The following is a 57,671-nucleotide window of genomic DNA, read 5'->3' as shown; positions in this document are numbered from 1 at the left end:
TTTAATCTGAGTCTTCAACGGCCTGATTACTGAATCATTTTTGCAGCGTTGCGAACTTTCTCAACAACGTTTTCTGGTAATGGGATATAGCCCATAGATTCAGATGATTCTTGACCTTTCGTTACCATGTATTCAATCAAGTCACGCATGGCTTTTGCTTTATCATCGTCTTGATTTTTGTAGACAAGTAACCAAGTGAAAGTAGCGATTGGGTAGGCATCATCACCTGCTGGATCCGTTGCCCATCCGCGTAAGTCTGGCACATCGCTACCTGGCAGAGTTGTTGATGGGAAAGGTGTAGTCGCTAATGCTGCAGCACCACTTTCGCTACCTGCACTCACAAATTTACCTTTTTGGTTTTCAAGAACAGCGGTTGGCATTTTGGTTAGTTTGGCAAAACCATATTCGATATAACCAATTGCACCTGGAGTTTGTTTGATTGTGGCTGTTACACCGTCATTTTTAGGCGCTTTAACAATGGTGCCTGCACTTGGCCAGTTCGGAGATTTAGAACCACCGACTGCTTCTTTGAATTCACTGTTGATCGCTGATAAGTGGTTAGTAAATACAAAGCTAGTACCACTTGAATCAGAACGAACGACGACAGTGATTTTTTCATCAGGCAGTTTCACGCCAGGGTTAGCTGCTTGAATTTTTGGATCATTCCATTTTGTAATTTTACCCATGAAGATTTCAGGATAAACGTCACGAGGCAGTTTCAATTCTTTGATGCCGTCTAAGTTGTATGACAGAACAACTTCACCGGCAGTCATTGGCAATAAAATAGCGCCTTTTTTCACTTGTTCGATTTCGCTGTCTTTCATCGCTGCGTCACTAGCAGCAAAATCAACAGTTTCATTGATAAAGTCTTGGATACCTGCACCACTACCTTTTGATTGATAGTCAATACGCACACCATCAGTTTGTTTGCTGTAGTCCTTGAACCATTTGTTATAAAGTGGAGCAGGGAAGCTGGCACCAGAACCATTTAATTTCAGTTCGGCATGGGCGACAGTTGATGACATAGCACCAACAAGTGCAGTAATAAGAAAGACTGACTTTGCATTTTTTGCAAATAGTTTCATAGAAACTCCTGACTAGTTAATTAAGCAATAAAAATCTTTAACTCGATAAGAGTAACGACCTTAAGTTAAAGATTTATGACAAAAGCAAACTTAGCCAGAAATTTTTATATTGAGATAGAGGGTTAACGCTGAATTCTTAATAAAATTAATAAAGTAGATGCTATTTTAGTAGCCTACATTTTATATATTTCATTTTCTGGAATGCATACCTTTTCATAAAATGAATATAAAAATATGAGGTTAGATTAAAAAGAGCGCCATATATAGGCGCTCTATTACAATATTAGAACGATTTATACGTAACAATCTGTTGCTAAATAGCGAACATCAGAAAGCTGTAGGCAATCCATACAAAACCAATTGTTGTAATAATAAAGCTGAGCGCGGAGAAAATTTTCCAAATAGCTTTATTCCAGAAGTCGGTATCAAAGGCAGCGATGACAAAAATCGTCGGATTGGTAAATCCACCAACAGCAATGCAAAGGCACGCGATCTTTGATAGCTCAATATTGGCGCCTGAAGCTGCACCGTAGAAACCCAAACTAAACAATGCCATAAGCGCATAGTCAACATGCGCTCTTATCATGGTTTTATAATCCACTAAAAAGTCGCCATCAATCCCTTTTATAGGGAACCAGCGAGCAAATGTCATTAACCATGCAGATAAAATCAAGGCTGCAATCATGGCGACAGCACCCAATAACAAAACATTCATTTCTCTCTCCTTATTGTTGGAGAGCGTATTAAAAATGTTTAGATGATATTGAGCAGCTGATAATTACCCCAGATTTTCGGGCAAGTTTCCCAGCATTTGATATGAGAACGTTTGTCACGTCCACAGATAATGAGGAATAGGGTGCTTGAATGTTTTTTGTTTAAAAGTGGCGCGCCTGACAGGAATCGAACCTGTGACCCCCAGCTTCGGAAACTGGTACTCTATCCAACTGAGCTACAGGCGCGTGAAGTTGAGCCGAAGATTATACGGACTTTGCTGACAATCTGCTACGGCTCAAGAGGTGTTTGGCCAAGAGAGTCGTTAACACCCTCTTGGCCGCTCAAAATTAAAAGCGTGGATTAATTTTTTCTAATTTCCAGATATCGTTGTTGTACTCTTCCATGGTTCTGTCGGTAGAGAACATACCACTGTTAGCACTGTTCATAATACTCATTGCTATCCAGCGTTCTTTGTCTTGATAGACTTCCGCTGCACGTTGCTGGGCTTCCACATAGCTATGGAAGTCTGCAACCGTCATCCATGGGTCATTGGGGCTGGTGAAAGCAGCAATAATGTCATCAAAAGCACCTTCTTCACATTGGTTGAAGTGGCCTGATTCTAACAAGTTGACGACGCGTTTCAGATCGGCATCATTATCAATAATAAACCGTGGATTGTAGGTGGGCTTGAGCTCAGTGACTTCGTCTTCAGTCAGACCGAACAGAAAGAAGTTTTCAGCGCCGGCTTCATCACGGATTTCAATATTGGCCCCATCCAGTGTTCCAATAGTCATCGCGCCGTTCATCATAAATTTCATATTGCCTGTACCAGAGGCTTCTTTACCGGCGGTAGAGATCTGTTCTGATAAATCAGCCGCTGGGCAAATCACTTCCATGGCTGAAACTTGATAGTTTGGCAAAAAGACGACTTTTAACAGATCGCCCACATCCGGATCATTATTCACTGTGCTGGCAACATTATTAATCAGTTTGATGATGCGTTTTGCCATGACATAACCCGGTGCTGCTTTGCCACCAAACAGTACACAGCGCGGCGTCATATTTTTGGTATCGCCGCGTTTGATACGGTCATAAAGGTGAATAACATGCAGAATATTAAGTAGCTGACGTTTGTATTCATGAATGCGTTTTACCTGAATATCAAACATAGCTTCAGGATTGAACTCCACGCCACAGCTATCATTTACTAATTTTGCCAAACGTTGTTTATTGGCAAGTTTAGCGGCATGCCATTTCTTTTGGAAAGCCTTGTCATGGGCATAGGCTTCCAGTTTTTTCAGTTCAGTCAGCTGGGTAATCCAGTTATCACCAATGGTGTCTGTGATGAGTTCACTTAAGTCTGGATTACACCAGGCGAGCCAGCGGCGTTGTGTCACACCATTGGTTTTGTTATTGAATTTATGTGGCCAGAGTTCGTAAAAGTCGTGGAATAAGCCTTTTTTCAGTAACTCTGAGTGTAAGGCCGCGACGCCATTGATGGAGAAGCTACCGACGATGGCCAGATGCGCCATGCGAACTTGTTTTTCACCGCCCTCTTCAATGATAGACATGCGTGCAAGGCGCGCTTTGTCTCCAGGCCAACGAGTGGCGACTTCACGAAGAAAGCGTGCATTAATTTCGTAAATAATTTCCAGAATGCGTGGTAACAGACGACCAAACATATTCACCGGCCATCGCTCTAATGCTTCTGGTAACAGGGTATGGTTGGTGTAGGCCATGGTGCTGGAAGTAATTTCCCATGCTTTCTCCCAGCCTAATCCATGTTCATCCATTAATAGACGCATCAGTTCGGCAACAGCCACAGTCGGGTGGGTGTCATTTAATTGGAAACAATTTTTCTCAGCAAAATTATCGAAGGATTCACCATGTGTTGTGACCCAGTAATCGAGGATGTCCTGCAGACTGGCTGAGGCCAAGAAGTACTGTTGGCGCAGACGAAGTTCTTTACCATTCTCACTGGCATCATTGGGGTAAAGCACCATGCTGATATTTTCAGCTTCATTTTTGGCAGCAACCGCTTCGGTATAAGAGCCTGAGTTGAAGTCTTCCAGGTTAAACTCATCGGTGGCACCGGCTTTCCATAAACGCAGCACATTAACTGTGCCATTTTGATAACCGGGAATGGGCAGATCAAAAGGGATAGCCAGTACATCATTTGTGTTGACCCAGTGGACTTTCATATCACCACTGTCGGTAGGGTGATATTCAGTGTGACCGCCAAATTTTACGCGTTGGGTAAATTCCGGACGTTCCAGTTCCCATGGATTACCATCTTGTAACCAGTGATCAGGTTTTTCCACCTGAAAACCGTTTTCGATACGTTGCTGGAACATGCCATATTCATAACGCAGACCATAGCCTGTAACGGGGAGTTGTAAGGTGGCACAACTATCTATAAAACACGCCGCTAATCGACCAAGGCCGCCATTACCAAGACCGGCGTCATGCTCCATTTCGATTAAGTCTTCAAAGTTTAAGTTCAGTTCGTTGAGAGCTTTGGTGGTTTCTTTTTCTAAACCCAGGTTTAGAACCGCATTACCCATGGCTCTGCCCATCAGAAATTCCATTGACAGGTAATAAGCATGTTTACACTGCTTTTCTGCATAGGTGTGCTTGGTATGCTTCATGCGGTTGAACAGCCGGTCTCTTAATGTCAGTGCTAGTGATGAGTAGAGGTAATGACCCGAAGCACAACCTTTATCCTGAGCTAAGTGTGTACCGTAATAACGTTTGAAATCTTTGATAAGAGCATCGCTATTCATCCCTAGCTTTTCGGTGGTGAATAATTCTGGGGCGGGGTTAGCAGTACATGCGTAACGTGGGCTCATAGACAGATCCTTAAATTATTTCAGCGTTTGTTTGGATAGACGGGAGAAAAACCATCCCGATTAGGCATCTTTACCTGAGGTAGTGTGACTTCATTGAGTTCCACATCGTTCTTGAGTATATCATCCTGATTTAAAATATAAGCGCAAAGTGCGTAGATTTCATTACTTGTTAGAGAAAAAGGGGCTGATGGTGGCATCGCACGACGAATATAGTCGTAAAGTGTTGTTGCATAAGGCCAATAACTGTTTACCGTTTTCTCTGGATACTCCTCGGTTAATGAACCGACATCTCCGACCAGAGGCATTGCGCTGGCGCCTATAGCACCAAACCCATGACAGCTTGCACAGTGTTGTTTAAAAAGTTGCTCCCCTTGCTGTGCATTACCATGCCCTGCGGGTAAGTTTTTTCCATCCGGTGTAATAGTGAGGTTCCATGCTGATTGCTGCGATGCTTGTTCAGCCTCTTTGCCCAAAGGCTGAAAGAGTGGCTCGGCGACAAGTGTCGCAGGAAATAGTAAAACAAGGATGAGATATCTATTAAAGATAGATATGGCTAATCTGACCGTCTTCATTAACTTCCCAACTGACAATAGCGTTGTAGTGGAAAAAACTGTTGTCTCCACGTTCGGTGATAAGCGCTTCACGAGTCGGTTGCTGATAACCTGTTTCATCCGTTGCCCTGCTTTGTAATACGGCGTATTGACCTTGCCACTGCCATGGCAGACTAAAGCGGGTGAAGGCTTTATCCAGAATTGGGGCCTGGAGCTCAGCTTCCACCCAGGTTTTACCACCATCAGCTGAGACATCGACTTTGCTGATTTTGCCATTACCCGACCAGGCAAGCCCAGTAACTTGGTAAATACCAGGATTATCCGGCAGTGTCATACCAACTGAAGGGCTGGTAATAAGAGACTTGGCTTGCATGGGAAAACTGAATTGCCTAGCTTTACCGCTAGGTAATAAGTCAGTGTACTGAGCCGTTTCATCACGGGTCATCGCAGGCTCTTCAACTAATGTTAATTGCCTTAGCCATTTCACATTGACGATGCCTTCCCAACCAGGCAGCAGCAACCGGACAGGATAACCATTTTCTGGTCGAAGTCGTTCGCCATTCTGATACAGCGCCAATATTGCATCGTTCATTAGTTTTTCAATAGGAACGCTGACATTGAGTGCGGCACCATCGGCGGCTTCTGCTATCGCCCATTTCGCTCTCGGTTGGACACCACATTCATTTAATAAAAGTTTGAGTGGCACACCGGTCCATTCAGCATTAGAAACAAGTCCGTGCACATAACCTGCAGCAGATTGGATGGGCGAACTACGCCAGCCAGCATTACTATTACCGCCACATTCTATAAAGCAGATTTTTGTGGTTTGTGGATAACGTTTTAAGGCATCAATCGAAAAGGTTAAAGGGGTATCGACTAAACCGTCTATCATGATTTCATGTGTCGATGGATTGATATCAGGCACACCATTATGATGACGTTCATAATGCAGGCCGTTAGGAGTAATGGTGCCTTGTAACTCTTCTAAAGGTGTCCAGGAGACACCGTTGCCAGGCACATTGGGGTTGGCCGATATCCAGCGAATGATATCTTTTTCGTAAACAGAAGGCTGCCCATAATTACTAAAGTTAGCGCCTGGTTTTAGCATCGACTCAGGCAGTATCTGCTGGAGTTCAGTTAATGATGACTGCGCTTTAACGGGTAAACTAAAGCCAAGAAAAACACTACTTAAAGCCGTGCCTTGAAGAAACTGACGTCGGCTTTTAAGTCGTTGTTTGCTCATGGCGAATAAGATCTAGTCAACAGTAGGGGGGATCGCATCATCAGTGACTTCAAACCAGTCATCTAGCTTTTGAATAGCTTCCTCTTTACCAGATTTGTTGAGCGAGGAAAAAAGCTGCACAGAAGCTTTTAATGACAGTTTTTGCAATTCATTTCTTACAGATAATAAGCTTTGTTTACCGGCACCTTTTTTGAGTTTGTCAGACTTAGTCAGCAGTATATGAACCGGTAAATCCGCCTGATTAGCCCAGGTGAGCATTTGTATATCAAATGGCTTCAATGGATGACGAATATCCATCATTAGCATCATTCCCCGCAAACACTGACGTGTTTCTAGATATTGAGCCAAAGTATGCTGCCATTTTAACTTCATTTTTTCAGGGACTTTGGCATAGCCATAGCCGGGAAGATCGACTAAAGCTCGCTGATCATCAAAGCTGAAGAAGTTGATCATTTGTGTGCGACCTGGCGTTTTACTTGTCCTTGCTAGCGCGCTGATGCCTGTTATGCAATTGATTGCACTGGATTTTCCGGCATTTGACCTGCCGGCAAACGCAACCTCATACCCACTATCTTCCGGTAGCTGGGACAGCTCGGTGGCACTGCCGTTATAATAAGCTTTTCTATATAGTTGTGACATGGAACCATTTTGGGTGAAAAATTATCCTAATAAGAGTAGCATACCCAAAGTTCTCGATGATGATTTAGCTTAGTTTTCAGGTAATAAAATAATGAAAAAATTATTGAAGATGGTCATGCTTGGCGTGGCAGTTACGATGAGTGCTCAGGCAATGGCGGCTGGTGATATTAACGCTGGTAAGCAAAAAGCGGCTGTTTGTGCGGCTTGCCATGGTACAGATGGAAATAGTTTGTCAGATGCCTTTCCTAAATTAGCCGGACAAAATGCCGGATACCTCGAAAAACAATTAGCTAATTTTAAAAGCGGTGAGCGTCAAAACGCATTGATGGCACCGATGGTGGCGAATTTATCAGAGCAAGATATGGCCGATTTAGCGGCCTATTTTGCCAGTAAAAAAATGGCGCCTGGTGCCGTTTCTGAAGATTTAGTCGAAGCTGGTGAAAAAATCTTCCGTGCGGGTAATAAAGAAACTGGCGTTCCTGCGTGTATGGCATGTCATGGTCCAAATGGTAATGGTGTGCCAGCAGCAAAGTGGCCTAAATTATCATCACAATACAGCACCTATGTGGAAGCTCAACTTCATGCTTTTGCTAAAGGGGAAAGAGCCAATGACCCTAACGGCATGATGCGTGATGTGGCTAGCAAAATGAGTGAAGCTGAAATTAAAGCGGTTTCTGCTTATGTCTTTGGTTTGAAATAATCGTCACATTTTCTCTGCATAGCTAAGTCTGTTAGCTATGCAGAGAATATTAAAAAATCGAGTAACGGAACTCGTTTCAAGGCTCACCCCATGTCACAAAATCAGGATTCATCAGTTTCTCATCGCAGTTTCGCTTGGCGGGTTTTTCACTTTTTAGGCACGATGGAATTAGCGATCACCTTGTTGATCACCTTAGCTGTTGCCTCTGTCATCGGTACTGTTCTGCAGCAAAACCAACCTTATCCTGATTATCTTATTAAGTTTGGCCCATATTGGTTTGAGGTGTTTGAGAAGCTGGGCTTATATGATGTTTACAGTGCGATTTGGTTTTTAGCCATCCTGGCTTTACTGGTGATATCGACGTCCGTATGTGTGTTTCGTCATGCACCTTCTATGTTCAAGGATATGTTTAATCTGAGAACAAATGTGCAACTGAAATCGTTACGGTCAATGCACCATCGTAGTGAATGGGAAGTTCCACAAGCACAGTCACAAACGGTTGAATCTCTCCAATCGACACTCTCATCCAATGGCTACAGAACTCGAATAACGGATAAGAATGGCAGTTTTTTAGTCTCTGCAATGCGTGGAGGCATGAATCGTCTTGGATACATTCTGACGCATGTGGCGATTATTGTTATCTGTGTAGGCGGTCTGTTTGATAGCAACTTACCATTAAAACTTGCCGAATGGCAGGGGCGCATTCATGTTGAAACGCGTAATTTACCCTTGCCACAAATTCCAAAAGAAAGTCGTCTTCCTGTCGGTCCACAAGCCTTCAGAGGCAGTGTCAGTATTCCGGAAGGCAGAGCAGCGAGTGTCGCTTATCTGGCCATGCGTGATGGGTATTTAGTGCAAAACTTACCTTTCACCATCGAAGTAAAAGAGTTTCGTATAGAACATTACCCAACCGGACAGCCGAAGTCGTTTGAGTCTGATTTGGTCATTCATGATCCTGATTTGAAAAAGCCACTTGAGGCGACGATTGCTGTCAACCATCCACTTATTTATAAAGGTTATGCCATCTACCAAGCCAGCTTCGGTGATGGTGGCTCGGAGCTGACATTAAAAGCATGGCCTTTGTTTTCAGAAAAAGGTGAGCCCGTCAGCCTGCAGACTAAAGTCTTTGATACACAGCAGATGCTGTGGGGTGATAAAGAAATGCAGCTTGAAATCACTGACTTTAGGCCTTTCAATATCAATCCGGACCCTACCGAAGATAATCCGCAGAATGTGCGTAACTTTGGGCCCAGTGTGGGCTTCAAACTTCGTCAACCTACCGGGGAAGCGCTTGAATACCAAAATTACATGAACCCAGTAGAACGTGATGGCAGATATTTTTATCTGAGTGGTGTGCGTAGCTCACCAGCAGATGAATTTGCTTACCTATATATACCTGCTGATGATAATGATGGTCTGGAAGGCTTTTATCACTTCCTTAAACAACTACATGATAAAAATGCAGTTAAGAATGCGGCCGAAGAGATGAAACAAGCTACGCTTGCCAGCTTGCAAACCACGGATGATGATGTATTAGCCCAAAGTTTACAAAAAACACTGGAAACCCTGGTTGAGATGTTTAACCGTGGTGGTTTTCGTGAAGTGAGTGACTTTATCGAAAAAACCTTACCGGAATCTGAGCGTGACGCATTAGCTCCCGCTTATCTGGCGATGTTGAGAGAAATGCTGGGCCGTATCTATTTTTCAGGTTTAGATTTGCAGCAGGGCGAGACAGTTGAACAGTCTCAGATTTTGTTTTTACAGGATGCAATTGATGCCATAGGCACCTTACCTCGCTATGGTTCTCCTGTGTTTTTGCAATTAACCGATTACCATCAAATTCAGTCTACAGGCTTACAAATAGCACATGCACCAGGCAAAAGTATTGTTTATCTGGGCTGTGCATTCCTCATCGCGGGTGTGTTTTTATTATTCTATTTACCGCAGCGACGTTTCTGGGCCTGGGTCACTGAAAAAGAGGGTAAATCACAAATTTATCTGGCGGGGATGACGAATAGAAACCCTCGCGAATTTGATAGTTATTTTGAGGATATCAAAGCAAAACTTCAGTCAGAGTCACGGAACTCTGACTAAGCATGATGTTCTTAGTTTCTGCTATGGGATGAGGCACAATATATGACAGCACACCTCTCAACAATGAACTCGACGCAACAGACACCATGGGCAGCCTGGTTCTGGCGTGTGTTAATGGTATTAGTCAGTATCGGTTTAATAGGTACTTATTACGAGATTCTTGATTATTATGAAATTACTATCATTGCACTGACAGCCATTAGTATGGGATTTCTCGGGCAATATTGGCCGGGGTTTCGTTGGCACAGCCTGGCAGTCGCAGCACTTAGCTTGATAGCTGTTTCATTGTATGGCCAAAACCTGGAAACGGGCGAATCTAACTTCTGGCTCAACTACATACTCGCCAGTCAGTCTGCCTTTATGTGGATGAGTGCTTTATTTGTGATGGCAACAGTGACGTATTTCGCTGGCAGTATTTTTCGTTCCAGTTTTACTGAAAAGGTTGGTACAGGCCTAACCTGGGCAGCAGTTACGATGGGCATGATAGGTCTTATGGTGCGCTGGCGTGAGTCTTATCTGCATGGGACCGATATTGGCCATATTCCGGTCAGTAATTTGTATGAAGTCTTTATTCTTTTTTCTGTTGTGACTGCCTTGTTATACCTGTTTTATGAGCGTCGTTATCAAACGCGTAGTTTGGGTGGTTTCGTTTTACTGGTGATCAGTGCCGCGGTTATTTTCCAACTTTGGTACAGCATTGAACGAAATGCTCATGAGATTCAGCCGCTTGTGCCTGCACTACAAAGCTACTGGATGAAAATTCATGTGCCAGCCAATTTTATTGGCTATGGTGCTTTTTCCATGGCAGCGATGATAGGTGTGGCCTATTTGCTGGTGGTATGGAGACAGCAAGTTAATCCTGACAGTCGTTGGGTTAAAGCGATGCCTGAATTAAGTCTGATGGATGACTTAATGTATAAGACCATTGCGTTGGGTTTTGCTTTCTTCACTCTAGCAACCATTTTAGGTGCGTTGTGGGCGGCAGAAGCTTGGGGTGGTTATTGGTCATGGGATCCCAAAGAAACCTGGGCATTAATTGTCTGGCTGAACTATGCTGCCTGGTTACATATGCGTTTAACGAAAGGTTGGAATGGAAAACCTATGGCGTGGTGGGCAATCGTTGGGTTATTCGTGACCTTATTTGCCTTTCTTGGTGTCAATATGTTCTTAAGTGGCCTTCATTCGTATGGCACGTTGTAATAATTAATTGAAAAATAAAGGATACTCAACGATGATGAAATTAATGAAAACCCTTGCGACAGGACTTTTTTTAGGCCTGGTTTCGACGGCAGTCTCTGCTGTGCCGATGAATTTCGTTGAAGGCACCCATTATTTTCCAACTACTGAGAAATTAGCGACACCAGAAGATAATAAAATTGAAGTCGTTGAAATGTTTTCTTACACCTGTCCACACTGCTTTAAATTAGAGCCTGAAGTGGAGGCATGGAAACAAACATTGCCAGAAAATGTACATTTTGTGAAAGTGCCAGCAATTTTCCGTGATAGCTGGTTAGAGTTGGCAAAAGTGTATTATGCTGCTGAAGCAATGGGTAATCTTGATAAAATTCACTCAAAATTATTCAATGCTATTCATGTCGAAAAACGTCGTTTAAGTTCTGAAGACCAATTGCTTGATTTTGTTGCTGAGCAAGGTATTGACCGTGAAGAGTTCAAGAAAACAATGAATTCTTTCAGTGTCAAAGCGAAAGTGAAAAAAGCCCTTGTTATGAGTCAAACATCTGGTATTACAGGCGTGCCGTCCTTTATCGTCAATGGACAATATCGTACAGATGCCAGTACAGCGGGCGGGGTACCTGACTTATTTAACGTTGTGAATTTCCTGATAGAAAAATCATCTGAGAATTAACAGAAAAAAGCCCGGTTTTTACCGGGCTTTTTTTTATAAGGCTGCTGGTAATTTTTCGTCTACATCAGGTATGGTTGGTGCTGCCGGAGTGGTCATATCTTCATGATGTAATATGATATTTAAATAACGACGTGTATTTTGTACATATCTCACCGGCTCACTGCCGCGTGCATAACCATGTTTTGTTTTTGAGTACCATTGTTGCTTTGAGAGTAATGGCAAATTTTCTCTTACATCAGTCCATGAATCAGGATTCTTGCCTCGAGTCTGGGTGATCACTCTGGCATCTTCAAGATGACCAAGACCTGTGTTGTAAGCAGCTAAAGCAAACCAGGTCCGGTCAGGATCTTTTATACGTTCTGGCAAGCGACTATATAACGATGCTAAGTAGGCTGCGCCAGCAAAGATGCTTTGTTCTGGATCTTCTCGATCGGTAACGCCGAGCTGTTTTGCTGTAGAACGCGTTAGCATCATCAAACCTTTTACGCCGGTGCTTGAAACCGCCTCTGGATTCCAGTGCGACTCCTGATAAGCCATGGCAGCCAGAAGATGCCAATCAAAACCATATTCATCTGCCGCCGCTTTGAATAAGTCTTTATATTGAGGCAGATGCGTTTGAATACGACGATGAATGGCGCGCGTATCGACATAATCAAAGCGACGAATGTGTCCATAATATTTCTCAATCAGCTTATCCAGTTCACCCGATGCTTCGATATCATGAAAAAAATCAACCACTTCTAAATATAAGGATTCATCATCGCTTGGCGCCATGGCCCAGGCGAGCGGCTGAGGTTCAGATATATCAAATGCAACACGTAGTTCGGGGAACAGTGACTGATTAGCTGACATTTCATTTGAGTCAACGATGGTGTAATCAATCAGTTCTAATTGCACCAGTTCGAGTAAACCGCGACTGTCCAACTCCTTATTTTCGCGCCAGCTGAGCTCAGGTATCTCTAGTTGTAGGGCTTGTAATTGCTCTACATGACTACTATCGGCAACGACTTCCAAAGTGCCGCTGACGATATCAGTAATATCTTTCGGCCTTTTATTGCCATGTTTGTATACAAGCTGCTGTGTGACTTCATGATAAACCGGGCCAAAGCGCAATAACTCCTTACGCTGTTCGGTAACGGTTAAACCGGCGGCAGCGATGTCAGCACGACCTTCTTCAATCATATGCAGCATAGTGCCAAGATTTTCCGGCACGATGACTTTGAGCTTGACACCGAGGTGGTCAGCAAAACGCTCAGCTAGCTCGTATTCAAATCCAGCCAGGGCATCGTTGCCCTTTACATAATAACTGGTCAGGCTATATCGGCTTAGCACACGCAACTCGCCTCGCTCTTTTATTTGATCGAGTTGGGGTGGGGCTTCTCCACATGCCGTTAATATTGCCATAGCAAGTAGAGAAATAATCAATCGTCTCAAAGAGCTTCCTCAATGTTTCACCAGGGAACGATTATTACCTTATATTCAGTTCAATGCATCTGTCAGTTCGGTTTATTTGTGACAAGACTTCTGTTTTTATTGGATTTTTGTAGATTTAGATTATAATTATCCACTTTTTTTATATGGGAAATCATGCGATGAATGCGCCGGAATTATTATTGCCTGCAGGAAGTTTGCAGCATATGCGCTATGCCTATGCTTATGGTGCGGATGCTGTTTATGCCGGTCAGCCACGTTATAGTTTGCGGGTACGAAATAATGATTTCCATAAACTCCCTGTTTTGCAACAAGGTATTGAAGAAGCCCACGCCTTGGGTAAGCAGTTTTTTGTGGCAAGTAATCTGATGCCACACAATGCAAAAATTAAAACCTATATGGCAGATATGGAACCAGTGATTGAAATGCAGCCAGATGCATTAATTATGGCCGATCCAGGTTTAATCATGATGGTACGTGAACGCTGGCCAGAAATGCCGGTTCATTTATCTGTACAAGCCAATACCGTTAACTATCAGGCAGTGAAATTCTGGCAATCTATGGGTTTATCCAGAGTGATCCTTTCACGCGAATTATCGTTGGATGAGATTGAAGAAATACGCCAGCTATGTCCTGATATGGAGCTGGAAGTCTTTGTGCATGGTGCCTTATGTATTGCTTATTCAGGACGATGTTTATTATCTGGTTATTTTAATCATCGAGATCCTAATCAAGGCACATGTACAAATGCCTGCCGTTGGGATTATAAAACGCATGCCAGTGATAATAATGATGATTCGCCACAGAAAATTGAATTTAAAGCCTTTGACGCGATGAATCAGCACAGTTTTTCTGATTGTGGTGGGCAAGAGAGGCACCCTCTGGCAGATGAAGTGTATTTGATAGAAGAAACAAATCGACCTGGTGAGTTGATGCCGATTTTTGAAGATGAACATGGCACCTATATCATGAACTCAAAAGATCTCCGTGCGATTCAGCATATCGAGAGGCTAGTGAATATTGGTGTTGATTCATTGAAGATAGAAGGCCGTACCAAATCCGTCTATTATGTTGCCCGTACCGCTCAGATATACCGCCAGGCGATTGATGATGCGCTGGCTGGGCGTCGATTTAATCCTGAGCTTATCGGTCAACTGGATAATCTTTCAAACCGCGGCTATACGGATGGCTTTTATCAACGACATCCTACACAAGAACAGCAAAATTATTTACATGGTTATTCCAGTAATGAGCGGCAACAATATGTTGGTGAAGTCTTAGCGTATGATGCTGACAAGCAGTGTCTGGAGATTGATGTAAAAAACCGGTTTTCTGTCGGTGATAAATTAGAGCTGGTTATGCCTGAAGGAAACAAAACGCTGATACTGGATAAGTTATTAGATAAAGAACGTCATGATATTGAACTGGCGCCTGGCAGTGGTCACAAAGTCTATATTCCTTATCAGGGAGATGCCCCTGAGAAAGCATTACTTGCTCGATATCTTTAACGTCTTGCTTTAAAAAAGTTTTTGATGAGCTGACTACTTTCTTCTTTTAAAACATTTGCTGTGCATTCGACCTGGTGATTGAGATTAGGTAAGGCAAAAGCATCTATGCAGCTACCGGCAGCGCCTGTTTTTGGCTCTGCTGTTGCGTAGATACAGCGAGCGATACGGGCATGAACAAGTGCGCCAGCACACATCATGCAAGGTTCAAGGGTGATGTAAATTTCAGAGCCGGGCAAACGGTAATTTTGCATCGTCTGGCAGGCCTGTCTCAAGGCAACAATTTCAGCATGTGCCGTGGCATCCTGGCTGGCAATGGGTTGATTCCAACCTTGGCCGATGATTTGATCATCGAGAACAATAATCGCACCGACAGGGACTTCACCTTGAGCTTCGGCATTACGGGCAAGCGCTAATGCTTTCTGCATCCAATAATGGTCTTTTTCAGACATGAATATTGTATTTAATTAAGTTGAGTAAACGTTGGCTGCCGCCTTGACTTTGCTTGATTAACTGTTGTCCGGCTTCACCCATAGCGGTGCGTTTTGAAGGGTTTTTTAATAATTCGATCACCGTTGTAGCCAGCATTTCTGCATTATCTACCTGGATAGCTGCCTGAGCAGTAATAAACTGCTGTGTAATTTCAGCAAAATTAAAGACATGAGGTCCCACGATCACCGGACGAGATAATGCGGCTGGTTCAAGGATATTATGTCCACCCGTTGGAACCAGACTGCCTCCAACAAATGCGATATCAGAGCAGGCATAAAATATAGGGAGTTCACCCATACTATCAATGACAAGGATCTGAATATCACTCCGACAGAGACCATTTTCGCTGCGACGAAGAATTTTGAAGCCAGCACGTTGGCAGAGAGCCGCTACTTTATCAAATCGCTCTGGATGTCGAGGAACAATAATTAACAATAAATCTGGCACCTGAGCACGGATTTGGCGTGAGGCATTAAGAATAATTTCATCTTCACCTTCATGTGTACTGGCGGCAATAAAAACTGAGCGGTTCCCCCACATTGATCGAATGGCTTCAGCTTGCTCGACAATAGTAGGAGATAAATTGACTTCAAATTTGAGATTACCGACAGCATGCACTTTATCTCTATCGGCGCCAAGCTCTATAAAACGTTCACGATCTTGTTGAGCTTGGGCAGCTATCACGGTAAAGCTTTGTAGAATTTCTCGTGTTAGAGAAGGGATGCGCTGATAACCTTTTAATGAACGCTCAGACATCCTTGCATTGGCCAACACCAACGGAATATTTTGCTTACGGCAATGATGAATAAGATTGGGCCATAACTCAGTTTCCATAATGACACCAAATACAGGCTGGATAGCCTGTATAAATCGACGCATAATGACCGGCAAGTCATAGGGTAGATAACAGTGAATAACGTTATCTGCATATAATGCTTTTACCCGAGTGCTACCTGTCGGTGTCATTGTTGTAATGAGGATCTGATGCTCAGGGTACGTAGATTGGATTGCTGCAACCAAAGGCCGACAGGCCTCAACTTCCCCCATGGAAACGGCATGTACCCAGATAACTGACTTACTTTTATTGACGCTCGGCAGGGTGATTGCAAACCGCTCATCCCAACGTTTGAAGTAAGCACTGGCTTTTGTGCCTCGCCACAACAGACGCAGTAGGATAAAAGGTACAGCTAAAGTAAAAACGATATTATAAAAAACTCTCAAATCAGACTCATAAAGCAGCGAAAAGTAAGCAGGAATGATAGCATAGGCGCTACTTTGTGAAAGCAACAGAACCTGAATGAACATTTTCCAGAAACAATTTCTACATCCCCGCTTTTGGTTAAGTTGGCTGGGGCTGTTACTTATGCGTTTGTCAGTGTATTTGCCAGCCAAATTACAATATCGTATTGGTATGCTGCTCGGTCAGTTGATGCAACCCTTTATGCGTTCAAGAGCAAAAGTGGTGCGACGAAATCTGGAGTTATGTTTTCCAGAGATGAGCGATGCTGAACGAGAATATCTCGTCAAGAAAATCCTTAAAAATACAGGCATGATGATGATCGAAACCGCGATAAGCTGGTGGGCATCTGATAGGCAACTTCGCCGACGTGTCACTTATGAAGGGCTAGAGCATTTAGAAGCGGCTAAAGCAAAGGGAAAGGGAGTTATTTTGCTAACAGGGCATTTCACCAGTATGGAGATTGGTGGTCGCTTAATTATGTTACAAACCCCGGCTTATGTGATGTTCAGACATCTTAAGAACCCCTTATTTAATGCCGTTATGATGCGTTCACGAATTTACCATAGCGAAGGTATTGTAATGCGGGATGATGTCAGAGCCATGTTGCGCGCATTACGTAAGAATAAAGTTGTCTGGTATGCGCCTGATCAAGACTTTGGCCCAAGAAATAGTATCTTTGCCAAATTTTTTGGTGTGACTGCGGCCACCATTCCTGCAACGGCCAGAATGGTAAAAATGACAGGGGCAGAAGTGGTGCCATTTGTGCCTAAACGTAATTCAGATGGTAGTTACCATATTCAAATTTTCCCTGCATGGGAGGCATATCCATCTGGCGATGATATCGTCGATGCTCAACGTATAAATGACTGGATTGAGTCTCAAATTCGACAGATGCCCGAACAATATTTCTGGTTACATCGTCGCTTTAAAACTCAACCCGACGGAAAAGGGCGTTTATATAAGAAAGTCAGATAATTAAAAGCTATAGCTTAAAATTAATGATTCTGCACCAGGATTATTCTCACCGATATTAGCGTTGGATAGATGATATAAACCTAAGCCAAGTCGACTTTTATCACTAAACTGATAGGCAAGTTCGGCACCTGTTCTGAACTCAATATCGTAACCTAAATCAACCCCTCCACCTTGTTCATAAGCCGCAATAGCGAAGTTGGGTGTCAGTATCCAGTTGTTGTTGAGATAAATGTCATATCTCACACCAGCATAGCCCCAATAACCACCATCAGAAGTCAACGTTGCTCCAAGGGTAGGAATCAAATTAAAAGCCGACGCTTGTGGGGAAAATCGATATTCAACACCTATCTCAGCAGCAGTATTATCATCGAAAACCTCAAAGGCACCCACAGACAAAGCCATTTGTGATTCTTGTTCTGCGAAAGCCGTAGAAGGGAGAAGGAGGGTGAGTGCAATTGAGGCGTTACGAAGATGTTTATTCATCGTTGGGTTCCATGCCAGAATTTAATAAAAAGGCTTTATAACATGCCTATTATTTGTGAGGCAAGAATCCCAGCCATAAAAAAAGGCCACCCAAGGGTAGCCTTTTTTCGATCTGCAAAAGCAGCCAACAATTAACGTTTTGAGAATTGAGGACGTTTACGTGCTTTATGAAGACCAATTTTCTTACGTTCAACGGCACGAGCATCACGAGTGATAAAGCCTGCTTTACGCAATTCAGCTTTTAATTCGTTGTCGTATTCGACTAGTGCGCGGCTGATACCGTGACGAATTGCACCGGCTTGACCATTATTACCACCACCACGAACGGTGATTTTCAGGTCAAATTTTTCAAGCATGTCAACTAACTCTAAAGGCTGACGAACAACCATGCGAGAAGTTTCACGACCGAAATAATCTTCCAGTGTGCGAGTGTTAATTGAAATGTTGCCGCTGCCTGGTTTCAGGAATACACGAGCTGTTGAGCTTTTGCGGCGACCTGTAGCGTAGTATGAATCTGCCATGACAATATCCGATTAGATTTCCAGCACTTTAGGCTGTTGAGCTGTATGAGGGTGTTCTGCGCCAGCGTAAACTTTCAGTTTGCCGAACATCGCGCGACCCAGCGGGTTTTTAGGAAGCATACCTTTGACAGCCGTCTGGATAACACGCTCAGGTGCTTTGTCGAGTTGTTTTTCCAGCGAGATAGACTTGATACCACCGATATGACCTGTGTGGTGATAATAAATTTTATCTTTCATTTTGTTACCAGTTACACGCAGTTTTTCAGCGTTGATAACAACAATGTAATCGCCAGTGTCGACATGTGGTGTGTAGATAGCTTTATGCTTTCCACGTAAACGACGTGCGATTTCAGTAGCCATACGGCCTAATGTTTTGCCGTCAGCATCAATAACGAACCAGTCACGACGAACTTCTGCTGGTTTTGCACTTATGGTTTTCATCCGCGAGTTGCTCCTGATAATTACGCAGGCGGGCTAAATAAAGAGGGAGAATATTACGCACTAAGGAAAAAGCTGTCAACCTTATTTAAGTAAACAACCAAAACAATAATACGCCAAGCACCAAACGATATAGTACGAATGGCCACATCCCAATACGATCAAGCATTTTTAGAAATAAGAAAATGCATAAATAGGCGCTAACGGCAGAAAATAATGCGCCAGCACATAAAGCAAACCAGTCTATCACAAGTTGTGATTCGATAAGCTCAATAATTTTTAAACCACCCGCGAGAACAATGACCGGAATGGATAACAGAAAAGAAAAACGAGCTGCAGCCTCTCGTGTTAGACCCAACATCAAACCTGCAGTAATTGTTATGCCTGAACGTGATGTACCTGGAATCAGCGCAATCGCCTGAGCAATGCCAATAAAAAGTACATCAAACCAATTTAGTCGATTTTCATTACGAATGCGTTTACCTTGCCAATCTGCCCAGCCCAATAACAGGCCAAAAACGATAGTGGTTGTCGCAATGACAAGTGGACTGCGTAAACTTGTTTCTACCTGGTCCCCTAAAAATAAACCTGCTAAACCGACAGGAATAGTGCCAAACAGCACTGCCCAAGCTAATTTACTGTCACCGATAGTCTGCTTTTGCGCAACTGACTTAAACCAGTCCACTATTAAGGCCCGAATTGTCCGACGGAAATAGATAATAACGGCAGTTAATGTTCCGACGTGAACGGCAACGTCAAAGGCCAATCCTTGATCCTGCCAGTCAGCAATAATAGGTAATAAAATAAGGTGAGCCGAGCTGGAAATAGGTAAAAATTCAGTCAGGCCTTGTAATAAGGCTAAGGCGATAATATGTAACAAATCCATGGCAAAAACAGTCGTCCAGAAGCTTATTTAATAAAAGGCTTAATTTATGTGGGTCATATTATAGTCGCGCCCGTGTTAAAATTGCCGCTCTTAAACATCACTCTTACTTTAGAAAGAGGCTTATCTGTCAACATGTCTAACCGAATTCGCGAGATTCCGTACAACTATACCTCATTTTCTGATCGTGAAATCGTCATTCGTTTCCTTGGGGAACCAATGTGGGAGGTTTTGCAGCAACTCCGTGAGCAACGCAAAACTGGCCGCTCAGCAAAAATGCTGTTTGAAGTTCTAGGAGATATGTGGGTTATCCAACGTAACCCATTTATTCAGGACGATTTAGTCGAAAACCAAAAGCGTTGGGGCTCGCTTCGTCATGCTTTGCATCATCGACTGGATCAAATTCGTATCCGCGCAGAAGAGAATAATAATGACCTTGCTCTGCAATTGGAGAAAAGTGCGCGTCAAGCAGTAGAGCGGTTTGAACGTAATTTATTGAGCACCGCGGAACGTAGAAAGATGGTGATGCGTCGTTTATCCAAAACGACAAAAAAACATAATATCCAGTTTGATGGTCTGGCCCGTGTCTCACATGTAACTGATGCCACTGACTGGCGTGTTGAATACCCACTAGCGGTTGTGACGCCAGACTCTGAAGAAGAAATGGCAAAAATTATTGCTGCCTGTATCGACTTGGGATTAACAGTTATTCCTCGTGGTGGTGGTACTGGTTATACCGGTGGCGCTATTCCGCTCACGGCTGAAAGTGTGGTGGTTAACACTGAAAAACTGGAAGGCCTGGGGGAAGTTATTTATCGCCATATTCCTGGTCGTGATGAAAAAGTGCCTACCGTTCGAGCTGAGGCCGGCGTTGTTACACGCCGTGTTTCTGACTTAGCTGATCGCAGTGGCTTAGTGTTTGCTGTGGATCCAACGTCACAAGATGCCTCCACCATCGGTGGTAATGTGGCGATGAATGCTGGTGGTAAAAAAGCCGTGATGTGGGGTACGGCACTAGATAATCTGCTGTCATGGAGAATGGTGACGCCGGATGCCACCTGGATGGAAGTGGAACGGTTAAACCATAACCTGAGCAAAATTCATGATATTGAGTATGCCGAGTTTAAAATAACGCGCTTTGAAGCTGATGGTAAAACCGTTATTGGTGAGCCAGAAGTCATGAGAATACCTGCCAAAGAACTACGTAAGATTGGCTTAGGGAAAGACGTGACAAACAAGTTCCTCGGTGGTTTGCCGGGCATACAAAAAGAAGGCTGTGATGGTTTGATCACGTCTTCTGTTTTTGTTCTGCATCGTATGCCTGACTATATCCGTACGGTCTGTCTTGAGTTTTTCGGTAATGACTTAAGTAAAGCCGTACCGGCTATCGTAGAGACCAAAGATTACCTGGACAATAACAAAAACGTGTTACTGGCCGGGATGGAACATCTTGATGAGCGCTATGTAAAAGCCGTTGACTACTCAACCAAAGCGCCGCGTTCAGTGGCGCCGAAGATGGTCTTGCTTATTGATGTGGTAGGGGATGATGAGGACGCGGTAGCAGAAGCCTGCTCTGAAGTGGTTCGTCTTGCCAATGCGCGTGATGGTGAAGGCTTTGTGGCCGTCAGCCCTGAAGCGCGCAAACGTTTCTGGGCCGATCGTTCTCGGACAGCGGCGATTGCCAGACATACCAATGCGTTTAAGATTAATGAAGACGTCGTTATTCCTCTGGATCGTTTATCTGAATATAACGATGGTATTGAACGTATTAACATTGTTCAGTCCACACGCAATAAGCTAAAAACAGCGAAAGCAGTGAAAACCTATTTGAGTTCTAATCCAAAAGAACTGAAAGAGTGTGGCAATAAAGATTTGAGTGATAGTGTTGAAAACGATGCCATCGTCAATTCTAAAAACGAAGCCGCATGCCGTCATGTCGATGTGGTCATGGCACGCTGGCAGAAAATTTTAGACAGCCTGGACAAACCTGCTAAAGATTTAGCCGACCTGCTGTCTGATACTGCTACAGCCAATATCCTCGACGGTGATACGTTATTTAATGTACTACAGCGTCGTGACTTACGTATTTCGTATCGTGAAGAAATGGAAAAACCCTTAAAAGAGTTATTCCAAGGGCAAGCGCTGAGTGTATTACGTAATAAGCTGGACAGTATTCATAAAGAAAACCGTTCAGGTCGTTTGTTTGTCGCCACCCACATGCATGCCGGTGATGGTAATGTTCACACGAACATTCCAGTCAATTCTAATGACTACGAAATGATGCATGATGCTGAAGGCATTGTCGATGAAGTGATGGCATTAGCTGGGCGCCTGGGTGGTGTTATTTCCGGTGAACATGGTATTGGTCTGACCAAGATGCAATATCTGGACAAAGCTACCATTGATGCCTTTGCCGGGTACAAACAGAAAGTGGATCCCAATGGTCATTTCAATGCCGGTAAGTTATTAGCCGGTTCTGGTCTGGACAATGCTTATACACCGTCATTACGCCTGTTAGAGCAGGAAGCGTTGATTCTTGAACAAAGTGATCTGGGTGACATCAACAATGACATCAAAGACTGTCTGAGATGTGGTAAGTGTAAGCCTGAGTGTACAACTCATGTGCCTCGTGCCAACTTACTATACTCACCACGGAATAAAATTCTTGGTACAGGCTTGATTATTGAAGCTTTCTTGTACGAAGAACAAACGCGCCGTGGCATTTCAGTTCGTCACTTTGAAGAGATGAATGATGTGGCGGATCACTGCACGGTATGTCACCGCTGTCTGAATCCTTGCCCGGTCAATATCGACTTTGGTGATGTCAGTATCAAACTACGTGAAGTGCTGAAGAAACAAGGCAAGCGTCGTCCAAATATTGGCACCTGGACATCGATGGCCTATCTGAATGCGACTGATCCTCTGACAGTGAAAATCATGCGTAAAACCATGATTGAGTGGGGGTATCAGGCCCAGAAAATGGCGCATGGTGTTGCTAAAACACTAGGCTTATTAGGCAGCAAGAAAAAACGTCCCCTGCCTACGACAGGTAAAACGCCGATTCGTGAGCAAGTCGTTCATTTCATGAAAAAGCCAATGCCAACAGGTTTGCCGACACAAACTACACGTGCCATGTTGGGTGTTGAAGATGAGAAAATGATTCCGATTCTACGTGATCCGAAAAAGGTCAATGATGAATCAGATGCCGTTTTCTACTTCCCGGGTTGCGGTTCTGAGCGTTTGTTCAGCCAGGTAGGTTTGGCGACCTTAGCCATGTTGTATGAAGTGGGCACTGAAACTGTGCTGCCCCCTGGCTATCTGTGTTGTGGTTACCCGCAAGCATCAACAGGGGATAAGGAAAAAGCCACATCGATTTCGACATCTAATCAGGTGTTATTCCATCGCTTAGCGAATACGCTGAATTACATGGATATCAAAACCGTCATAGTCTCATGCGGTACCTGTATGGATCAGTTGCTGAAGTATCAGTTTGAGGCGATCTTCCCTGGCTGCCGCCTGTTGGATATTCATGAATATCTAATGGAAAAAGGTGTCAAGCTGGAAGGCGTGGAAGGGGTTCAGTATATGTATCATGACCCATGTCACACACCTATGAAAACATATCAGCCGACCTCTGTGGCCAGTACTTTAATGGGACAGGAAGTAGCATTAAATGATCGTTGCTGTGGTGAAGCCGGTTCGTTTGCTGTGGCGCGTCCAGATATCGCGACGCAGGTGCGTTTCCGTAAGGAAGAGGAAATTACTAAAGGGATTCAGGAACTGACCGGGCAGGATAAGGCGAAAAATGGCAATGTGAAAATGTTGACGTCATGCCCAGCCTGTCAACAAGGCCTGAGCCGCTACAGTGAAGATACGGGTATTGATACCGACTATATTGTGGTTGAAATTGCCAAACACCTGAAAGGGGATAACTGGCATAAAGACTTCATCGATAGTGTTAAACAAGGTGGTATTGAACGCGTATTACTCTAAGTTAATCGCAGAAAATACTGTAAAAAAAGGGAGCATCTGCTCCCTTTTTTATTTGATATATGAATCAAAAGACTAGCGTGCTGTTAGTGGTTCACCCTCAAATTGCACGCCATCCCAACCGGTTTTCATAAAGTGGCGAATATTTTGGTGATCGTCCCCGTGTGGATTGGCTAACACATCATCCCGATAATACTGACCAAAGCAGGCTAGGGTTTCGTCAACACTAAGTGCATGTATTTTGCCAAAGCCAAGAATTTTGCATGAGCCATTATTTTGGCCGGCTTCATTGGTGGTACCACCGTTTTTAAATGCGGTAGGAGTAAATACATAATTAGCTTCAATGACTGACATAGTGTCATCAAACGCTATGTTTTCAGGGTGTGTTTTTAATTGCGTTAAAAAAGCCTGCAATTCCATTTTATCTCCATTATTCATCGTAAAATTGAGTGAAATATTCTACTGTCTCACGTTCAGTTCTAAACTGATTCACCTGGGCTTCAGTATCTTCATAACCCAGCGCCATGCCCGAAAGAATGATGGCATCCTTTGGTAAGGATAAGTGTTCTTTCACAACATTGGGATATTGCGCTAATGCTGCCTGAGGGCAGGTTGCCAAGCCACAATCGACCGCAGCCAGCATCACTGATTGCATGAACATACCCATGTCCATATATGAACCGGTTTGCATGATGCCATCCATCCAGAAAAACAGCATCACCGGCGCATCAAAGGAACGGTAATTGGCTGCCCATTGCGCGCGTTGCCCTGCTTTATCGTCACGGGCAATGTTTAGCGTCTGATAAAGCTTTAAACCACAAGCTTTGCGTCTGTCATTGTAGGGAGAAGGCATTGGGTTGGGGTAGTACTGATAAGCAGGGGCGGTTGTTTCACCTTGTTCAAATGCAGAAACCATCGCATCAGCCAGACGCTGTTTTGCTTTTCCTCTGACGACAGCCACTTGCCAAGGCTGTGTATTTGAGCCGGAAGGACTGTGTCTAGCAGCCTCCAGGAGAGTCATTAGATCTTGCTGACTCACTTCTTTATCTAAAAAATGACGCACAGAATGGCGTTTTTGCATGGCTTCAATCGTATTCATCTGCTTAGTCTGATTCCTTTACACGAGACAAACAGGCTAACAGAATGAGTCCAATAGTAAATAACATGACTTGTAACCAAAGTCGGCCCCAAACGGCAGCAATTGAAATAGCAAATGACAGTATGATGATTAAATAGGCTTTCTTTTTAATATCCCGGCGCATGCTATGTGTTTGTTGCCATTGCCTTAGTGGAGGTCCGAACCATTTGTGATTGAGCAACATTTGATGAAACCGGGGAGAGCTTTCGGCAAAACACGCCAAGGCTAATATCAGAAAAATCGTTGTTGGCATCAACGGCAGGATGACACCAATGATGCCCAAGGCGACAAACATCCAGCCTAAGCAAATCAAAACAAGATGTTTGATACGTGTCTTCATACGATCGTTTTAGGCTCTCGACATAAATTTACCTGTGTCGGTGTTGACCCTAATGACTTCTCCATTTTCGATATATTCTGGGACTTGTACTTCTAAGCCCGTCGATAAGGTTGCTGGTTTTGTGCGAGCCGCTGCCGTAGCGCCTTTTATCCCCGGCGATGTATCGACAATAGTCAAAGAAACCGCGGCTGGCAACTCTATAGCCACAAGTTGTTGTTGTAATAAAACAGCGACGATATTATCCAGACCATCATGGATATAGCCCAGCGCGTCTTCAATATCAGCAGCATTGATAGCGTATTGCTCAAAGGTTTCATTGTTCATAAAGATGTAGCTGTCGCCATCCTGATAGGAAAATTGGACTAACTGGCGTTCACAGTCGACCTCTTTAAGAAAGTCTTCGCCTTTGAAGGATTCATCACGTTTTTGTTTCGTTTTAAGATGGTTAAAACGAACTTTATATAGTGTCGATGCGCCACGCGAAGATGGGTTACGAATATCAATATCTTTAACGACATAGGGCTCATCATGTACTTCTACTACCATTCCACGTTTAAGATCACTGGCCTTGGGCATACTCTTGTTCCGATTCTCATAGAAAGTTCCGCATTATACGTTACCGAGACCTTAGCGGAACCAATTGCCATCTAGCAATGAGTAAAGCTAATCGGTGTTAATACGGCTTTGCGTTAGAATGTTACCCAATATCTATCGTAGTGAAAAAGGAACGTTAATGGCAATTCAGTGGTATCCCGGCCATATGCATAAAGCCAGCAAAGAAATGAGAGAGATCTTGCCGCAGGTGGATCTGATTATTGAAGTGCTGGATGCCCGAATTCCCTTCAGCAGCCAGAATCCTATGCTGGCAGAGATTCGCAAAGACAAACCTTGTATCAAGTTGCTGAATAAATATGATCTGGCTGATGTAACAATCACAGAGCGTTGGCAGCAGTATTTTGAGCAGGAAAATCATACGAAAACGCTGACTATGGTGGCTCAGCAACAGGAAGGTATCGCTGATTTACTGACACTGTGTAGAAAAATGGTACCTGCCAAAGCAGAAGCGGGAAGACCGATTAACACGATGATTATGGGCATTCCGAATGTTGGAAAGTCCACATTGATTAACAGTCTTGCCGGTCGCCAAATAGCCAAAACAGGTAATGAACCGGCAATTACCAAAATGCAACAACGCATCAGACTAGAACAAGGTGTTGTCTTGCATGATACCCCTGGCGTGTTATGGCCAAATCTTGAAAACCCTCATGGTGGTTATCGTCTAGCCGTGACTGGCGCAATCAAAGAAACAGCAATTGATAATGATGATATTGCCTTATATGCCATCGAGTATTTGATGCAGGCCTATCCGGAACAGTTAAAACAACGCTTCGGTCTGGATACTTTAACTGAATATCCGCTGGAGAATATGGAAGCTATTGGAATCAAACGGGGCTGTCTGAGGTCTGGTGGTAAGGTAGATTTGGATCGTACTGCTAAGATCATTCTGACTGAGAGCAGAGCAGGCATGCTGGGAAGGATCACCTGGGAGACACCTCAAATGATAGAAGCAGAATGGCAACAGGTTTTGATTGTCCGAGAAGAAAAAGCAGCAAAAAAGGCTGAGCGAAAAAAGAATAGAAAAAACAAATAACGACTTATATAAACTCATTAACTACTAAGGTATATGACAGGAGGTTTGCCAATGATTCGTTTCAGCATACTCATATTAGCTTTGGCTGTGCTAACAGCATGCAGTTATATGTCTCCCAAAATCCAACCGCCTGCGGAAGGGGACTTGTCACTTAAGCAGGTAGCAGACAATATTAATTTATATCAAGGTAAAACAGTTCGATGGGGCGGTAAAATTATTGCTGTTGAAAATAGCGAGCAGCAATCAGAAATTTTGGTCGTTCAGTTCCCGCTCAACCGAGTTGGCCGACCAGACGAAAGTAGTGACAGTGAAGGTCGTTTTTTTATTCGTAGTGCTGACTTTCTCGATCCTGAAGTTTATAAAACAGATAGTTTTATTACAGTACTAGGGCAGGTTGTCGATCAGAAAAATATCACTGTAGATCAAAAGCAGCTTACCTTACCGGTTATTCAGCAGAGCAAAGAACAGCGTTGGCCGGCAAATAATCCTGTTTCAGGTCTGCCATACAACCCTAAACATGACTGGCCCTTTGTAGGCTACGGTTACTACGGTACAGGGTCTTATTCTCCTTAAAGACTTTTACCGAAACTTTACATTGTTTAAATAAGAATGATTTGCATTTAGATTTAAATGAATTTATACTCATCTCCACATTGTCAGGACGAGGTGAGTTATGAAAACAGCACAATTTAATACACATGGAAGACATAGTATTCATCTGGCATTTGATGTAAATACGCTAGAGACCTTAATTCACGAAGGTAAGCTGCACGCGGCTGACTTTAACTGTCTGAATAAAAGTTCTAAAAAAACGGTCTGGAATATGCTGCTTTCTGCAGCAGCAAGGAAGTTAAAATCATGAATATGCCACTGAGTCGACCTGACTGGCAGCGTGATTGTTTGCTGGCATCCATCAAAGAGTTAGTGGCGTATTATCAAGTTAGCCCATCAGCTTGTTTGGCACTACAGATAAGTCGCAACTATCGCTTATTACTCACCCAAGACGACCGTGTTTCTATCAAAACATTATGGCAGTCGTACGCGAGAGGTTGGTGGGATGTTTACTGCCGGCATCGAAACCTCAAACAACGCACAGCATTTTCCTTTTCCTAATCTTTATTTAATGGAGCCCACATGGCGAGTAGAGCATGTAAACCAGAAACAATTTATGAATCTAATACTGTGGATATTCAACATTGCCCTGATTGTAAAATGATTCATCTCACAATGGGATCGATTACTGTGAGAATGAGTGAGCATCACTTCACTCAATTTGCCCAAGACATGAGTAAAGGTTTATTCGAATTTAATGCAGTATATGCTCAGCCTAGTCTCCGTGTCATGATGTGATCCTGGTTGTAGGTATGATTATTTCCCGTTAATTATATGAAATATTCCTAAAACTAAGTGATAGTGATTCGCAATATAGGTATACTTTCTCTTGTTTTTACTATTGAAAACAGGATGAGAGAGCATGTACAAATTCAAGAAAACACTGCTGGCGAGTACATTGATGGTCGCCATGTCTTCAGCTCAGGCAGCTTCGCCCACGAATGAAGAAATCTGGCAGCTTCTGCAAGAAATGAAGCAACAGTTGAACGAAGTTAAGCAACAGAACGAACAACTGAAAACAGAAAATCAAACACTGAAACAACAAGTCGTTGCCACACAAGCTAAAGCCGAACAGGCAAATGAAACCGCTGAGGCATTAGCTGTGGCAACAGAAGAAGCAGTAAAAGCCTCTGCCGCTCAGGAAAGCAAAACGTCTATCGGTGGTTACGGAGAACTGCACTACAACAATCTACAAAATCAAGGTAGTGGTGCTGATAAGGATGAAATTGACTTTCATCGCTTTGTCTTATTTTTTAACCATGAGTTCAATGACCGACTTCGACTCTTTTCAGAGTTGGAGTTAGAACACTCTATTTCCGGTGATGGTCAAAATGGCGAGGTTGAGCTGGAACAGGCTTATATCCAATACGATATTAATGACAAACATCGTGTTAATGCGGGTTTATTCCTGGTGCCGGTTGGTTTATTGAACGAAACCCACGAGCCTAATACCTTTTATGGGGTAGAACGTAATAATGTTGAGAAAAACATTATTCCTACGACCTGGTGGGAAGGTGGTGTGATGTTTAGTGGAGAACTGGCACCTGGTTTTTCTTATGATGCCGCGATGACCTCTGGTTTAAATACTTCAGCCAGCAACGATTACTCAGTTCGTAGTGGTCGTCAAAAAGTCTCTGAAGCCGATGCCAGTGACTTTGCTTACACTGGGCGACTCAAATGGACCGCAATTCCAGGTGTTGAAGTCGCTACATCATTGCAATATCAGGAAGATATAACTCAAGGTAATGACCATGATGCGGGTAGTGCAGTGCTATGGGAAGCCCATACCGCTATTCAGCAAGGCAACTTTGGTTTCCGTGCTTTATATGCATCATGGCATTTAGAAGGTGATGGACCAAAATCAGTCGGTGCAGATAAGCAAATGGGCTGGTATCTGGAACCTTCTTATAAATTGACTGATGCGATTGGAATCTTCACTCGTTATAGCTTATGGGATAACCAGGCGGGTAGCTCTGTTGATTCAGAAGTGCGCTCATGGGACTTAGGTGTGAACTGGTGGTTAGACCCACAAGTTGTCGTCAAATTTGATTATCAGGATCAGGATGCTGAAAATGAAGATGATGAATTTGATGGCTTCAATGTTGGTGTGGGTTATCAGTTTTAATCGATGAGTAATATAGGCGTGGTGAGTGGTTATTAAGATGAATAATGTCATTTCTGGTTTCAAATTAGCTTTGTTATGTTTAATCTTACTGCTCACCACGACGACATCTCATGCTCGTGGTATTTACCAAACCAATGATGCTTTCTTAGCTGAAGTGTTTAACGGTACGGTTCCGCAAAGTGATGTTGTCTGGATGAAAGGTAATGTCCGACAGACGGTTGCGGATATTCTTGGTCATCCCTATGCCGGTCTTCGAATTCGTTATTGGCGAGTGGGGCAACGCAGCGCCTGGATACTTGAGGAAATCGGTAAAGAGGAGCCAATTACTTTTGGTGTGGTTATCAATGGCGACCGCGTCGAACAGGTCAAAGTACTGGCTTATCGTGAGAGTCGGGGGGGAGAAGTGAAATACCCGGCATTCACACAGCAATTTCAGAATGTTGGATTGGTGGATAATCGGTTAGACAAACATATTGATGGCATTACTGGCGCAACATTATCCGTCAGGGCTATGACGAATGTCGTTAGGCTGGCATTATATCTGGATTCATCTATTAGCCAGAGTTGATCCATGAACCGCAAATTGCGCAGTTTTCATCGTGTTATCGGCGCCATCTTAGCCAGTTTTTTATTAATGTTTGCTATTACCGGAATAGCGCTCAACCACTCCATCCAGCTTAAACTTGATAAGCGTTATGTCAGTTGGGACTGGCTTATGTCTCAGTACGGTATAGGGGAGGTTAAGCCCGACGCTGCATTTTTGATTGATAACAAAATTTTTTCTCAATTTGGCAATCAACTTTTTCTTGATGCAACGCCGTTAATACATATTGAGCGCCCCTTATTAGGCGGGATCGCCCTTGAAGACATTATTGTTCTAACCACGGATGATGGCTTAATTCTATTAACCCGCGAGGGTGAATTTATTGAAAAAATGGGGGCAGAAGCCGGTATCCCTGCGCCTATCCAAAATATTGGTCTTTATCATGGTGAGCCGGTTTTACAGACCCGCCAATCAATGTGGCGCAGTAATTTTATGTTGGATAAATGGGAACCGATTTCATTACAAGGCGTCTCATGGAGTATGCCGCATCCTTTGCCACAGTCGGTAAATACAGAGCTGAAACAGTTTTTTTATGGTAAAGGTATCAGTATTCAGCAACTTCTTCTTGATATACATAATGGCCATATTCTCGGTCCAATAGGAATTTGGTTGATTGATGCACTGAGTGTTTTGATTATTTTCTTATCTTTATCTGGATTATGGATGTGGGGTAGACGACTGGGGTAATTTCTTGTCATGATGCCTTTAACAAAGGAGCGTAATACACGATGAGACAGGCAGATTTCCCGTATTTGCCAAAAGACTTTATTCAGACGGCTGAAGGTCTTATCTTTGCTGTGGTCAGTTATCATCCCCATCAACAAAAAATTGGTTGTTTTCTACGTTATATCGAAAATCAAGGTCAATGGCAGAAAATTGATACTGAGCAGGCCAATCGTTTATTAGCCCGTCATTATCCTAAATATCTTTTTAAATCACTGCAGTTTGATGCTGAGTTTCATGCGGTAAAACCCGAGGATGTTGAGGTTCATCATCAACCAGAGCAACATCTAATGTCTGTTCTTGCTCGTTCTCCAAATGATGAAATTGAAGAAAAATGCCACCGTTTAATCGCTATCCTCACCAAATATGGTGTGAATACGGCTTCTCTAGGATTGACAGGATCAATGTTGATTGGTCAGCAAAAGAAAGGTTCGGATATTGATTTGGTGGTATATGGGCGCGAGGCTTTTCGTCAAACCCGTGAGGCAGTTAAACAAGCTGTTGCTGATCAGCAACTCACGGCGCTTGACCTGTCACTCATGAAAGATAATTTCCAACGACGCGGTGGTGAACTTAATTTTGAAGAGTTTGCCTGGCATGAAGCCCGTAAATATAACAAGGCGGCGATTGATGGTACCAAATTTGATATTGGTATGGTCAGTTTGCCGGAAGAGTTAGTCGTTGATCATCACCACTATATTAAGCAAGGAATTTCTACCTTAAAAGCAGTGGTGATTGATGATCAGCAAGCATTTGATTTTCCCGCCCGCTATCTTATTGATAATGAAATGACGCCGGAAGTCATTTCATTTACCCATACCTATGTTGGTCAGGCACAAGCGGGAGAGACCATTGAGGTAGCAGGAGCGGTAGAGTGTGATTCGGCATCAGGACAACGTCGTTTAGTTGTTGGATCAACCCGTGAAGCTATTGGTGAATATATAAAGGTGTGTAGAGACTTATGAGAGAAGTAGATAATCCTGCAGTAGCAGATATTGGTGTTGTTGGACTTGCCGTGATGGGGCAGAACCTTGTTTTAAATATGAATGACAAGGGCTTCAAAGTATCGGTATTTAACCGCACAACGAGTAAAGTCGATGACTTTATTAATGGACCAGCGAAAGATACCAATATCATTGGATTTCATGATCTGAAAAGTTTTGTGAACAGCCTGAAATTACCGCGGCGGGTCATGTTAATGGTTAAAGCCGGTCCCGTGGTGGATACTTTCATTGAGCAGTTGGTGCCATACCTCGAGAAAGGCGACATCATCATTGATGGTGGTAACTCCTTATTTAATGATAGTGATAGAAGAACACAAGAATTACGTCAGAAAGGGATTTTATTTATCGGCAGTGGTGTTTCCGGAGGGGAAGAAGGCGCTCGCCATGGTCCTTCGTTAATGCCGGGTGGGAATCATGCAGGCTGGTCAGCAATTAAACCTATTTTTCAGGCTATCGCTGCACAGGTTGATGGTGAGCCGTGTTGTGACTGGGTCGGTAATGATGGTGCTGGACATTACGTCAAAATGGTACATAACGGCATTGAGTATGGTGATATGCAGCTTATATGCGAAGCGTATCAGATGATGAGGGAAGGGCTTGGCATGAGTGGTGATGAGATTCACCAGGTTTTTGCTGAGTGGAATGAAGGTGTGCTTGACTCATATTTGATTGAAATTACCCGCGATATTCTGGCCAAACGTGATGAGAATGGTGAGTTGCTGGTCGATCACATTCTCGATACTGCCGGACAGAAAGGCACGGGTAAATGGACAGGCATGAATGCACTTGATTTGGGTATACCATTAACCCTGATTGGTGAGGCCGTGTTCTCAAGATGTTTATCATCGTTAAAAGATGAACGGGTAAAAGCTTCAAAAGCGTTACCTGCTATTACCTCATCGTTTGAAGGTGATAAAGGGGAAATGGTCAACGCGATTCGTGATGCTTTATATGCATCAAAAATTATCTCCTACGCGCAAGGTTATATGCTGATGCGTGAAGCAGCTAAGATTTATGGCTGGGAGCTGAATTATGGTGGTATCGCTTTAATGTGGCGTGGTGGCTGTATTATTCGAAGTCAGTTTTTGGGCAAAATTCGTGATGCCTTTGATCTCAATCCTGATCTGCATAATCTGTTACTGGACGACTTTTTTATCGACGCTATCACAGAATCGTTGCCGGGCTGGCGTAAGGCTGTAGCGACAGCGGTTAGTCTTGGCGTTCCTGTACCAACATTCAGCAGCGCGCTTTCCTTCTATGATGGTTACAGAAGTGAACGCTTACCTGCTAATTTATTACAGGCACAACGGGATTATTTTGGTGCGCATACTTATGAGCGTATTGATAAACCTCGGGGTGAGTTTTTTCATACGAACTGGACAGGGCAAGGTGGTGATGTTTCAGCGTCCACTTATGACGTTTAAACCAATAAAAAAAGCGGTCATCGGACCGCTTTTTTTATGCCTGTCAGAATGATTGTTTAAGTGTTGTTTTTCGGTTTAATTTGAGCAGCTGATTTGGCTCTCCGACAATATAAATATGACCATCGTTATCAACCGCTACCCCTTCAGGTTGTTTCATAATCGGCCAAAAATTAAATGGGCCAGTTTTTAATGACAGACTGGCGACTTTGTCCCCGCTTAAATTGATCATATGCAGTGCATTGGATGCTTCGCTTAACACAAGAAGAAAAGGTTGTTGTTCTGCGTAAAATAGGCTGATGCCAGCCAAATCATCAACATGATCGGGTAATGAGTGGTTAAGTTTTTCGACATCAATACTCGTCTCAGTATGGTGTAAGACATGATTCAAAATTCTAGGTGGCTCTTCCTGCAAGACAAAAAAGCCATATTGAGCGGACCATGCCACGCCCTCCATACCCCTATTGCTGTGTTCTGCCCAATTCATGGGTAAGCGTTCACTCTTGTCATAACTGACTTTTGTTGTCGCATCATTGATGGAAAAGAACACCAGTTGCTGTCTTCGTTCTTCTGAGACAACAAAGGTGTTTTTTCCAAGATAATCCACACTTTCTGTATCAACAAAACCATCAAGATGAATACGTCGAACAATATCACCTTGTTTGGTCATTTCGATAAGCTGGGTAGGGTGATTGAGTACGGCGAATAGATGATCGCTTTCGGGGTGATAGGTCAGCCCTGACAAGTTGTCTTCAATACCTGAAATTTTGATGGGTTTGCCAACATCGTAATGAAAGTTGATATCCCATTCAGGCACATTCTTTATTTCTGCTTCAGTATGGGTATGACTAAGCAATAATACGATACTGGAACATAACACGGTAATGGTTAACCAGTGACTCAAAATGTATTTTAGATTTTGCATGTTTTCCCCAGATGACACTACAGACACAGGTTAGACTATGCAGAGAAGCTTAATCAAAGCTGAAAAGAAGCTGGGAAATGAATTTATTGTAGAGATAACCGGGGTTAAAAAAAAAAGCGGAACTGTTACCAGTTCCGCCAAACAAGCTGCTCATCGCGTTATTTATGATCAGCTTTCAACCTTCTCCTGCATCAGTTTTTTGCAGTAGTAGATAACGATAATCGATGCGCCAAGCAAGAAAATCGATGAGGCTATTCCTAGAATGCGCCACGTATCGATGTTTTTCATGTCCAGAATCAAATAACGCGCTAAGGCAACAATCGCAATATATAACGGTATTTTTATTGGCAACTCGCCTGACTCATAATAAACGGCAACCATGGTCAGTACTTCCAGGTAGATGAACATCAACAGCAAATCTGTCAATGACACATAGCTGTTATCAATCATTACTTTCACTTCGATGCCGATAGCTACCATCGTCGCTATGGCAACTAATATCAATCCTATGTCCTGAGCGAAAAGAAGAGATCGGCTTACCGAATTTTTAATTGGGTGCTGCATTGTTTTTTCTCCATTAAAAAAACACACCACACAAGAATGACTGTTTTTTAAACATGCTTTTGCAAGTTGTTTAAGAAGCAGAGATCCAAAATTGTGTAGCGGTTAAATACTAGCAGTGCTAATAGGGAGAATGTTTGTCTGACTTTCCGTAAATTTGTTTAAGCTTGGGACTGAGAGACAAGTAAAAAACGAAGAAGAGCGTGGGGAGTAATCAATAACGCTTCAGACACAAGACCATGAAGCGTTATTGATAAGCGTTTAACGACGACGATTTCCTGCTGGAATAAGTAGCAGAAGTGTTCCTAAGCCGATACTACTTGCACCGAGCCAATCTGGAATATGCAAGTTATCTTTTTCATCAATCTGAAGTTCAATAACCCCCAGATCCGCTTCATGGGTTGTTTTAGTAAATGGAATATCATCCATGACTAACCCCGATGTTCCGGCAGCAATTAATAAAATACCGAGAAATTTAAGTAACATTTTGATTCCTGTTTACTTGTTATGACCTGGTGCATTTTCGCTATTACCCGGACCATTGGGATCGTGGCCTGGTGGAACCACTTTATGCGGATGGTAGTGATGACACGCACTCAGAAATAATAATGCAGAAAGACTAAGCAACTTTAAAGCGTCAATAAACATACGTTTCTCCGTAATAAACACGCTTAAAGACTAACATGACCGACTGTCATCTGCTTGTGAAAAAGACGGTTAGTGACTGATTGCATCAACGTGTTTAGCTGAGCCAGCTTCAGAGGAAGGTATCTCTTGATAGCGATCTGATTGCATCAGATATCGGGTGGCGCAACCATTCAAGACAAGAAGCAGACAGGTAAATATTATCCCGCTAACGGGTTTAAAAAAACGAGCTGACATAGAGACAAATCCAATCATCATTAATGATTAGATGCTATATGAATTCAGCTGGTTTTTCCGATAATTTTGTTACCAGCAACGCAAACCGGTTCTGATGCAGAGGGTTATTCTGCAGCTAACCTTTTTGTTTTAGCTCTTCTGAGACTTGAATATACTGGTCAAAGTTTTGAATATAGTCATCCATATTCATTTCCAACATTTGACGATATTCTTTTACAAAAAAGTCGATAGTTTCCTGTTTCGCGTCTGCCATATCTTTGCTTTGGGTCCAACCTGAAGCACTGAACCATGCCGTATAGCGTGCAAGGCCATACATAAATGAAGCACTTACTTCACCTGCGGCAGCCCCCTTTTCCATTTGTTCATTAGCTATGCGAATAAACGCATCGGCACGGTCAAAAAAGGCAGTATCTCTCTCACTCATAAGGTTTCGCTTTTTATTTTATTGTTGGCTCTAAAGGCCAGAAAGACGACTTATAAGCATAAACAATATGTGGAATTACGGTTAAGGAATCCAACCTATATATCCATGTGATAATGACTATTTATTGTGCTTCTTCCATTAGATAGGCTGAAATCATTGAGCTAAAACTCATTAAAGCAAACACTAATAAAACGACTTGTTCACCATACCTGTGCGAAACAATACTGAATAAACCACCTAATAATAGAAAAATGCCAATAATGCTATTCGATAGCGCAGTATAAATAGCCCGTTTATCCTGATCGGCAATATCGACTAAGTGAATTGATCGGCCCATTCGGACACCTTCATAAGCGACCATAAGCGCAAATAATAAGGCCGGTAATACCCAGTAAACTTCTAATAAGTGATAACTGGCTGCAATAACGGTAAGTGACAAGGCCACACCAGCGCTGAAACCTGACAAGAGTAAAACCTTCCTGCTGGAGATATCAGCAAGACGTCCCCAGACATAGCCACTGACCAGACTGGCCAGGGAGGAGGCGAGTAATAAGCTTCCTAAGCCGCCGATATTGTTATTCAAGTGTTCAGCGTTTAATGCCAGCATAAACGGTGGCGCCAATGCTGTGGCGATAAGCAACGCTCGTGTCACAATAAAAAGTCCTAACTCCCTGTCTTTATAGAGATAAGAAAAATTTTGTTTAGCGATAATAAACAGGCTACCCCCACCTTCTGTTGCACCTTTCTGCTCTTCCAATGTAGAAAATAAGGCGCTGGCAATGACCCAAAATCCTGCTGCAAAAAAAAGACCGATGGTGACCAACGTTAATTTATCAACGAGGTTGAGAGAAATCAGTACGGCATAGGCAATAACCAGTCCGGCTGACAAAGAAGAAGCCGTTCCGGTTGCTGTGCCACGTTTAGATTTACTGACTGTTTTACCCAATACGTCTTTATAAGAGACTGAACACATACTGCGTGACAGGGCCAAAAGACCTAATAAACACACAATTGTAATACCGAGCGGGGTACCTTCCAGACTGAGAACGGCAATGCCCATGCCTGCTGCACACATACCCTGAATAAAACTCCCTAAGACCCAGACATATTTACGCAAAGGCAAAGAGCGAATGGTATTGGCGATAAACAACTGAGGTAATAAGGAACCTGCTTCGCGAATTGGAACTAATAAACCGATGAAATAAGCAGGTGCACCTAGCGTCGTCAGAATCCAACTCAAAATCAGTTTTGGATTAACAAAGGCATCCGCTGATTTTGTTAATGACAGAGAGATAATATGAGTTGAGAAATTTCTGGGCTGCTCATCACATGCTTGTTCTGGTATATCTTTGCATGCTCGGCCATCATCCTCAGAGGTAAGTGTATTCCATGCTAGCTGTGCAGCCGTTTTAGTGAAATCTTGTTCTTGTTTTGACACGGTTAAGAGGCGTTCCTGTTTTAAGGGTTAGTTTTAATCTTCATCGACGTCATCTGTATCAATTTGACCTGAGATACGACGACGAATATGTGACCAAGACATACCGACTGCTAAAACAGCGGCAATCAGGAATAAGGCGATATAGCTAAGAATCGAGAAATCGTTAATACCTAATAAACCCAGATCAACCAGCCACCAGATGATAATGGCAAAAAAGGCTAAAGCCAGTAACAAGCCAAGTCCGCCTAAAGAACGGAAGGTCGCCCTAAGGTAAATCGTCCAGCCAATCAGCAATAACACGGTTGTCATCGCAAACGGTGGTGTTTTAAATGTACCCTGACCAAAGAAAGCGTCTTGTGCCCAGTGATAATAGCTATAGCCGCTTGGGTTATAACTGACAAAAACTAAAAGCAAAGCAAATAGAAAACGAAGTAAAAAGCTCTGGAAGTTAAAGCGTTGAGCCATGTGATTTCCTTTTTATTTATCGTTTGGTGATTGGGAATACATCATAGCGTTTGTTTTATGTTTAGCAATCCTGAGCTAAGCAATATAAAAGTGAAACGTAAAGATCAGCGAATCTCAAAATCAATGAATGTCAGGTCAGCTGATTGTTCTGTGACTTCAATTGAGTTGACCTCAGCAAACCGCGGGCCTTGATTGGCCCAGTTGAGCATATCTTCCAGTTGCTGAGTTTCACCTTGAATGAGTAATTCTACCTGGCCATCAGCTAGGTTTCTGACCCAGCCGGTTACACCAAGTTTATGCGCTTGTTGCTGGGCCGAGTAGCGGTAACTGACGCCTTGAACCCGGCCACTGATTAGACAATGTTTTTGCTTTATTCCCATTCAATCGTGGCGGGTGGTTTGCCTGAGATATCATAAACAACACGAGAAATACCGGCTGTTTCGTTGATGATTCGACGTGAAACCAGATCCAGGAAATCATAAGGCAGATTGGCCCAGCGTGCTGTCATAAAATCAATCGTTTCTACAGCGCGTAGTGATACGACATAGTCATAGCGACGACCATCGCCCATAACCCCAACAGATTTTACCGGTAGAAATACAGCAAACGCCTGACTGGTTTTATCATAGAGCTCATGTTTACGTAGTTCTTCGATAAAGATGTTGTCTGCTTTACGTAATAGATCCGCAAATTCTTTTTTCACTTCACCAAGAATACGTACACCTAGACCTGGACCAGGGAAGGGGTGACGGTAAACCATATCTGAAGGCAGACCAAGTTCCACACCCAGTTTACGTACTTCATCTTTGAACAACTCACGTAAGGGTTCAACCAGTTTGAGTTTCATATGTTCAGGCAGGCCACCGACGTTATGATGCGTTTTAATAACATGGGCTTTGCCGGTTTTTGCTGCTGCTGACTCGATAACGTCAGGGTAGATGGTGCCTTGAGCCAGCCATTTCACATTTTTCAGTTTGGCTGATTCTTCATCAAAGACTTCAACAAAGACACGGCCGATGATTTTACGTTTTTTCTCAGGATCCGCTTCGCCGGCTAATTCTTTCAGGAAGCGGTCTTCAGCATCGACACGAATGACACGAATGCCCATGTGTTTTGCAAACATGGCCATCACTTGATCACCTTCGTTTTCACGAAGCAGACCGTTATCCACAAATACGCAGGTTAACTGGTCGCCAATCGCTTTATGCAGCAAAGCAGCAACAACCGATGAGTCAACGCCGCCAGATAAGCCTAATAACACGTCATCATCACCGACCTGTTCACGAATAGCCGTGATACTGTCTTCGATAATATTGGCGGATGTCCATAAACATTCGCAGCCACAGATATCGACAAGGAAACGCTCAATCATGCGTTGACCTTGTGTGGTATGAGTGACTTCCGGATGGAATTGAACACCATAAAAGCGACGATCTTCATCGGCCATACCGGCGATAGGTGCGCTATCGGTGCTGGCGATAACTTTAAAACCTTCAGGTAATTCAGAAACGCGATCACCATGACTCATCCAGACATCCAACATACCCCAGCCTTCTGCTGTGGTGTGATCTTCGATATCACGTAATAATTCTGAGTGACCACGTGCACGAATTTGTGCATAACCGAATTCACGATGATTCGATGACTCTACAGCGCCACCAAGTTGGGCGGCCATTGTTTGCATGCCATAACAAATGCCGAATACCGGCAGTCCCATTTCAAAGACAATTTGTGGGGCACTTGGCGCGGCTTCGCCAATGGTTGAGTCCGGGCCACCCGACAGAATAATGCCTTTAGGATTGAATTCACGAATCTCGGCTTCGGTTATTTCCGGGTTACGAAGTTCACAATACACGCCGGCTTCACGAATACGACGCGCGATTAATTGCGTGTACTGCGAGCCAAAATCAAGGATAAGAATACGATGGTCGTGAATATTGCTGGTCATTGAGGTATCTTCAACTCTGTTAAATAACAACTGCCCCAGAAAGGGGCAGTTGTGAATGGTTTAGTTAACGCGGTAGTTCGGTGCTTCTTTGATGATGGTGACGTCATGAACATGACTTTCACTCATTCCGGCAGAAGTGACTTTAACGAATTGCGGTTTGGTACGCATATCTTCAATCGTTGCTGAACCGGTGTAACCCATGCTGGCACGGATGCCACCGATAAGCTGATGAATTACGGCGCTCAGGCTGCCTTTGAATGGTACGCGGCCTTCAATACCTTCTGGAACCAGTTTGTCTGCTTCGCTGGATTCCTGGAAGTAACGATCACTTGAACCTTGTTTTTGCTGCATCGCGCCCATCGAACCCATACCGCGGTAGGACTTGTATGAACGACCTTGATAAAGTTCGACTTCGCCTGGCGCTTCTTCAGTACCGGCAAACATACCGCCGATCATGATGGTGTGTGCACCAGCAACCAGTGCTTTTGCGATATCACCTGAGAAACGAATACCACCGTCAGCGATAACGGGTATACCTGTACCTTCTAACGCTTTTGCTACATTGCTGATGGCGCTGATTTGAGGAACGCCGACACCTGCAACAATACGTGTTGTACAAATTGAGCCAGGACCAATACCGACTTTAACTGCATCGGCACCCGCTTCAACTAAGGCCAAAGCCGCTTCAGCAGTAGCAATGTTGCCACCAATGACCTGAACCTGAGGGAAATTTTGTTTTACCCATTTGACCTGATCCAGAACACCTTGTGAATGGCCGTGAGCGGTATCGACAACGATAACATCAACACCAGCCGCCGCTAGGGCTTCAACGCGTGTATTACTTTCCGCACCAATACCGACAGCAGCACCTACACGTAAACGCTCCTGATCATCTTTAGAGGCCAGTGGGTTATCTGTTTGTTTTTGAATATCTTTGACAGTAATCATGCCAGTCAGATGGAAGTTATCATCGGTAACCAGCACTTTCTCGATACGATTGGTATGTAAAAGACTTAATACTTCTTCACGCGAAGCGTCTTCTTTTACGGTGACCAGTTTGTCTTTTTTGGTCATGATTTCAGAAACAGGGTTGTCGTAATGCGTTTCAAAACGTAGATCACGACTTGTAACAATACCAACCAGATCATCACCATCAACAACAGGTACACCAGAGATATTGTGTGAACGGGTCAGTTCAACCACTTCACCAATGGTGGTGTTTGGTGACACAGTGATGGGATCACGAACAACACCGCTTTCAAATTTTTTGACCTTACGGACTTCATTAGCCTGTTGTTCGATGGTCATGTTTTTATGCAGAATCCCCAAACCACCTTCCTGAGCCATAGCGATAGCTAAACGACTTTCGGTGACGGTATCCATAGCTGCAGAGAGCAAGGGGATGTTAATAGTGATGTCACGTGTTAACTTGGTGGTTAAATTGACATCACGTGGGAGAACGTTTGAGTACGCAGGTAGGAGTAATACGTCATCAAACGTCAGGGCTTCTTGAGCAATTCTCATCGGGCACGTTCCTGAAATTACCTGTAATATGATCGTGCAATTATATCAGGAATATCTAGTGTTATGGCAGTACAATCTACATCTAATCAAACAAGCGCATTAGCAAATCGCGCAGTGAAAGATGTGTACCCGGTTTCACGTTTAGTCAGAGAAGCCCGTGTGCTGCTGGAAGGCTCATTTCCATTGATTTGGGTTGAAGGCGAGATATCAAATTTGGCCATGCCCGCCTCAGGACACATTTACTTCACTTTAAAAGACGAAGCCGCGCAAGTTCGTTGTGCCATGTTCCGGAATCGTAATAACCAATTACGCTTTACCCCTGAAAACGGTATGCAGGTTTTGTTACGGGTGCGGGTTAGCTTATACGAGGGACGTGGTGAGTTTCAGCTCATTGTTGAGCATATGGAAGAGGCGGGAAGTGGTGCATTACAGCGAGCATATGAGGCTCTGAAGCACCGACTTGGTCAAGAAGGTCTGTTTGATCAGGCGCACAAAAAAACATTACCAATATTACCTAAATCCATAGGCATTATTTCATCGCCAGACGGTGCTGCTGTGCATGATATTGTCAGTGTGCTGAAACGCCGTTTTCCAGCCGTTGATGTGGTGTTATATCCTGTCGCCGTTCAAGGCGAAAATTCAGCAGGACAATTAATTGCCGCTGTTAAACTCGCGGATCAGCGACGTGATTGTGATGTCATTATTATCGGCCGAGGCGGTGGCTCACTGGAAGATCTCTGGAGTTTTAATGATGAGAAGTTAGCAAGGGCCATTTTTGCTTGTGAGTTGCCGATTATTTCTGCTGTTGGACATGAGATTGATTTTACGATTTGTGACTTTGTCGCTGATGTCAGAGCACCAACACCATCAGCTGCCGCAGAGTTAGCCGTGCCGGATGTGCAACAATATGTGTTGAATTTTCAGCGCTATCAGCAGCAATTAACGCATATTATTCGTCATCGTCTTACCTCTGAACAACGTCATTTACAACATTTGCACAGAGCATTGCCCAGACCAGATTTGATATTACGTCAACAAACGCAATGGCTAACGCAACAAAAACGTATGTTGGACTCTGCCTGGCATCACCAATTGCTGAATTACCAGCAAAAGCTGGATTATTTATCTGTCAGATTAAAACATCCAAAAGCGCAGATTGATAAACTGCGATCTGTACTCAACAGTTTGTCTCACCGTTTACAGACTGCCTTCAGAACACAACAAAAAAGCGTCTACCAGCAATTTCAGTCTTTGCAATTCAGATTGCAGAGACAAGTGCCACTGCCACGGATAGATGAACAACAGAAGTTGGTGCAAACGTTGGCGAAACAGAATCAACGATTGATCCTGCAACAACTTCAGCAAGCAAAACAGTTTCTGGCACAGCAGATGCGAACATTGGCCGCTGTTAGTCCATTAAATACATTGGATCGTGGATATAGCATTACGAGCAAGCGCGATTCCGGCGAAGTCATTACAACGGCGACAGCCGTCAGCACCGGTGATGAGGTGTTAATACGTTTACACCAAGGCCAACTGAGTTGTGAGGTGAAGAAAGTTGATGAAAAGTAGAGCATGGTTATTTTCAGTTTTATTATTAATCTGCTCGGACGTTTTGGCTAAATTACCCGAACAATCTGCCGTGCCGGGCGGAGTAATGATTTTATCTGTAGGGAATAGCCACCAAACAAAGCCCGATGTGTATTTTGAAGATAAGCCGGTCATGGTCGTGAAAGCGGATGGACTTTGGCAAGCCGTAGTTGGCATTCCATTATCGGCCAAAGCAGGTACTTTACGAATTGTAGTCAAGCGTGGCGAAGAGAAAAGTACTCAGTTATTTTCGATTAAGGATAAACAGTATCCGACGCAATACATTACGGTGAAGGATGAGCGCAAAGTAAATCCGAATCCTTTAGATATGAAGCGGATTAACCAGGAATCCAGCCGTATTCAAGAGGCGTTAACTGCCTGGACTGAGACCAATAATGAACCTGTCAACTTTGTCTGGCCAATAAAAGGCCGGGTAAGTGGCTTATTTGGTCGTCGCCGAGTCTTTAATGGTGAACCCAGAAATCCGCACAGTGGAATGGATATCGCTGCTAAAACCGGAACACCAATTCATGCGCCTGCTGCGGGAATTGTCAGAGGAACGGGCAATTACTTTTTTAATGGTAATACGGTATTTATTGATCACGGCCAAGGGTTGATCACTATGTTTTGTCACTTGAGCCGTATTGATGTGCAAGATGGTGAGACAGTTAAACAGGGCGATATTATCGGTGCCGTAGGTGCCACTGGCCGGGTAACAGGGCCTCACTTGCATCTTGGTGTTAGCCTCAATAACGAACGTGTTGAGCCACGCTTATTTTTCCCTCCGGAGTCTGAATTAAAAAATTAACTCAGAGATAGGGGCGAACTAGTTGGGTTAATTGAGCAAAGTCGATCGGTTTGGTGACATAGGCTGTAAACAAGCCTTTTGCAGAGTCTTTATTTTCCTGCATTGCCGCCGCCGTCAGGGCAATAACAGCAATATCTTTAAATTGATCTGAATTTTTGAGTATTCTTGTCGCCTCGATACCTGACATACCGGGTAAATTAATATCCATCAATATGAGATCAGGCCGTTGTTGATGGATAAATTCGAGTCCATCTTCGGCAGATACACAATTATGAAACGTGACGTGTGGGTAGCGTGAGAAGAAGACTTCTATCAAGCGAATATTGGCTGGATTGTCTTCGATATAAAGCACATGCCGTGGTTCAGTATTCAGTTGTGTATCGTTACGTCTTGCTGAAATCTGCTTGTTAAGCGCCTCCAAAGCCGGACGTTGTTCCGATTGCCAAGCCGGCTGTTGTGTTGATAAAGGAAGCTCAATCCAGAAGCTACTGCCTTGACCTTCTGTACTGGCAAAATCAATTTTACCTCCCATTGCTTCGATCAGACGTTTACTGATGCTGAGTCCGACGCCACTGCCTTCAATATTGGCGTATTCCTGGCCCAGACGTTCAAATGCAGTAAAAACATGGACTTGTTTACCGATTGGAATGCCATGACCCGTATCGGTAATCGTCATTTTCAAACAACCATTTTGTGGAACCAATCGCGTAGTGATAATAACCTGACCACCCGCTTTATTGTATTTGATGGCATTAGTGACTAAGTTAATAAAGACTTGTTTTAATTTGGTCAGATCGGCAACCACAACGGTGTCATTCTGTTCTGGCAAAGTGATCTCTACATCATATTTTTTTGCCATCGTTTCCAACATAGGTAAACACGCATCAAAAATATGTTTGATTGGAATATGCTCAGTGGATAATTGAATATTCCCAGACTCGATTTTAGAGAGTTCGAGTACGTCATTAATCAGGTTTAACAGGTGTTCACCGCTTTCAATGATTTGTTTGATTTGATGGCGTTGTTGTTGTGAAGGTGGCGGATCATTATCTGTCAGAAGCAGTTGCGAAAAACCTAAAATACCGTTTAAAGGGGTTCTGAGTTCATGACTCATGGCGGATAAAAATTCAGATTTAGCTTTATTGGCACGTTCTGCTTCTAATTTAGCTTGGACCAATGCCTTTTGTTCTGCTTTTTGTCTCGAAATATCCCGGGCAATACCGGTAAAAAAATGTTTTTCATCCCATTTGAAATGGCTGATGGTTAATTCAATCGGAAAAATAGTGCCACTTTTATGAAGGGCTTCTAATTCTATCGGTTTGCCAATAATCCGGCTTTCATCTGTGGATAAAAACCGTGACATTCCTAATTTATGCATATCTCGATAACTGGCAGGCATTAATGCCGTTATGTTCTGGCCGATAATTTCATCGGCTTCGTAACCATAGAGCTGTACCGATGCTTTATTGAAGCTGACAATAATGCCATTACCATCGATAGTAATGACACTATCAATAGTATTGTCGAGTAATGTCTGCAGTTTGAGACTTTCCTGTTTCGCGGTCGCTTCTAAAGCAGAACGGTTCTCCAACTCTTGTTTTATTGATTCAGTTTTGGTTTGGATCTCTTCTGTTAATATCCGGTTATGGTGGCGTTTGAACAAATAGAAAATAATGATGACAAGACTAAGACTGCCAAGGATCATCACCAGCCATTTAAACATCAGAACTTCATTGTCAGGTTCTGTGTAGATAAACTCATCCAGATCTCGTTGTTTCTTGTTAATTCCCAAGCTCTCGTAAACGTCAGCAATTTGTTTCCAGCGACTGACCGTGATATGACCAAACTCGACCGTTGGATAAAGACTAAGCTTTAATAATTGTTCTGCTTCATAGTGAACATGAGCAGGTGTTTTATGTTGAGGATTATATTTCTCCAGAACCAAATCGATGATTTCATCAGTGTGTTCGGCGGTGTATGTCCACCCTTGATAGGTCGCGTTTCGAAACGCATCTACCAGATCTGGGTTGTCATCAATATATTGTTCAGTTGTAAAGAGGATGTCACTGTAGAAATTAATGCCATAATCCCTTGGTGAAATAACCCTATAGGGTTCATTCTGTTCTTGCATGTAAAAGGGTTCATTGGAAATATAGGCTGTGACACCATCGATGCGACCACTGATCAGATCATTGAGGTAGTTTTTACTGGGGGGGACAAAATTTATCTTAGACGTATCAACATGCTGCTGCAGAAAAATAGCTGTTAAATCATCAGCTTCAGATTGCCGGTTGATGGTTCTGCCGATAAAATCTGCTGCAGAATAAATACCAGAGTCAGCTTTAACTAACCATACATATGGACTACTCTGAAAGGTGGCTCCCAATGCGACAAAGGGACGGCCTTTCATATATTCCATCACTATTCCGGTGCCGGATATGCCAAAGTCGACATTTCCATTTTCCACTTCATCGTAGGGATGGTTATAACCGCTAAGTATCTCTACATCCAACCCTGCCTGACGGTAAAAGCCTTTCTCTTTGGCAGCATAGATTCCTGCGAACTGAAACTGATGTTCCCAGTGAAGTTTTATCGTGACATGCTTAAGATCGTTATTTTTTGTATTTTCTTCAGTGTATGCTGCACCACTGTAAAAAAATACAAAAATAATGAAAAGCCATTTTAAATTCATAGACATAGCCAAAGTAGATCTGTTTCTATGGTAACTGAACAGATTACTCTTCCGCTAGTAATGTCACATCCTGAAATCACGGCCCAGATAGACACTTAACACATTTTTATCTTTAAGAATGTCTTCAGGCGTTCCACGGGCAATTACTTCACCTTCGTTAAAGATATAAGCTCGTTGACAAACTTTGAGCGTTTCACGGACGTTATGATCAGTGATTAATATACCAATCCCTCGTGCTGCCAATTCTTGAATGATGCCTTGAATATCCAGAACTGAAATCGGGTCCACGCCAGCAAAAGGTTCGTCTAATAAAATGAATTGAGGATCCATCGCGAGTGCACGGGCAATCTCTACACGTCTTCGTTCACCCCCTGATAAAGCCATGCCTTTTGAGTGACGGATATGTTCAATATGGAAGTCTTTTAGTAACTGTTCGAGTAGTTGTTGTTTGGAGAGATCATTCAGTTCAGTGCGGGTCTCAATGATGCCATAAAGGTTATCTTCCACACTGAGCTTACGAAAAACCGAGGCTTCCTGAGGCAAATAACCAATGCCCAGTTTAGCTCGATCATGGATGGCATAATGGGTAAGTTCTTGTTGATCGAGATAAATATAACCGTGATCAACGGGCACTAAGCCAACAATCATATAAAAGCTGGTTGTTTTACCGGCGCCATTAGGGCCCAACAAACCTACAATTTCACCACTATTAACGTCCAGTGATATATCTTTAACGACTTGCCTATCGCCATATTGCTTAGCAAGCTGATGGGCTGAAAGGATACTCATTAGTTGTCAATCGCTTCTAGATAATAATCATTCACCCAACCAATCACGGTCTCTCCATTGAGCGTACCTCTGACTTGCGCCCAGCCTTGTTGGCGGCTTAAAACGATCACACGAAGATTTTGGTCGAGAGTGCCCAGACGTTGATAACCTGTTCCTGGACCTGTGCGGACATTCAAACGGCTGGTGGTAATAACTTCAGGGTATTCCTTAACTGACAATGGTGCTTCAGCAGCAGGTTTGGGTGTTGTCGGTGTGGCTTCTTCAGCTTGAACGGGTGCTTTTTCAGCAGGCGCGTCTACTTCAGGCGTGTCAACCGGTTTAGGCTTAGGCGTGGTTGGCTTAGCTTTTTTCTGCTGCGTCATGGGTTGGATGATCATGTGGATACGACCTGAATCATGCGTTTCGCCACCCACATTCACAGGTGCAGAGTTAGCACTGACAACATTTTTAGCGATGTCATACTCTATACGATTACCGATGAATTCATCACCATTTTGCCAGACGTGACCTTCACCAATCAGATAAATTTTTTGCTTATCTGCATAATATTCCATACGAATCGCTTTCGCTTTGACAGGTGATTCGCCTGGCTTGTGAACTTGTTGATAGGTGGCCAGTTTCCCTACTGCGACAGCCTTGGTCAGCTGTTTATTTTCATTGTAGTAAAACGTGATGATATCACCAGTGATTTTTAATGTACCCTGCGTGAGGATAGCATCCCCTTTGTATTGGGTTACACCTTCCTGATCATCCATCTGAGCATGGTCGGCTTCGATATTAATCGGCTTTTCACGGTCACTCGGCAACGCCCAACTGATTGCTGGTAACATCAAACATACCGTTAATAACTTAGTTAGCAGGTGCATCATATTGTCCTTTGACCCTGGAATGCAGGTTAATGGTTTCATCATTCATATCTGCATGTAAACCTACTGAGTCAGTATCGCCATTTGGGGTTTTGATGGTGACAGCATGGTCGGTATATGCAGTATTGTATTGTGTGTCTAAAGTTAACTTATCGGTCAGCATTTTAAATGCCGGATCATTCTCATTAGTGATAATAACATTTCCTGTTAACAGGATAGTTTTGTTATCACCCTGGGTGTGACCATGATCTGAGGTGATGACCCACGAGTCTTTACCCGGTTTTAAGAATTCTGCAATGGGATCAACGATTTCAGTACTGTCATCGGCTGGGTAATGAGCCATTTCTTTACCTTTGATAACCCTGGCCGGCGTGCCATTGATATCCATGATCGTCATTGTAAAATCAGTCATTGCGTAATCACTGCTGCGATGAATATCGTTCTTTTCAGCTTCAACAGGTTCGTTTTCGCCGGACAATAAGAGCCAGATGCTCAGGATGGCTACCAGAGGCAATAAGATGCGTAGATAACGAGGTAGATTAAAAATGGCGTTCAATTTGGTCTTGCAGGTTTCCCTGTCCTTCCATTATCAACTCACACACTTCACGAGCAGCACCGTGCCCCCCTTTTGAGGTGGTAATAAAGTGAGCATGTTTTTTTACAATCGGGTCAGCATCTTGAACCGCTATGGCGAGTCCAACACGACTCATGATAGATAAGTCTACCCAATCATCGCCAACATAGGCACATTGTTCCGGCGATAATTTAAGTTCTTTTATCAGTTGCTGGAAAACCGGCAGTTTTACTCGTTGGCCCTGATAAACGTATTTTATACCTAAACTTTGCATTCGATGTTCAACTGTACGGGAGGTGCGGCCAGTAATAATGGCAATTTCAACACCAGTATATTGCAACAGTTTCATCCCATGTCCGTCGCGTGAATGGAAGGCTTTGTATTCTTCACCATTATCACCAATGATGATTTGACCATTGGTTAACACACCGTCCACATCGAATACGACGAGTTTTACCTTTTTTGCTTTTTCTAAAATATCTTGCATGAGTTTCTCTTAAACGACGCCTGCCCGAAGCAGATCGTGCATGTTAATGGCACCACATAATTGCTGCTGTTTATCCACTATCAGTAAGGCATTAATTTTAAACCGCTGCATTAATTCTAATGCTTCGGCGGCCAGCATCTCAGCCGTCCCCGTTTTACACTGCCGCGTCATATAGTCTGACAATTTTTCTGTATGAATGTTTATTTCCTGAGATAACACCCGGCGTAAGTCGCCATCAGTGAATACGCCCAGAATGTGTTGTTTTTCATCGACCACTGCCGTCATGCCCAGACCTTTGTTGGTCATTTCAATCAATGCTTCACTGATGAGAGCATGTTCATTGATTTCGGGGATAGCATCTCCAGTATGCATAATGTCAGAAACGCGAAGTAATAAACGACGGCCTAACAAGCCGCCCGGGTGTGAGCGGGCAAAATCTTCAGCAGTAAAACCACGGGTTTCGAGTAAAGCTACTGCCAGGGCATCTCCCATCACCAAAGCTGCTGTGGTGCTTGAGGTTGGGGCAAGACCTAGTGGGCAGGCTTCTCGCGCAACACTCACATCTATATGCGCTGTCGCACAGGTCGCTAAAGTCGATTCAGGTCTGCCTGTCATGGCGATAAATGGAATGCCCAGCCGTTTAATCAATGGCAGGATGGTCAGAATTTCACTGGTTTCACCAGAGTTGGATAGAGCAAGGACGACGTCTTTATCGGTAATCATCCCCAAATCACCATGGCTGGCTTCGCCGGGATGAACAAAAAACGCGGGAGTGCCGGTGCTAGCAAGCGTCGCAGCTAATTTGCTGCCAATATGACCCGATTTGCCCATACCAATGACGACTACGCGTCCCTGGCAGTTGAGCATAAACTCACAGGCACGCATGAAGTCTTCATTGATACGTTCATGTAATGCCTGAATAGCCTCAATTTCCGTATCAATCACAGCTTTGGCAAGTGTGCTGAGTTTTTCTTTATCGATCACGTTTAACTTAATCCTGGTGTGTTTTGATAAACAAGCAAGCCATTGTATGTGACATAAACGACTAACATCAGTACACCGGCAACACGGCCAATTCGCCCATTCTGGCTGAAACGGGCGAAGCAGTAGAGGCCGACGGATAATCCAATCATGAAAGGAATATCTCTGTAAAGTAACATAGGATCAATGTGGGAAGGCGCAATCAATCCAGGCATGGCCAATACCGCGAGAATATTAAATATATTAGAACCCAGAATGTTACCGACGGCGATGTCATGTTCATTTTTCAATGCCGACACAACAGATGCGGCCAGCTCAGGTAAGCTGGTACCAATAGCGACCACTGTCAGACCAATGATTAAGTCACTGACGCCAAGCAGGTGAGCAATGCCTGTTGCACCCCATACCAGGGATTTAGATCCGATTAACAACGCGATAAGGCCAATCACAAAATAAAATGTCGCCTGTTTCCCGGTCATTTTAGTGGTGCCGTATTCTGCTTCAAGCTCTGCTTCCAACGGATCCTGCTTATTACTCCCTTTGATAGCTAACCAAGCCATTCCGGCCAAGGTAATAATAAATCCGCTGAATAGGATAATGCCGTCCATCCTATTCAATTCACCATCGAGTAATAATACTAATGACAATGCCATCACGAACAATAAGACGGGAAATTCACGTTTTAAAGTGTCAGAATGCACGGTCAAAGGGGCAATAAGTAAGGTGATAGCCAGTACCAGACCAATATTGGTAATGTTAGAGCCAATGGCATTACCAATACCCAAAGCCGGAGCACCGTCGATAGCAGCCAGTGCTGAAACCAACATTTCTGGGGCGGATGTGCCAAAACCAACAATGGTAAGACCAACGATTAGCGGTGATACACCAAAATTGGTGGCGATGTTTGCGGCTCCATCAACAAATCGATCTGCTCCCCAAATCAAAATCACGAATCCAGCGATAATGGCTGATATAAACAGAATAGTTGTCATGAGCTTCCATGTGGATTAAATGTTAATTTTAGATATGAAAAAGCCGGGATATACCCGGCTAATCATTATAAGGACTCGCTTGCGACTTGTCGTTAGATCATTCGTCAAACAAATCAAAATCATCATCACTAGTTGGAGGATGACCGTCATGGACAAGATATTCTCGATGCTGAAGATAGGCATCTCTTACATAGCTGTATTCATCTGAAGCTGCTGCTTCATCAAGTACTTTTTCAGCTTTTAATAAATTGGCACGGTTATCAACTATGCGAACACCACGGAATGCATTACGAGCACCAGGACCCTCAACATAGGTCACAGGATCAGTGTAGTAATCACCTACCAGGCCAAATGAGTCACGTACCGTTCTTGGTCCGAAAAATGGCAGCACGATATAAGCACCTGGTTCTACTCCCCAAGCTCCTAACGTTTGACCAAAATCTTCATTATTTTTGTAGTTACCACTGAGGCTAGCCACATCAAAAATACCGGCGACACCAACCGTTGTATTCAATACAAAACGGCCAGTATCGTTCGCCGCTTGTTTAAATTTGAACTGTAATAAATCGTTGATAATCACAGTGATGTCGTTGAGGTTACTAAAAAAGTTGCTCACGCCTTGGCTAAGTGGGGCAGGCATTACCGTGTCGTATCCCTTAGCTACAGGTTTCAGGATGGCTTTATCCACTGTGTCGTTAAACTTGTACATTGCACGGTTATATCCCTCAAGAGGGTCTTTGGGATTGTTGCTTGTGGCACAGCCAGTGAGCAGCAATACTGTTGCCAAAAAACCGAGTTTGAAAACTGAGCTCAGGGTAGACATCGAATTATGATCCTTTAAATTTTATTCTTATCGACCCGAGAAATAATCGCACGCGGACTTATAGCAATGCAAGTCATCTGTTGCGTTTATGACATGGTAATGTGAACTGAGTTGCAAAAAAACAACAGGACGGATTTTAAAGACACCAAAATGAGTGATTTGTGATATCGGTATCTTCCAGTTTACTGCTCTGCTGATTATTGAACATGAAGTCTGAAAATACTCTTGTACAGGCCATCCAGCTATGATTTTTTGCATACTCAATACAATCGTCAGCAGACAGTGTTAAGGCTTTTTTCGCAGCTGTTGTGAGATCGTCATCAAGAAATCCGGTCACCCCCTGTTGTACGATGTCAGCCGGTCCTGTGACAGGGTAGGCTGCGATGGGAACTCCGCAGGCCATCGCTTCCAGTAATACCAGACCGAAAGTATCTGTCTTACTTGGGAAAACAAAGACATCTGCTGCAGCGACATAAGAGGCGAGCTCTCTGCCAAATTTAGCTCCAGTAAAGGTAACGTCAGGATATTTTTGCTGCAGGTGTTCGAGATCCGGGCCATCACCCACCACCACCTTATTACCGTCAATGTCTAACTGCAGAAAGGCTTCAATATTTTTCTCAATAGCTACGCGTCCCATATTCATAAACACAGGACCGGTTAAACCAAGCTGTTTTGGATTATCAGGTGAGAATATATCTGTGTCCACACCTCGTCCCCATACTTCAACATTCTTGAAACCATGAGAAATCAGACGTTGCTTTTGAGAGGCTGTTGGAACCAGTGTATGCACGGCTTTGCCATGAAAACGTCGAAACCAGGCATAACTCCATCTCAATGGAATGGGAAGGCGCAAACGGACATATTCAGGGAACTGCGTATGATAAGAGGTGGTAAATTGCACATCGTTTTTAATACACCATCTTCTTGCTGCCATCCCTAGAGGACCTTCAGTAGCAATATGGACGGCATTAGCCTGATAGGAATCGAGTAATTTACTAACCTTTCTGCCTGGAAATAACGATAATGGAATGCTCGGATAAGTCGGGCAGGGGACAGTCTTAAACTGTTCAGGGGTAATTAGATGAACATCGTGACCCAGCTCGATTAAATGTTTACGGGTCTGCTTCAGGGTGCGTACCACCCCATTTACCTGGGGTTCCCAGGCATCGGTGATGATGACGATTTTCATTAGGCTGCCTGAGCGATGGCTTGCGGTTGTTCGATGATGTCGGCCCAGTACAAAATTTCCATTTTGCCATTAGGGTGCTCAACTAAAGCTGTACAGCTTTCTACCCAGTCACCACAGTTGAAGTAATCGACATTATTAATACGGGTGATTTCTGCGCGATGAATATGACCACAAACAACACCATCAACTCCTTGTTTGGCTGCTTCATGGGCCACCGCTTCTTCAAAATTACTGATGTACTGCACCGCATTTTTCACTTTATGTTTTAAGAATGCTGCCAGTGACCAATAAGAGAAACCCATTTTACGGCGAACATAATTAACAAGCCGGTTCGCTCTCAGCAGATAGTCATAGAGTCGTCCGCCTAATTTTGCCAGTAAGGGAGAAATTTTGACCACACTGTCGAATTGATCACCATGCAGAATGAGCAGTTTTTTACCATCCGCCGTGGTGTGAATCATTTCATTTTGAATTTCGATATTACCGAATACCGCGCCATTGAAGTCAAGCAATAACTCATCATGATTGCCAGGTACGTAGATGACTTTGGTGTTATGTTTTGCTTTACCTAATAAGGTACGAACAACGTTGTTATGTGCCTGAGGCCAAAACATACGTTTTTTCATTTCCCAGACGTCAACAATATCTCCTACCAGGTATAAATAATCGCATTCGACCTTATGCAAAAAATCCAGTAAAAAGTCTGCGCTGCAACCACGAAATCCCAGATGGATATCAGAAATCCAGACGCTGCGAACTTTTAACTTCTCTTTATGACTCACTTGTGTTTGCATAATGTGTCGTTTCCTTAGTATTTTGAGGGCACACTATCGAATAAATATTGCAGCATGATGAATGTTATGTTGCAGAATGATGACGATAACTTATTGAATTAATTGTCGTATCATTAAACAACAGCCAAAATTGAGACGCCCAATGAGCAATCCATTATTAGAAAATTATGTATTACCGCCTTTCTCTGAGATTAAACCTGAGCATGTTGAGCCTGCGGTGACGCAAGCCATCAGTCAGGCTCGGCAAGCAGTAGATAAACTACTCACTCAAGTCAGTCATCCGACATGGGAAACCCTTGTCGAGCCGATGGAAGATATCGATGTATCAATTGATCGTGTCTGGTCGCCGGTGAGTCACATGAATTCAGTGGTGAATTCTGATGAGTTAAGAAAAGCCTACAATGCGTGTTTGCCTATGCTGAGTGAGTTCGGTACCGAGCTGGGTCAGAATGAAGACCTGTATCGCGCATATAAACAATTGGCTGAGAGTGAGGCTTATCAGTCACTCGATACGGCTCAGAAAAAAGTCATTGATAATGCGGTCAGGGATTTCCGTTTATCCGGGGTTGAGCTAAATCAGGCCGATCGCGATGAATATAAAAATATCACGCAAAAACTGACCGAATTGAGTGCTAAGTTTGAAGAAAATCTGATGGATGCGACACACGGTTGGAAAAAGCATGTTACGGATAAAGAATTGTTATCTGGATTACCCGAATCCACCATTGCCATGGCAGAGCAATTCGCCAAACGTGATAATGTTGATGGCTGGGTGTTTACACTGGATTTCCCGTCTTATATGCCGGTCATGTCTTATGCGGATAATCGTGAATTCCGCGAAGAAATGTACACCGCATTTGCGACCAAAGCCTCTGACCAGGGAGCGAATGCCGGACAGTGGGACAATACGCAGGTCATGGCGGATATTCTCAAACTTCGTCATCGTTTAGCTAACTTACTTGGCTTTGCTAACCATGCTGAGCGATCACTGGCAACAAAAATGGCACAAAGTCCGGAACAAGTCATGGACTTTCTGACTGATCTGGCCGAGCGTAGTAAACCGATTGCGGTTAAAGAATTTGAAGAACTGAAAGTCTTCGCAAAAGAAACAGCAGGCATGGATGAATTACAAGCCTGGGATGTCACTTACTTTGCTGAGAAATTACGCCAGCAGCGCTACAGCATTTCTCAAGAAGAGTTAAAGCCATACTTTCCCGAAGATAAAGTCGTCAGTGGGTTATTTGCTGTCGTCAACCGCCTATATGGTTTGGTTATCAGTGAACGTACCGATATTGATACCTGGCATAAAGATGTCCGCTTCTTTGAAATTCGCGAATCAAACGGCAACTTACGTGGTCAGTTTTATCTGGATTTATATGCTCGCCAGCACAAACGTGGTGGCGCTTGGATGGATGAATGTCTGGTGCGTCGGAAAACGGCCAAGGGGCTGCAAACGCCAGTGGCTTTCCTGACCTGTAATTTCTCTGAGCCTGTCGGTGATAAACCAGCCTTATTTACCCATGATGAAGTTACGACCTTATTCCATGAATTTGGTCATGGTCTGCATCATATGCTGACAAAAATTGATTATGCGGGTGTGTCAGGAATTAATGGTGTGGCTTGGGATGCGGTCGAGTTACCTAGTCAGTTTATGGAAAACTGGTGTTGGGAAAGAGAAGCCTTAGATCTCATTTCTGGTCATTATGAAACCGGTGAAAAACTGCCTGAAGAACTGTATGAAAAAATGATTGCGGCGCGTAATTTCCAGTCAGCGATGATGATGGTGCGTCAGCTCGAATTCTCTATTTTTGATTTCCGTTTGCATCTGGAATTTGATCCAGAAGGTGGAAATCAAGTGGATAAAATTCTGGCCGAAGTACGCGATCAGGTTGCCGTGGTACAGCCACCAAAATTTAATCGCTTTGCTCATAGCTTTGGTCATATCTTTGCTGGTGGTTATGCCGCTGGTTATTACAGCTATAAGTGGGCAGAAGTATTATCAGCCGATGCATTTTCTAAGTTTGAAGAAAAAGGCATTTTTGATCGCGAAACGGGGCTGGAATTTTTGAATAATATTCTGGAGCAGGGCGGTTCAAAAGAACCGATGGAATTATTTATTGCATTCCGTGGCCGCGAGCCTGAAATAGATGCCTTATTAAGACATTCTGGTATTGCTGCATAAATAAAAAAAGGGCCGAAAGGCCCTTTTTTATTCTATCGCGTTATTTTTATTAAGAGTTTGCACAAATCTGCACAGTTTGTTGTGCTGACTGGATAATGGTCATCACTTCATCTTTAGAAATTTTGCCAGCATCAATATCTTTTTTAAGTTCTTCATTCAGGGCTTGTGTGGCTTGTGCGACATCACCGCCTTTCGCAACAGGCATAATCGCTTTTTCGCGATATTTTTCAGGGAAGATGCCTAAGCCTTCCAGCTGACATCCTGCCATTTTCTGCACATAAGCATCGGCTTCTCTTTTAATTGCCGCTGCACTCAGATCGGGTCTGTCCATACCGAGCTTTTTGATCACCATGGGACGGAGTTGCTCACTGTAGTGTTTTTTGTAGGCTTCTTCATGCTCTGCATCTACAGCAAACGCCTGTTGTGCAAGAAAAAGCAGAGGGATTAAAGCAAGGTATTTTTTCATTATCTATTCTCTCTTAAATATAGGTCATTTTCAGCTAGAGACGGATCAGGCTGAACAATAAATCGCTCACAGTCAATTTATATTTGCATGCTCAAGCTCAAGTGATATCAATAATGAAAACCAAATACTATGATCGTCAGCGTCTTTGAAAAACAGACGTCGAAGATTTCGCCCAACTGAGTTTGTTTCTCCGTAGTAATTACGGTACTGAAAAATGCGACTATTTTTTAGTTTTCTTTTTATCTTTGGCTTTTTTCTTGTCTTTTTTAGCGGACTTATCTTTTTTAGATTTTTTATCTTTATTTTTGGTTTTGTCGGCTTTTGATTTTTTCTTATCTTTGCTTTTGACTTTTTTAGGTTTTTCTTCAGTTAAGGCATCTGCTGTTTGAGCACTTTGGGCTGGATTTTCATTTGAGCTGGAAGGGAAGGCATCCATACCGAGTTGACGAAACCGAGCAGCCCAATAACGTACCTGACCGATAGTCAGTCCAGTTTGTGTTGCTGCCTGCATTTGGCTGGCACCGCTATGGAGAGCAAGTAAAACATTGGCTCGAGCACTATAGTCATTGGTGGAAGCAGCTATCGTTTTACAGCGTTTAACCTGGGCTGGGGCGAGTAATTTTTTGCGGGGACTGCTTACCTGTTCTGTGCTTGTCATTGTCAACTCCATAAAGTGACCGAAAAAGAACTAAATAGCGGCTATATCAAAATATTACGATTATGAATGAAGCGTATGACATTTTTGTGACAAATGAAATGGTGAGAAAAACTTAATTGTTTACTGGCATTAAAAAAGGGCTATTCGCCCTTTTTTATTTGGGTATCCGGAATTTCTGGTTGATAAAATGCCAAAGATGTAAAGAAGAAAATCTTTCTCAGCGGATTATCTGATTGATCCTCTTCAGCCTACTCTACTGCCAATTTTCTGTTTCCACCTTCGCCTGAGTCTTCAT

Annotated in this window: 59 protein-coding genes and 1 tRNA gene; 20 read left to right on the top strand and 40 right to left on the bottom strand. The window is 43.4% G+C overall.

Features of this window, described 5'->3' with window-relative positions:
- Positions 1-26: 26 nt before the first annotated feature.
- The 7 genes from pstS to yihA all read right to left on the bottom strand — a co-directional run bounded on the left by pstS (position 27) and on the right by yihA (position 7,081).
- A complete protein-coding gene (pstS, locus tag AC13DA_RS06540) occupies positions 27-1,085 on the bottom strand; it encodes a phosphate ABC transporter substrate-binding protein PstS (RefSeq protein ID WP_007146960.1) in 1,059 nt (352 codons plus the stop codon).
- A gap of 313 nt (positions 1,086-1,398) precedes the next feature.
- On the bottom strand, positions 1,399-1,800 hold the full coding sequence (locus AC13DA_RS06535; RefSeq protein ID WP_284452147.1) for a hypothetical protein: 402 nt from the start codon (positions 1,798-1,800) through the stop codon (positions 1,399-1,401).
- A 167-nt stretch (positions 1,801-1,967) separates the two neighbouring features.
- A tRNA-Arg gene (locus AC13DA_RS06530) sits at positions 1,968-2,044 on the bottom strand.
- 102 nt (positions 2,045-2,146) lie between these two features.
- Positions 2,147-4,648 carry a glycogen/starch/alpha-glucan phosphorylase gene (locus tag AC13DA_RS06525; protein WP_284452148.1) on the bottom strand — a complete coding sequence of 834 codons (2,502 nt, stop codon included), beginning with the start codon at positions 4,646-4,648 and terminating at the stop codon, positions 2,147-2,149.
- 20 nt (positions 4,649-4,668) lie between these two features.
- A complete protein-coding gene (locus AC13DA_RS06520) occupies positions 4,669-5,220 on the bottom strand; it encodes a c-type cytochrome (RefSeq protein ID WP_007146957.1) in 552 nt (183 codons plus the stop codon).
- Positions 5,186-6,442 (bottom strand): sulfite dehydrogenase, encoded by a 1,257-nt coding sequence (gene soxC / locus AC13DA_RS06515; protein WP_284452149.1) that lies wholly within the window; start codon positions 6,440-6,442, stop codon positions 5,186-5,188. The genes AC13DA_RS06520 and soxC overlap by 35 nt, the downstream gene beginning before the upstream one ends.
- 12 nt (positions 6,443-6,454) lie before the next feature.
- Entirely contained in the window at positions 6,455-7,081 is a 627-nt protein-coding gene (gene yihA / locus AC13DA_RS06510) for a ribosome biogenesis GTP-binding protein YihA/YsxC (RefSeq protein ID WP_040576641.1), read from the bottom strand.
- 91 nt (positions 7,082-7,172) lie between these two features.
- On the opposite strand from yihA, the gene AC13DA_RS06505 reads away from it, so the two are divergent.
- The 4 genes from AC13DA_RS06505 (at position 7,173) to AC13DA_RS06490 (ending at position 11,742) form a co-directional block, all read left to right on the top strand.
- Positions 7,173-7,781, top strand: coding sequence for a c-type cytochrome (locus AC13DA_RS06505; protein WP_007146953.1), 609 nt, complete (start codon positions 7,173-7,175; stop codon positions 7,779-7,781).
- A gap of 90 nt (positions 7,782-7,871) precedes the next feature.
- Entirely contained in the window at positions 7,872-9,875 is a 2,004-nt protein-coding gene (locus tag AC13DA_RS06500) for a cytochrome c biogenesis protein ResB (RefSeq protein WP_284452150.1), read from the top strand.
- A gap of 42 nt (positions 9,876-9,917) precedes the next feature.
- Entirely contained in the window at positions 9,918-11,075 is a 1,158-nt protein-coding gene (gene ccsB, locus AC13DA_RS06495; RefSeq protein WP_284452151.1) for a c-type cytochrome biogenesis protein CcsB, read from the top strand.
- Positions 11,076-11,106: 31 nt separating this feature from the next.
- Positions 11,107-11,742: a thiol:disulfide interchange protein DsbA/DsbL gene (locus AC13DA_RS06490; protein WP_284452152.1), complete on the top strand. Its 636-nt coding sequence runs from the start codon at positions 11,107-11,109 to the stop codon at positions 11,740-11,742.
- 33 nt (positions 11,743-11,775) lie between these two features.
- Here AC13DA_RS06490 and mltF read toward each other — a convergent pair whose 3' ends face one another.
- Positions 11,776-13,176, bottom strand: a complete 1,401-nt coding sequence (gene mltF / locus AC13DA_RS06485) for a membrane-bound lytic murein transglycosylase MltF (RefSeq protein WP_284452153.1) — start codon at positions 13,174-13,176, stop codon at positions 11,776-11,778.
- A gap of 158 nt (positions 13,177-13,334) precedes the next feature.
- On the opposite strand from mltF, the gene trhP reads away from it, so the two are divergent.
- Positions 13,335-14,681, top strand: a complete 1,347-nt coding sequence (trhP, locus tag AC13DA_RS06480) for a prephenate-dependent tRNA uridine(34) hydroxylase TrhP (RefSeq protein WP_284452154.1) — start codon at positions 13,335-13,337, stop codon at positions 14,679-14,681.
- Here trhP and tadA read toward each other — a convergent pair.
- Positions 14,678-15,130: a tRNA adenosine(34) deaminase TadA gene (gene tadA / locus AC13DA_RS06475; protein ID WP_284452155.1), complete on the bottom strand. Its 453-nt coding sequence runs from the start codon at positions 15,128-15,130 to the stop codon at positions 14,678-14,680. The two genes, trhP and tadA, sit on opposite strands and share 4 nt — an antisense overlap.
- Positions 15,123-16,391: a lipid IV(A) 3-deoxy-D-manno-octulosonic acid transferase gene (gene waaA / locus AC13DA_RS06470; protein ID WP_284452156.1), complete on the bottom strand. Its 1,269-nt coding sequence runs from the start codon at positions 16,389-16,391 to the stop codon at positions 15,123-15,125. The genes tadA and waaA overlap by 8 nt, the downstream gene beginning before the upstream one ends.
- A gap of 76 nt (positions 16,392-16,467) precedes the next feature.
- On the opposite strand from waaA, the gene lpxL reads away from it, so the two are divergent.
- Positions 16,468-17,385, top strand: coding sequence for an LpxL/LpxP family Kdo(2)-lipid IV(A) lauroyl/palmitoleoyl acyltransferase (gene lpxL / locus AC13DA_RS06465; RefSeq protein ID WP_273178683.1), 918 nt, complete (start codon positions 16,468-16,470; stop codon positions 17,383-17,385).
- Here the strand turns inward: lpxL and AC13DA_RS06460 are convergent, their stop codons facing one another.
- The 4 genes from AC13DA_RS06460 to AC13DA_RS06445 all read right to left on the bottom strand — a co-directional run bounded on the left by AC13DA_RS06460 (position 17,386) and on the right by AC13DA_RS06445 (position 19,713).
- On the bottom strand, positions 17,386-17,868 hold the full coding sequence (locus AC13DA_RS06460; RefSeq protein ID WP_284452157.1) for an acyloxyacyl hydrolase: 483 nt from the start codon (positions 17,866-17,868) through the stop codon (positions 17,386-17,388).
- 131 nt (positions 17,869-17,999) lie between these two features.
- Entirely contained in the window at positions 18,000-18,389 is a 390-nt protein-coding gene (gene rpsI / locus AC13DA_RS06455; RefSeq protein ID WP_007146943.1) for a 30S ribosomal protein S9, read from the bottom strand.
- 12 nt (positions 18,390-18,401) lie between these two features.
- Entirely contained in the window at positions 18,402-18,830 is a 429-nt protein-coding gene (rplM, locus tag AC13DA_RS06450) for a 50S ribosomal protein L13 (protein WP_007146942.1), read from the bottom strand.
- 85 nt (positions 18,831-18,915) lie between these two features.
- Positions 18,916-19,713 (bottom strand): undecaprenyl-diphosphate phosphatase, encoded by a 798-nt coding sequence (locus AC13DA_RS06445; protein WP_284452158.1) that lies wholly within the window; start codon positions 19,711-19,713, stop codon positions 18,916-18,918.
- A 132-nt stretch (positions 19,714-19,845) separates the two neighbouring features.
- Between AC13DA_RS06445 and AC13DA_RS06440 the strand changes: the two genes are divergently transcribed.
- The gene (locus AC13DA_RS06440; RefSeq protein ID WP_273178689.1) at positions 19,846-23,703 is read left to right on the top strand and encodes an FAD/FMN-binding oxidoreductase; all 3,858 of its coding nucleotides are present in this window, start codon (positions 19,846-19,848) and stop codon (positions 23,701-23,703) included.
- A gap of 72 nt (positions 23,704-23,775) precedes the next feature.
- Here AC13DA_RS06440 and AC13DA_RS06435 read toward each other — a convergent pair whose 3' ends face one another.
- From AC13DA_RS06435 to efpL, 4 genes are read right to left on the bottom strand one after another with little or no spacing between them, the layout of a single operon-like run.
- A complete protein-coding gene (locus AC13DA_RS06435) occupies positions 23,776-24,120 on the bottom strand; it encodes a HopJ type III effector protein (protein WP_284452159.1) in 345 nt (114 codons plus the stop codon).
- 10 nt (positions 24,121-24,130) lie between these two features.
- Positions 24,131-24,799 carry a nitroreductase gene (locus AC13DA_RS06430; RefSeq protein WP_284452160.1) on the bottom strand — a complete coding sequence of 223 codons (669 nt, stop codon included), beginning with the start codon at positions 24,797-24,799 and terminating at the stop codon, positions 24,131-24,133.
- Between the two features lie 4 nt (positions 24,800-24,803).
- Positions 24,804-25,178, bottom strand: coding sequence for a YbaN family protein (locus tag AC13DA_RS06425; RefSeq protein WP_007146937.1), 375 nt, complete (start codon positions 25,176-25,178; stop codon positions 24,804-24,806).
- A 9-nt stretch (positions 25,179-25,187) separates the two neighbouring features.
- Positions 25,188-25,754: an elongation factor P-like protein EfpL gene (gene efpL / locus AC13DA_RS06420; RefSeq protein ID WP_007146936.1), complete on the bottom strand. Its 567-nt coding sequence runs from the start codon at positions 25,752-25,754 to the stop codon at positions 25,188-25,190.
- A gap of 157 nt (positions 25,755-25,911) precedes the next feature.
- Here efpL and ylqF point away from each other — a divergent pair, with 157 nt between their 5' ends.
- The 10 genes from ylqF to gnd all read left to right on the top strand — a co-directional run bounded on the left by ylqF (position 25,912) and on the right by gnd (position 33,321).
- The gene (ylqF, locus tag AC13DA_RS06415) at positions 25,912-26,829 is read left to right on the top strand and encodes a ribosome biogenesis GTPase YlqF (protein WP_284452161.1); all 918 of its coding nucleotides are present in this window, start codon (positions 25,912-25,914) and stop codon (positions 26,827-26,829) included.
- A gap of 51 nt (positions 26,830-26,880) precedes the next feature.
- Positions 26,881-27,402 (top strand): Slp family lipoprotein, encoded by a 522-nt coding sequence (locus AC13DA_RS06410; RefSeq protein ID WP_284452162.1) that lies wholly within the window; start codon positions 26,881-26,883, stop codon positions 27,400-27,402.
- Positions 27,403-27,502: 100 nt separating this feature from the next.
- Positions 27,503-27,691, top strand: a complete 189-nt coding sequence (locus tag AC13DA_RS06405; protein ID WP_284452163.1) for a hypothetical protein — start codon at positions 27,503-27,505, stop codon at positions 27,689-27,691.
- A complete protein-coding gene (locus AC13DA_RS06400; RefSeq protein ID WP_007146932.1) occupies positions 27,688-27,942 on the top strand; it encodes a hypothetical protein in 255 nt (84 codons plus the stop codon). Before AC13DA_RS06405 ends, AC13DA_RS06400 begins: the two co-directional genes overlap by 4 nt.
- Before the next feature lie 21 nt (positions 27,943-27,963).
- Positions 27,964-28,179 carry a hypothetical protein gene (locus AC13DA_RS06395; RefSeq protein ID WP_284452164.1) on the top strand — a complete coding sequence of 72 codons (216 nt, stop codon included), beginning with the start codon at positions 27,964-27,966 and terminating at the stop codon, positions 28,177-28,179.
- Between the two features lie 124 nt (positions 28,180-28,303).
- The gene (locus AC13DA_RS06390) at positions 28,304-29,566 is read left to right on the top strand and encodes a porin (protein WP_273178698.1); all 1,263 of its coding nucleotides are present in this window, start codon (positions 28,304-28,306) and stop codon (positions 29,564-29,566) included.
- A gap of 37 nt (positions 29,567-29,603) precedes the next feature.
- Positions 29,604-30,134: an FMN-binding protein gene (locus tag AC13DA_RS06385; RefSeq protein ID WP_284452165.1), complete on the top strand. Its 531-nt coding sequence runs from the start codon at positions 29,604-29,606 to the stop codon at positions 30,132-30,134.
- 3 nt (positions 30,135-30,137) lie between these two features.
- The gene (locus AC13DA_RS06380) at positions 30,138-30,857 is read left to right on the top strand and encodes a PepSY-associated TM helix domain-containing protein (RefSeq protein WP_284452166.1); all 720 of its coding nucleotides are present in this window, start codon (positions 30,138-30,140) and stop codon (positions 30,855-30,857) included.
- A gap of 41 nt (positions 30,858-30,898) precedes the next feature.
- Positions 30,899-31,858 carry a nucleotidyltransferase domain-containing protein gene (locus AC13DA_RS06375; RefSeq protein ID WP_284452167.1) on the top strand — a complete coding sequence of 320 codons (960 nt, stop codon included), beginning with the start codon at positions 30,899-30,901 and terminating at the stop codon, positions 31,856-31,858.
- Entirely contained in the window at positions 31,855-33,321 is a 1,467-nt protein-coding gene (gene gnd, locus AC13DA_RS06370; RefSeq protein ID WP_284452168.1) for a decarboxylating NADP(+)-dependent phosphogluconate dehydrogenase, read from the top strand. The genes AC13DA_RS06375 and gnd overlap by 4 nt, the downstream gene beginning before the upstream one ends.
- A 43-nt stretch (positions 33,322-33,364) precedes the next feature.
- Here the strand turns inward: gnd and AC13DA_RS06365 are convergent, their stop codons facing one another.
- The 10 genes from AC13DA_RS06365 to guaB all read right to left on the bottom strand — a co-directional run bounded on the left by AC13DA_RS06365 (position 33,365) and on the right by guaB (position 41,485).
- Positions 33,365-34,243, bottom strand: a complete 879-nt coding sequence (locus AC13DA_RS06365; protein WP_284452169.1) for an SdiA-regulated domain-containing protein — start codon at positions 34,241-34,243, stop codon at positions 33,365-33,367.
- Positions 34,244-34,411: 168 nt separating this feature from the next.
- A complete protein-coding gene (locus tag AC13DA_RS06360) occupies positions 34,412-34,807 on the bottom strand; it encodes a phosphate-starvation-inducible protein PsiE (RefSeq protein ID WP_273178708.1) in 396 nt (131 codons plus the stop codon).
- A gap of 258 nt (positions 34,808-35,065) precedes the next feature.
- Positions 35,066-35,290 (bottom strand): hypothetical protein, encoded by a 225-nt coding sequence (locus AC13DA_RS06355; protein ID WP_284452170.1) that lies wholly within the window; start codon positions 35,288-35,290, stop codon positions 35,066-35,068.
- A gap of 12 nt (positions 35,291-35,302) precedes the next feature.
- Positions 35,303-35,452 (bottom strand): hypothetical protein, encoded by a 150-nt coding sequence (locus AC13DA_RS06350; protein ID WP_284452171.1) that lies wholly within the window; start codon positions 35,450-35,452, stop codon positions 35,303-35,305.
- Positions 35,453-35,801: 349 nt separating this feature from the next.
- On the bottom strand, positions 35,802-36,110 hold the full coding sequence (locus AC13DA_RS06345) for a DUF3144 domain-containing protein (protein WP_007146921.1): 309 nt from the start codon (positions 36,108-36,110) through the stop codon (positions 35,802-35,804).
- Between the two features lie 121 nt (positions 36,111-36,231).
- Entirely contained in the window at positions 36,232-37,548 is a 1,317-nt protein-coding gene (locus AC13DA_RS06340) for an MFS transporter (RefSeq protein WP_284452172.1), read from the bottom strand.
- 33 nt (positions 37,549-37,581) lie between these two features.
- Positions 37,582-38,013: a DUF6524 family protein gene (locus AC13DA_RS06335; RefSeq protein WP_007146919.1), complete on the bottom strand. Its 432-nt coding sequence runs from the start codon at positions 38,011-38,013 to the stop codon at positions 37,582-37,584.
- Positions 38,014-38,117: 104 nt separating this feature from the next.
- On the bottom strand, positions 38,118-38,393 hold the full coding sequence (locus tag AC13DA_RS06330; RefSeq protein WP_284452173.1) for an acylphosphatase: 276 nt from the start codon (positions 38,391-38,393) through the stop codon (positions 38,118-38,120).
- Complete coding sequence (guaA, locus tag AC13DA_RS06325; RefSeq protein ID WP_284452174.1) at positions 38,384-39,961, bottom strand: glutamine-hydrolyzing GMP synthase; 1,578 nt, start codon at positions 39,959-39,961, stop codon at positions 38,384-38,386. Before guaA ends, AC13DA_RS06330 begins: the two co-directional genes overlap by 10 nt.
- Positions 39,962-40,021: 60 nt before the next feature.
- The gene (gene guaB, locus AC13DA_RS06320; RefSeq protein WP_284452175.1) at positions 40,022-41,485 is read right to left on the bottom strand and encodes an IMP dehydrogenase; all 1,464 of its coding nucleotides are present in this window, start codon (positions 41,483-41,485) and stop codon (positions 40,022-40,024) included.
- A gap of 63 nt (positions 41,486-41,548) precedes the next feature.
- Here guaB and xseA point away from each other — a divergent pair, with 63 nt between their 5' ends.
- On the top strand, positions 41,549-43,057 hold the full coding sequence (gene xseA / locus AC13DA_RS06315) for an exodeoxyribonuclease VII large subunit (RefSeq protein ID WP_284452176.1): 1,509 nt from the start codon (positions 41,549-41,551) through the stop codon (positions 43,055-43,057).
- On the top strand, positions 43,047-43,883 hold the full coding sequence (locus AC13DA_RS06310) for a peptidoglycan DD-metalloendopeptidase family protein (protein WP_284452177.1): 837 nt from the start codon (positions 43,047-43,049) through the stop codon (positions 43,881-43,883). The genes xseA and AC13DA_RS06310 overlap by 11 nt, the downstream gene beginning before the upstream one ends.
- 1 nt (position 43,884) lies before the next feature.
- On the opposite strand, the gene AC13DA_RS06305 is transcribed toward AC13DA_RS06310, so the two are convergent.
- The 10 genes from AC13DA_RS06305 to AC13DA_RS06260 all read right to left on the bottom strand — a co-directional run bounded on the left by AC13DA_RS06305 (position 43,885) and on the right by AC13DA_RS06260 (position 54,070).
- A complete protein-coding gene (locus AC13DA_RS06305) occupies positions 43,885-46,575 on the bottom strand; it encodes an ABC transporter substrate-binding protein (RefSeq protein ID WP_284452178.1) in 2,691 nt (896 codons plus the stop codon).
- A gap of 63 nt (positions 46,576-46,638) precedes the next feature.
- Positions 46,639-47,364, bottom strand: a complete 726-nt coding sequence (gene lptB, locus AC13DA_RS06300) for an LPS export ABC transporter ATP-binding protein (protein WP_007146912.1) — start codon at positions 47,362-47,364, stop codon at positions 46,639-46,641.
- Positions 47,364-48,230, bottom strand: coding sequence for a lipopolysaccharide transport periplasmic protein LptA (gene lptA / locus AC13DA_RS06295; RefSeq protein ID WP_284452179.1), 867 nt, complete (start codon positions 48,228-48,230; stop codon positions 47,364-47,366). The genes lptB and lptA overlap by 1 nt, the downstream gene beginning before the upstream one ends.
- Entirely contained in the window at positions 48,214-48,786 is a 573-nt protein-coding gene (lptC, locus tag AC13DA_RS06290) for an LPS export ABC transporter periplasmic protein LptC (protein WP_284452180.1), read from the bottom strand. Before lptC ends, lptA begins: the two co-directional genes overlap by 17 nt.
- Positions 48,770-49,291 carry a 3-deoxy-manno-octulosonate-8-phosphatase KdsC gene (kdsC, locus tag AC13DA_RS06285; protein WP_273178729.1) on the bottom strand — a complete coding sequence of 174 codons (522 nt, stop codon included), beginning with the start codon at positions 49,289-49,291 and terminating at the stop codon, positions 48,770-48,772. Before kdsC ends, lptC begins: the two co-directional genes overlap by 17 nt.
- A gap of 9 nt (positions 49,292-49,300) precedes the next feature.
- On the bottom strand, positions 49,301-50,275 hold the full coding sequence (locus tag AC13DA_RS06280; protein ID WP_007146908.1) for a KpsF/GutQ family sugar-phosphate isomerase: 975 nt from the start codon (positions 50,273-50,275) through the stop codon (positions 49,301-49,303).
- Positions 50,276-50,277: 2 nt separating this feature from the next.
- Positions 50,278-51,264 carry a calcium/sodium antiporter gene (locus AC13DA_RS06275; RefSeq protein WP_284452181.1) on the bottom strand — a complete coding sequence of 329 codons (987 nt, stop codon included), beginning with the start codon at positions 51,262-51,264 and terminating at the stop codon, positions 50,278-50,280.
- A 97-nt stretch (positions 51,265-51,361) separates the two neighbouring features.
- Positions 51,362-52,087, bottom strand: a complete 726-nt coding sequence (locus AC13DA_RS06270) for an MlaA family lipoprotein (RefSeq protein ID WP_007146906.1) — start codon at positions 52,085-52,087, stop codon at positions 51,362-51,364.
- 136 nt (positions 52,088-52,223) lie between these two features.
- Complete coding sequence (locus tag AC13DA_RS06265) at positions 52,224-53,276, bottom strand: glycosyltransferase family 4 protein (protein WP_007146905.1); 1,053 nt, start codon at positions 53,274-53,276, stop codon at positions 52,224-52,226.
- Positions 53,276-54,070: a UDP-2,3-diacylglucosamine diphosphatase gene (locus AC13DA_RS06260; protein WP_284452182.1), complete on the bottom strand. Its 795-nt coding sequence runs from the start codon at positions 54,068-54,070 to the stop codon at positions 53,276-53,278. The genes AC13DA_RS06265 and AC13DA_RS06260 overlap by 1 nt, the downstream gene beginning before the upstream one ends.
- Before the next feature lie 142 nt (positions 54,071-54,212).
- Between AC13DA_RS06260 and prlC the strand changes: the two genes are divergently transcribed.
- Positions 54,213-56,252 carry an oligopeptidase A gene (gene prlC / locus AC13DA_RS06255; protein WP_284452183.1) on the top strand — a complete coding sequence of 680 codons (2,040 nt, stop codon included), beginning with the start codon at positions 54,213-54,215 and terminating at the stop codon, positions 56,250-56,252.
- Between the two features lie 49 nt (positions 56,253-56,301).
- On the opposite strand, the gene AC13DA_RS06250 is transcribed toward prlC, so the two are convergent.
- Positions 56,302-56,718: a hypothetical protein gene (locus tag AC13DA_RS06250; RefSeq protein ID WP_007146902.1), complete on the bottom strand. Its 417-nt coding sequence runs from the start codon at positions 56,716-56,718 to the stop codon at positions 56,302-56,304.
- Between the two features lie 220 nt (positions 56,719-56,938).
- Positions 56,939-57,376, bottom strand: a complete 438-nt coding sequence (locus AC13DA_RS06245) for a helix-turn-helix domain-containing protein (protein ID WP_284452184.1) — start codon at positions 57,374-57,376, stop codon at positions 56,939-56,941.
- Between the last annotated feature and the right edge of the window lie 295 nt (positions 57,377-57,671).

The sequence above is a fragment of the Methylophaga sp. F-2 genome (assembly GCF_056859315.1).
Note: the sequence above shows the minus strand (reverse complement) of the source record. Positions and strands in the feature narration are given on the sequence as shown.

Excerpts from the sequence above, each read along its gene's own strand:
- xseA (WP_284452176.1), top strand. The coding sequence starts at position 41,549 with ATGGCAGTACAATCTACATCTAATCAAACAAGCGCATTAGCAAATCGC.
- guaA (WP_284452174.1), bottom strand. The coding sequence starts at position 39,961 with ATGACCAGCAATATTCACGACCATCGTATTCTTATCCTTGATTTTGGC.
- AC13DA_RS06390 (WP_273178698.1), top strand. The coding sequence starts at position 28,304 with ATGTACAAATTCAAGAAAACACTGCTGGCGAGTACATTGATGGTCGCC.
- AC13DA_RS06520 (WP_007146957.1), bottom strand. The coding sequence starts at position 5,220 with ATGAAGACGGTCAGATTAGCCATATCTATCTTTAATAGATATCTCATC.
- rpsI (WP_007146943.1), bottom strand. The coding sequence starts at position 18,389 with ATGGCAGATTCATACTACGCTACAGGTCGCCGCAAAAGCTCAACAGCT.
- AC13DA_RS06425 (WP_007146937.1), bottom strand. The coding sequence starts at position 25,178 with ATGAAGACACGTATCAAACATCTTGTTTTGATTTGCTTAGGCTGGATG.
- AC13DA_RS06260 (WP_284452182.1), bottom strand. The coding sequence starts at position 54,070 with ATGCAAACACAAGTGAGTCATAAAGAGAAGTTAAAAGTTCGCAGCGTC.
- AC13DA_RS06505 (WP_007146953.1), top strand. The coding sequence starts at position 7,173 with ATGAAAAAATTATTGAAGATGGTCATGCTTGGCGTGGCAGTTACGATG.
- AC13DA_RS06270 (WP_007146906.1), bottom strand. The coding sequence starts at position 52,087 with ATGTCTACCCTGAGCTCAGTTTTCAAACTCGGTTTTTTGGCAACAGTA.
- AC13DA_RS06355 (WP_284452170.1), bottom strand. The coding sequence starts at position 35,290 with ATGTTACTTAAATTTCTCGGTATTTTATTAATTGCTGCCGGAACATCG.
- AC13DA_RS06410 (WP_284452162.1), top strand. The coding sequence starts at position 26,881 with ATGATTCGTTTCAGCATACTCATATTAGCTTTGGCTGTGCTAACAGCA.
- AC13DA_RS06305 (WP_284452178.1), bottom strand. The coding sequence starts at position 46,575 with ATGAATTTAAAATGGCTTTTCATTATTTTTGTATTTTTTTACAGTGGT.
- AC13DA_RS06380 (WP_284452166.1), top strand. The coding sequence starts at position 30,138 with ATGAACCGCAAATTGCGCAGTTTTCATCGTGTTATCGGCGCCATCTTA.
- pstS (WP_007146960.1), bottom strand. The coding sequence starts at position 1,085 with ATGAAACTATTTGCAAAAAATGCAAAGTCAGTCTTTCTTATTACTGCA.
- guaB (WP_284452175.1), bottom strand. The coding sequence starts at position 41,485 with ATGAGAATTGCTCAAGAAGCCCTGACGTTTGATGACGTATTACTCCTA.
- AC13DA_RS06395 (WP_284452164.1), top strand. The coding sequence starts at position 27,964 with ATGGCGAGTAGAGCATGTAAACCAGAAACAATTTATGAATCTAATACT.
- AC13DA_RS06365 (WP_284452169.1), bottom strand. The coding sequence starts at position 34,243 with ATGCAAAATCTAAAATACATTTTGAGTCACTGGTTAACCATTACCGTG.
- lptA (WP_284452179.1), bottom strand. The coding sequence starts at position 48,230 with ATGCACCTGCTAACTAAGTTATTAACGGTATGTTTGATGTTACCAGCA.
- AC13DA_RS06490 (WP_284452152.1), top strand. The coding sequence starts at position 11,107 with ATGATGAAATTAATGAAAACCCTTGCGACAGGACTTTTTTTAGGCCTG.
- AC13DA_RS06360 (WP_273178708.1), bottom strand. The coding sequence starts at position 34,807 with ATGCAGCACCCAATTAAAAATTCGGTAAGCCGATCTCTTCTTTTCGCT.
- AC13DA_RS06310 (WP_284452177.1), top strand. The coding sequence starts at position 43,047 with ATGAAAAGTAGAGCATGGTTATTTTCAGTTTTATTATTAATCTGCTCG.
- gnd (WP_284452168.1), top strand. The coding sequence starts at position 31,855 with ATGAGAGAAGTAGATAATCCTGCAGTAGCAGATATTGGTGTTGTTGGA.
- trhP (WP_284452154.1), top strand. The coding sequence starts at position 13,335 with ATGAATGCGCCGGAATTATTATTGCCTGCAGGAAGTTTGCAGCATATG.
- AC13DA_RS06525 (WP_284452148.1), bottom strand. The coding sequence starts at position 4,648 with ATGAGCCCACGTTACGCATGTACTGCTAACCCCGCCCCAGAATTATTC.
- AC13DA_RS06405 (WP_284452163.1), top strand. The coding sequence starts at position 27,503 with ATGAAAACAGCACAATTTAATACACATGGAAGACATAGTATTCATCTG.
- AC13DA_RS06330 (WP_284452173.1), bottom strand. The coding sequence starts at position 38,393 with ATGGGAATAAAGCAAAAACATTGTCTAATCAGTGGCCGGGTTCAAGGC.
- AC13DA_RS06535 (WP_284452147.1), bottom strand. The coding sequence starts at position 1,800 with ATGAATGTTTTGTTATTGGGTGCTGTCGCCATGATTGCAGCCTTGATT.
- rplM (WP_007146942.1), bottom strand. The coding sequence starts at position 18,830 with ATGAAAACCATAAGTGCAAAACCAGCAGAAGTTCGTCGTGACTGGTTC.
- lpxL (WP_273178683.1), top strand. The coding sequence starts at position 16,468 with ATGAACATTTTCCAGAAACAATTTCTACATCCCCGCTTTTGGTTAAGT.
- AC13DA_RS06500 (WP_284452150.1), top strand. The coding sequence starts at position 7,872 with ATGTCACAAAATCAGGATTCATCAGTTTCTCATCGCAGTTTCGCTTGG.
- AC13DA_RS06350 (WP_284452171.1), bottom strand. The coding sequence starts at position 35,452 with ATGTTTATTGACGCTTTAAAGTTGCTTAGTCTTTCTGCATTATTATTT.
- AC13DA_RS06430 (WP_284452160.1), bottom strand. The coding sequence starts at position 24,799 with ATGAATACGATTGAAGCCATGCAAAAACGCCATTCTGTGCGTCATTTT.
- AC13DA_RS06445 (WP_284452158.1), bottom strand. The coding sequence starts at position 19,713 with ATGGATTTGTTACATATTATCGCCTTAGCCTTATTACAAGGCCTGACT.
- AC13DA_RS06440 (WP_273178689.1), top strand. The coding sequence starts at position 19,846 with ATGTCTAACCGAATTCGCGAGATTCCGTACAACTATACCTCATTTTCT.
- efpL (WP_007146936.1), bottom strand. The coding sequence starts at position 25,754 with ATGCCCAAGGCCAGTGATCTTAAACGTGGAATGGTAGTAGAAGTACAT.
- AC13DA_RS06435 (WP_284452159.1), bottom strand. The coding sequence starts at position 24,120 with ATGGAATTGCAGGCTTTTTTAACGCAATTAAAAACACACCCTGAAAAC.
- lptB (WP_007146912.1), bottom strand. The coding sequence starts at position 47,364 with ATGAGTATCCTTTCAGCCCATCAGCTTGCTAAGCAATATGGCGATAGG.
- AC13DA_RS06265 (WP_007146905.1), bottom strand. The coding sequence starts at position 53,276 with ATGAAAATCGTCATCATCACCGATGCCTGGGAACCCCAGGTAAATGGG.
- AC13DA_RS06400 (WP_007146932.1), top strand. The coding sequence starts at position 27,688 with ATGAATATGCCACTGAGTCGACCTGACTGGCAGCGTGATTGTTTGCTG.
- AC13DA_RS06345 (WP_007146921.1), bottom strand. The coding sequence starts at position 36,110 with ATGAGTGAGAGAGATACTGCCTTTTTTGACCGTGCCGATGCGTTTATT.
- prlC (WP_284452183.1), top strand. The coding sequence starts at position 54,213 with ATGAGCAATCCATTATTAGAAAATTATGTATTACCGCCTTTCTCTGAG.
- ccsB (WP_284452151.1), top strand. The coding sequence starts at position 9,918 with ATGACAGCACACCTCTCAACAATGAACTCGACGCAACAGACACCATGG.
- tadA (WP_284452155.1), bottom strand. The coding sequence starts at position 15,130 with ATGTCTGAAAAAGACCATTATTGGATGCAGAAAGCATTAGCGCTTGCC.
- ylqF (WP_284452161.1), top strand. The coding sequence starts at position 25,912 with ATGGCAATTCAGTGGTATCCCGGCCATATGCATAAAGCCAGCAAAGAA.
- AC13DA_RS06460 (WP_284452157.1), bottom strand. The coding sequence starts at position 17,868 with ATGAATAAACATCTTCGTAACGCCTCAATTGCACTCACCCTCCTTCTC.
- AC13DA_RS06335 (WP_007146919.1), bottom strand. The coding sequence starts at position 38,013 with ATGGCTCAACGCTTTAACTTCCAGAGCTTTTTACTTCGTTTTCTATTT.
- AC13DA_RS06385 (WP_284452165.1), top strand. The coding sequence starts at position 29,604 with ATGAATAATGTCATTTCTGGTTTCAAATTAGCTTTGTTATGTTTAATC.
- AC13DA_RS06275 (WP_284452181.1), bottom strand. The coding sequence starts at position 51,264 with ATGACAACTATTCTGTTTATATCAGCCATTATCGCTGGATTCGTGATT.
- AC13DA_RS06375 (WP_284452167.1), top strand. The coding sequence starts at position 30,899 with ATGAGACAGGCAGATTTCCCGTATTTGCCAAAAGACTTTATTCAGACG.
- soxC (WP_284452149.1), bottom strand. The coding sequence starts at position 6,442 with ATGAGCAAACAACGACTTAAAAGCCGACGTCAGTTTCTTCAAGGCACG.
- AC13DA_RS06250 (WP_007146902.1), bottom strand. The coding sequence starts at position 56,718 with ATGAAAAAATACCTTGCTTTAATCCCTCTGCTTTTTCTTGCACAACAG.
- kdsC (WP_273178729.1), bottom strand. The coding sequence starts at position 49,291 with ATGCAAGATATTTTAGAAAAAGCAAAAAAGGTAAAACTCGTCGTATTC.
- yihA (WP_040576641.1), bottom strand. The coding sequence starts at position 7,081 with ATGTCACAACTATATAGAAAAGCTTATTATAACGGCAGTGCCACCGAG.
- AC13DA_RS06245 (WP_284452184.1), bottom strand. The coding sequence starts at position 57,376 with ATGACAAGCACAGAACAGGTAAGCAGTCCCCGCAAAAAATTACTCGCC.